This is a genomic window from Streptomyces sp. NBC_00122 (assembly GCF_045160845.1).
GTDB lineage: Bacteria > Actinomycetota > Actinomycetes > Streptomycetales > Streptomycetaceae > Streptomyces.
Window position 1 is genome coordinate 7,276,923 of record NZ_CP108191.1, and the last position, 55,631, is coordinate 7,332,553.

The 55,631-nt window shown below is 68.3% G+C and carries 55 protein-coding genes and 11 pseudogenes (1 of these 66 only partly in view); 34 read left to right on the plus strand and 32 right to left on the minus strand.

Annotation, left to right across the window (positions count from 1 at the left end; all coding sequences use genetic code 11):
- The first annotated feature begins 13 nt into the window (after positions 1-13).
- The 5 genes from OG737_RS33330 (at position 14) to OG737_RS33350 (ending at position 4,083) form a co-directional block, all read left to right on the plus strand.
- Complete coding sequence (locus OG737_RS33330; RefSeq protein WP_405922367.1) at positions 14-901, plus strand: SDR family oxidoreductase; 888 nt, start codon at positions 14-16, stop codon at positions 899-901.
- Positions 898-1,890, plus strand: coding sequence for a 3-oxoacyl-ACP synthase III family protein (locus OG737_RS33335; RefSeq protein ID WP_405922368.1), 993 nt, complete (start codon positions 898-900; stop codon positions 1,888-1,890). The genes OG737_RS33330 and OG737_RS33335 overlap by 4 nt, the downstream gene beginning before the upstream one ends.
- Positions 1,891-2,579: 689 nt before the next feature.
- Entirely contained in the window at positions 2,580-2,975 is a 396-nt protein-coding gene (locus tag OG737_RS33340) for a helix-turn-helix domain-containing protein (RefSeq protein WP_405922369.1), read from the plus strand.
- A 79-nt stretch (positions 2,976-3,054) separates the two neighbouring features.
- On the plus strand, positions 3,055-3,642 hold the full coding sequence (locus tag OG737_RS33345; protein WP_328929931.1) for a TetR/AcrR family transcriptional regulator: 588 nt from the start codon (positions 3,055-3,057) through the stop codon (positions 3,640-3,642).
- Between the two features lie 30 nt (positions 3,643-3,672).
- Positions 3,673-4,083: a hypothetical protein gene (locus OG737_RS33350; protein ID WP_328929932.1), complete on the plus strand. Its 411-nt coding sequence runs from the start codon at positions 3,673-3,675 to the stop codon at positions 4,081-4,083.
- Positions 4,084-4,428: 345 nt separating this feature from the next.
- On the opposite strand, the gene OG737_RS33355 is transcribed toward OG737_RS33350, so the two are convergent.
- Positions 4,429-4,731 carry a hypothetical protein gene (locus OG737_RS33355; RefSeq protein ID WP_328929933.1) on the minus strand — a complete coding sequence of 101 codons (303 nt, stop codon included), beginning with the start codon at positions 4,729-4,731 and terminating at the stop codon, positions 4,429-4,431.
- Between the two features lie 215 nt (positions 4,732-4,946).
- Between OG737_RS33355 and OG737_RS33360 the strand changes: the two genes are divergently transcribed.
- Positions 4,947-5,675 carry an NAD(P)H-binding protein gene (locus OG737_RS33360; RefSeq protein WP_328929934.1) on the plus strand — a complete coding sequence of 243 codons (729 nt, stop codon included), beginning with the start codon at positions 4,947-4,949 and terminating at the stop codon, positions 5,673-5,675.
- 250 nt (positions 5,676-5,925) lie between these two features.
- Here OG737_RS33360 and OG737_RS33365 read toward each other — a convergent pair whose 3' ends face one another.
- From OG737_RS33365 to OG737_RS33380, 4 genes and pseudogenes are all read right to left on the minus strand, one after another.
- Positions 5,926-6,051 (minus strand): hypothetical protein, encoded by a 126-nt coding sequence (locus OG737_RS33365; protein WP_328929935.1) that lies wholly within the window; start codon positions 6,049-6,051, stop codon positions 5,926-5,928.
- Positions 6,052-6,313: 262 nt separating this feature from the next.
- Positions 6,314-6,790 (minus strand): hypothetical protein, encoded by a 477-nt coding sequence (locus tag OG737_RS33370; RefSeq protein WP_328929936.1) that lies wholly within the window; start codon positions 6,788-6,790, stop codon positions 6,314-6,316.
- Positions 6,791-7,259: 469 nt separating this feature from the next.
- Entirely contained in the window at positions 7,260-7,484 is a 225-nt protein-coding gene (locus tag OG737_RS33375) for a hypothetical protein (RefSeq protein ID WP_328930571.1), read from the minus strand.
- Positions 7,485-7,549: 65 nt separating this feature from the next.
- Positions 7,550-7,863: pseudogene (locus tag OG737_RS33380) on the minus strand (transposase); the annotation flags it as partial.
- A 239-nt stretch (positions 7,864-8,102) separates the two neighbouring features.
- On the opposite strand from OG737_RS33380, the gene OG737_RS33385 reads away from it, so the two are divergent.
- Entirely contained in the window at positions 8,103-9,155 is a 1,053-nt protein-coding gene (locus OG737_RS33385; protein ID WP_328929938.1) for a ferritin-like protein, read from the plus strand.
- Positions 9,156-9,177: 22 nt separating this feature from the next.
- Here the strand turns inward: OG737_RS33385 and OG737_RS33390 are convergent.
- A pseudogene (locus OG737_RS33390) lies at positions 9,178-9,378 on the minus strand (transposase); the annotation flags it as partial.
- 327 nt (positions 9,379-9,705) lie between these two features.
- Here OG737_RS33390 and OG737_RS33395 point away from each other — a divergent pair.
- Positions 9,706-9,906: a hypothetical protein gene (locus tag OG737_RS33395; RefSeq protein WP_328929939.1), complete on the plus strand. Its 201-nt coding sequence runs from the start codon at positions 9,706-9,708 to the stop codon at positions 9,904-9,906.
- A 78-nt stretch (positions 9,907-9,984) separates the two neighbouring features.
- Here OG737_RS33395 and OG737_RS33400 read toward each other — a convergent pair whose 3' ends face one another.
- From OG737_RS33400 to OG737_RS33410, 3 genes are all read right to left on the minus strand, one after another.
- Entirely contained in the window at positions 9,985-10,986 is a 1,002-nt protein-coding gene (locus OG737_RS33400; protein WP_405922370.1) for an LGFP repeat-containing protein, read from the minus strand.
- Positions 10,987-11,193: 207 nt separating this feature from the next.
- Positions 11,194-13,650, minus strand: a complete 2,457-nt coding sequence (locus OG737_RS33405) for a hypothetical protein (protein WP_405922371.1) — start codon at positions 13,648-13,650, stop codon at positions 11,194-11,196.
- Positions 13,651-13,861: 211 nt separating this feature from the next.
- Complete coding sequence (locus OG737_RS33410; protein ID WP_405922372.1) at positions 13,862-14,578, minus strand: DUF6333 family protein; 717 nt, start codon at positions 14,576-14,578, stop codon at positions 13,862-13,864.
- 90 nt (positions 14,579-14,668) lie between these two features.
- On the opposite strand from OG737_RS33410, the pseudogene OG737_RS33415 reads away from it, so the two are divergent.
- The 4 genes and pseudogenes from OG737_RS33415 to tgmB form a co-directional block, all read left to right on the plus strand.
- A pseudogene (locus tag OG737_RS33415) lies at positions 14,669-14,824 on the plus strand (transposase); the annotation flags it as partial.
- Positions 14,825-14,890: 66 nt separating this feature from the next.
- Positions 14,891-15,497: pseudogene (locus OG737_RS33420) on the plus strand (TetR/AcrR family transcriptional regulator).
- A 145-nt stretch (positions 15,498-15,642) separates the two neighbouring features.
- Complete coding sequence (gene tgmA, locus OG737_RS33425; protein ID WP_328929943.1) at positions 15,643-15,936, plus strand: putative ATP-grasp-modified RiPP; 294 nt, start codon at positions 15,643-15,645, stop codon at positions 15,934-15,936.
- A 5-nt stretch (positions 15,937-15,941) separates the two neighbouring features.
- A complete protein-coding gene (gene tgmB / locus OG737_RS33430) occupies positions 15,942-16,910 on the plus strand; it encodes an ATP-grasp ribosomal peptide maturase (protein ID WP_328929944.1) in 969 nt (322 codons plus the stop codon).
- Positions 16,911-17,057: 147 nt separating this feature from the next.
- On the opposite strand, the pseudogene OG737_RS33435 reads toward tgmB, so the two are convergent.
- Together OG737_RS33435 and OG737_RS33440 are read right to left on the minus strand one after the other, a co-directional pair.
- Positions 17,058-17,595: pseudogene (locus OG737_RS33435) on the minus strand (Tn3 family transposase); the annotation flags it as partial.
- 216 nt (positions 17,596-17,811) lie between these two features.
- Positions 17,812-18,960: a DUF475 domain-containing protein gene (locus OG737_RS33440; RefSeq protein ID WP_328929945.1), complete on the minus strand. Its 1,149-nt coding sequence runs from the start codon at positions 18,958-18,960 to the stop codon at positions 17,812-17,814.
- 218 nt (positions 18,961-19,178) lie between these two features.
- On the opposite strand from OG737_RS33440, the gene OG737_RS33445 reads away from it, so the two are divergent.
- Positions 19,179-19,718 (plus strand): winged helix-turn-helix domain-containing protein, encoded by a 540-nt coding sequence (locus tag OG737_RS33445; RefSeq protein ID WP_331742949.1) that lies wholly within the window; start codon positions 19,179-19,181, stop codon positions 19,716-19,718.
- Positions 19,715-20,263: a transposase gene (locus OG737_RS33450; protein WP_331743267.1), complete on the plus strand. Its 549-nt coding sequence runs from the start codon at positions 19,715-19,717 to the stop codon at positions 20,261-20,263. The genes OG737_RS33445 and OG737_RS33450 overlap by 4 nt, the downstream gene beginning before the upstream one ends.
- 235 nt (positions 20,264-20,498) lie before the next feature.
- Here OG737_RS33450 and OG737_RS33455 read toward each other — a convergent pair whose 3' ends face one another.
- Positions 20,499-20,660 carry a hypothetical protein gene (locus OG737_RS33455; RefSeq protein WP_405922373.1) on the minus strand — a complete coding sequence of 54 codons (162 nt, stop codon included), beginning with the start codon at positions 20,658-20,660 and terminating at the stop codon, positions 20,499-20,501.
- A 721-nt stretch (positions 20,661-21,381) separates the two neighbouring features.
- On the opposite strand from OG737_RS33455, the pseudogene OG737_RS33460 reads away from it, so the two are divergent.
- Positions 21,382-21,539, plus strand: a pseudogene (locus OG737_RS33460) (IS5/IS1182 family transposase); the annotation flags it as partial.
- Positions 21,540-21,611: 72 nt separating this feature from the next.
- The gene (locus tag OG737_RS33465; RefSeq protein WP_405922467.1) at positions 21,612-22,184 is read left to right on the plus strand and encodes a GNAT family N-acetyltransferase; all 573 of its coding nucleotides are present in this window, start codon (positions 21,612-21,614) and stop codon (positions 22,182-22,184) included.
- Positions 22,185-22,454: 270 nt separating this feature from the next.
- Here the strand turns inward: OG737_RS33465 and OG737_RS33470 are convergent, their stop codons facing one another.
- Positions 22,455-23,924, minus strand: a complete 1,470-nt coding sequence (locus OG737_RS33470; RefSeq protein WP_328929947.1) for an MFS transporter — start codon at positions 23,922-23,924, stop codon at positions 22,455-22,457.
- 146 nt (positions 23,925-24,070) lie between these two features.
- Between OG737_RS33470 and OG737_RS33475 the strand changes: the two genes are divergently transcribed.
- Positions 24,071-24,637 carry a TetR/AcrR family transcriptional regulator gene (locus OG737_RS33475; protein WP_328929948.1) on the plus strand — a complete coding sequence of 189 codons (567 nt, stop codon included), beginning with the start codon at positions 24,071-24,073 and terminating at the stop codon, positions 24,635-24,637.
- 100 nt (positions 24,638-24,737) lie between these two features.
- On the opposite strand, the gene OG737_RS33480 is transcribed toward OG737_RS33475, so the two are convergent.
- Positions 24,738-25,256 carry a site-specific integrase gene (locus OG737_RS33480; RefSeq protein ID WP_405922374.1) on the minus strand — a complete coding sequence of 173 codons (519 nt, stop codon included), beginning with the start codon at positions 25,254-25,256 and terminating at the stop codon, positions 24,738-24,740.
- 336 nt (positions 25,257-25,592) lie between these two features.
- Between OG737_RS33480 and OG737_RS33485 the strand changes: the two genes are divergently transcribed.
- The 3 genes and pseudogenes from OG737_RS33485 (at position 25,593) to OG737_RS33495 (ending at position 26,646) form a co-directional block, all read left to right on the plus strand.
- Positions 25,593-25,814 (plus strand): hypothetical protein, encoded by a 222-nt coding sequence (locus tag OG737_RS33485; protein ID WP_405676437.1) that lies wholly within the window; start codon positions 25,593-25,595, stop codon positions 25,812-25,814.
- Between the two features lie 164 nt (positions 25,815-25,978).
- Positions 25,979-26,371: pseudogene (locus OG737_RS33490) on the plus strand (hypothetical protein); the annotation flags it as partial.
- A gap of 77 nt (positions 26,372-26,448) precedes the next feature.
- Positions 26,449-26,646, plus strand: a complete 198-nt coding sequence (locus OG737_RS33495; RefSeq protein WP_405681526.1) for a hypothetical protein — start codon at positions 26,449-26,451, stop codon at positions 26,644-26,646.
- Positions 26,647-26,962: 316 nt separating this feature from the next.
- On the opposite strand, the gene OG737_RS33500 is transcribed toward OG737_RS33495, so the two are convergent.
- The gene (locus OG737_RS33500; RefSeq protein ID WP_328929951.1) at positions 26,963-27,697 is read right to left on the minus strand and encodes a dienelactone hydrolase family protein; all 735 of its coding nucleotides are present in this window, start codon (positions 27,695-27,697) and stop codon (positions 26,963-26,965) included.
- 1,724 nt (positions 27,698-29,421) lie between these two features.
- Here OG737_RS33500 and OG737_RS33505 point away from each other — a divergent pair.
- Entirely contained in the window at positions 29,422-29,748 is a 327-nt protein-coding gene (locus OG737_RS33505) for a hypothetical protein (RefSeq protein ID WP_405676435.1), read from the plus strand.
- Positions 29,749-29,810: 62 nt separating this feature from the next.
- Here the strand turns inward: OG737_RS33505 and OG737_RS33510 are convergent, their stop codons facing one another.
- Positions 29,811-30,434 carry a transposase gene (locus OG737_RS33510; protein ID WP_405676432.1) on the minus strand — a complete coding sequence of 208 codons (624 nt, stop codon included), beginning with the start codon at positions 30,432-30,434 and terminating at the stop codon, positions 29,811-29,813.
- 93 nt (positions 30,435-30,527) lie between these two features.
- Positions 30,528-30,977, minus strand: coding sequence for a helix-turn-helix domain-containing protein (locus OG737_RS33515; protein ID WP_405676430.1), 450 nt, complete (start codon positions 30,975-30,977; stop codon positions 30,528-30,530).
- A 132-nt stretch (positions 30,978-31,109) separates the two neighbouring features.
- On the opposite strand from OG737_RS33515, the gene OG737_RS33520 reads away from it, so the two are divergent.
- Positions 31,110-32,243 carry an IS630 family transposase gene (locus OG737_RS33520; RefSeq protein WP_323179150.1) on the plus strand — a complete coding sequence of 378 codons (1,134 nt, stop codon included), beginning with the start codon at positions 31,110-31,112 and terminating at the stop codon, positions 32,241-32,243.
- Positions 32,244-32,532: 289 nt separating this feature from the next.
- Here OG737_RS33520 and OG737_RS33525 read toward each other — a convergent pair whose 3' ends face one another.
- Positions 32,533-33,843, minus strand: a complete 1,311-nt coding sequence (locus tag OG737_RS33525) for a serine/threonine-protein kinase (protein ID WP_405922468.1) — start codon at positions 33,841-33,843, stop codon at positions 32,533-32,535.
- A 567-nt stretch (positions 33,844-34,410) separates the two neighbouring features.
- Between OG737_RS33525 and OG737_RS33530 the strand changes: the two genes are divergently transcribed.
- The 3 genes and pseudogenes from OG737_RS33530 to OG737_RS33540 all read left to right on the plus strand — a co-directional run.
- A complete protein-coding gene (locus tag OG737_RS33530) occupies positions 34,411-34,719 on the plus strand; it encodes a hypothetical protein (RefSeq protein WP_405676428.1) in 309 nt (102 codons plus the stop codon).
- A 133-nt stretch (positions 34,720-34,852) separates the two neighbouring features.
- Positions 34,853-36,613 (plus strand): protein kinase domain-containing protein, encoded by a 1,761-nt coding sequence (locus OG737_RS33535; protein WP_405922375.1) that lies wholly within the window; start codon positions 34,853-34,855, stop codon positions 36,611-36,613.
- A 101-nt stretch (positions 36,614-36,714) separates the two neighbouring features.
- Positions 36,715-36,838, plus strand: a pseudogene (locus OG737_RS33540) (transposase family protein); the annotation flags it as partial.
- Between the two features lie 152 nt (positions 36,839-36,990).
- On the opposite strand, the gene OG737_RS33545 reads toward OG737_RS33540, so the two are convergent.
- Positions 36,991-38,616, minus strand: a complete 1,626-nt coding sequence (locus OG737_RS33545; RefSeq protein ID WP_405922376.1) for a putative glycoside hydrolase — start codon at positions 38,614-38,616, stop codon at positions 36,991-36,993.
- A 207-nt stretch (positions 38,617-38,823) separates the two neighbouring features.
- On the opposite strand from OG737_RS33545, the gene OG737_RS33550 reads away from it, so the two are divergent.
- Positions 38,824-39,834 carry a polysaccharide deacetylase family protein gene (locus OG737_RS33550; protein WP_405922377.1) on the plus strand — a complete coding sequence of 337 codons (1,011 nt, stop codon included), beginning with the start codon at positions 38,824-38,826 and terminating at the stop codon, positions 39,832-39,834.
- Positions 39,835-40,157: 323 nt separating this feature from the next.
- On the opposite strand, the gene OG737_RS33555 is transcribed toward OG737_RS33550, so the two are convergent.
- The gene (locus OG737_RS33555) at positions 40,158-40,433 is read right to left on the minus strand and encodes a hypothetical protein (RefSeq protein ID WP_328929961.1); all 276 of its coding nucleotides are present in this window, start codon (positions 40,431-40,433) and stop codon (positions 40,158-40,160) included.
- 202 nt (positions 40,434-40,635) lie between these two features.
- Here OG737_RS33555 and OG737_RS33560 point away from each other — a divergent pair, with 202 nt between their 5' ends.
- Positions 40,636-40,905, plus strand: coding sequence for a hypothetical protein (locus tag OG737_RS33560; protein WP_405922378.1), 270 nt, complete (start codon positions 40,636-40,638; stop codon positions 40,903-40,905).
- Between the two features lie 76 nt (positions 40,906-40,981).
- The gene (locus tag OG737_RS33565) at positions 40,982-41,554 is read left to right on the plus strand and encodes a hypothetical protein (RefSeq protein WP_328929963.1); all 573 of its coding nucleotides are present in this window, start codon (positions 40,982-40,984) and stop codon (positions 41,552-41,554) included.
- Positions 41,555-42,115: 561 nt separating this feature from the next.
- Here OG737_RS33565 and OG737_RS33570 read toward each other — a convergent pair.
- Positions 42,116-42,277 (minus strand): hypothetical protein, encoded by a 162-nt coding sequence (locus tag OG737_RS33570; RefSeq protein WP_328929964.1) that lies wholly within the window; start codon positions 42,275-42,277, stop codon positions 42,116-42,118.
- A gap of 314 nt (positions 42,278-42,591) precedes the next feature.
- On the opposite strand from OG737_RS33570, the gene OG737_RS33575 reads away from it, so the two are divergent.
- Together OG737_RS33575 and OG737_RS33580 are read left to right on the plus strand one after the other, a co-directional pair.
- A complete protein-coding gene (locus OG737_RS33575) occupies positions 42,592-43,251 on the plus strand; it encodes a hypothetical protein (RefSeq protein WP_405922379.1) in 660 nt (219 codons plus the stop codon).
- A gap of 51 nt (positions 43,252-43,302) precedes the next feature.
- Positions 43,303-43,689: a hypothetical protein gene (locus OG737_RS33580; protein ID WP_405676416.1), complete on the plus strand. Its 387-nt coding sequence runs from the start codon at positions 43,303-43,305 to the stop codon at positions 43,687-43,689.
- A 117-nt stretch (positions 43,690-43,806) separates the two neighbouring features.
- Here OG737_RS33580 and OG737_RS33585 read toward each other — a convergent pair whose 3' ends face one another.
- The 3 genes from OG737_RS33585 to OG737_RS33595 form a co-directional block, all read right to left on the minus strand.
- Positions 43,807-44,277, minus strand: a complete 471-nt coding sequence (locus OG737_RS33585; RefSeq protein WP_405676414.1) for a group II intron maturase-specific domain-containing protein — start codon at positions 44,275-44,277, stop codon at positions 43,807-43,809.
- A gap of 75 nt (positions 44,278-44,352) precedes the next feature.
- Positions 44,353-45,108, minus strand: coding sequence for a transposase family protein (locus tag OG737_RS33590; protein WP_405676412.1), 756 nt, complete (start codon positions 45,106-45,108; stop codon positions 44,353-44,355).
- Between the two features lie 269 nt (positions 45,109-45,377).
- Positions 45,378-45,884, minus strand: a complete 507-nt coding sequence (locus tag OG737_RS33595) for a hypothetical protein (protein ID WP_405676410.1) — start codon at positions 45,882-45,884, stop codon at positions 45,378-45,380.
- A 346-nt stretch (positions 45,885-46,230) separates the two neighbouring features.
- Between OG737_RS33595 and OG737_RS33600 the strand changes: the two are divergent.
- Positions 46,231-46,539 (plus strand): annotated as a pseudogene (locus OG737_RS33600) (transposase family protein); the annotation flags it as partial.
- A gap of 594 nt (positions 46,540-47,133) precedes the next feature.
- Positions 47,134-47,702: pseudogene (locus OG737_RS33605) on the plus strand (transposase family protein); the annotation flags it as partial.
- A gap of 15 nt (positions 47,703-47,717) precedes the next feature.
- Here the strand turns inward: OG737_RS33605 and OG737_RS33610 are convergent.
- From OG737_RS33610 to OG737_RS33645, 8 genes are all read right to left on the minus strand, one after another.
- Complete coding sequence (locus OG737_RS33610; protein WP_405676408.1) at positions 47,718-48,287, minus strand: SMI1/KNR4 family protein; 570 nt, start codon at positions 48,285-48,287, stop codon at positions 47,718-47,720.
- A 526-nt stretch (positions 48,288-48,813) separates the two neighbouring features.
- Positions 48,814-49,398, minus strand: coding sequence for a WbqC family protein (locus OG737_RS33615; RefSeq protein ID WP_405676406.1), 585 nt, complete (start codon positions 49,396-49,398; stop codon positions 48,814-48,816).
- Positions 49,399-49,652: 254 nt separating this feature from the next.
- A complete protein-coding gene (locus tag OG737_RS33620) occupies positions 49,653-50,096 on the minus strand; it encodes a PIG-L deacetylase family protein (RefSeq protein WP_405676404.1) in 444 nt (147 codons plus the stop codon).
- Between the two features lie 54 nt (positions 50,097-50,150).
- Entirely contained in the window at positions 50,151-50,378 is a 228-nt protein-coding gene (locus OG737_RS33625; RefSeq protein ID WP_405676402.1) for a hypothetical protein, read from the minus strand.
- Between the two features lie 95 nt (positions 50,379-50,473).
- Positions 50,474-51,163: a winged helix-turn-helix domain-containing protein gene (locus tag OG737_RS33630; protein ID WP_405922380.1), complete on the minus strand. Its 690-nt coding sequence runs from the start codon at positions 51,161-51,163 to the stop codon at positions 50,474-50,476.
- A gap of 58 nt (positions 51,164-51,221) precedes the next feature.
- On the minus strand, positions 51,222-51,671 hold the full coding sequence (locus OG737_RS33635) for a hypothetical protein (RefSeq protein WP_405676400.1): 450 nt from the start codon (positions 51,669-51,671) through the stop codon (positions 51,222-51,224).
- A gap of 60 nt (positions 51,672-51,731) precedes the next feature.
- Positions 51,732-53,045, minus strand: coding sequence for a Dyp-type peroxidase (locus OG737_RS33640; protein WP_405676398.1), 1,314 nt, complete (start codon positions 53,043-53,045; stop codon positions 51,732-51,734).
- Positions 53,046-53,197: 152 nt separating this feature from the next.
- On the minus strand, positions 53,198-53,683 hold the full coding sequence (locus tag OG737_RS33645) for a hypothetical protein (protein WP_405676396.1): 486 nt from the start codon (positions 53,681-53,683) through the stop codon (positions 53,198-53,200).
- Between the two features lie 847 nt (positions 53,684-54,530).
- Here OG737_RS33645 and OG737_RS33650 point away from each other — a divergent pair.
- A pseudogene (locus tag OG737_RS33650) lies at positions 54,531-54,668 on the plus strand (carboxymuconolactone decarboxylase); the annotation flags it as partial.
- A 142-nt stretch (positions 54,669-54,810) separates the two neighbouring features.
- Positions 54,811-55,631: the 5' portion of a DUF2252 domain-containing protein gene (locus tag OG737_RS33655; RefSeq protein WP_405681277.1), read on the plus strand. The gene runs 583 nt beyond the window's last position; only the first 821 of its 1,404 coding nucleotides appear in the window; the start codon lies at positions 54,811-54,813; its stop codon lies off the right edge, out of view.

The window sequence follows — 55,631 nt, forward strand, 5'->3', positions numbered from 1 at the left end:
GCGGAGTGTGCTGGTGACGGGGGCGACGGGAGGTTTCGGCCGGGTGATCGTGTTCCGTCTGGCGGGCGGGGGCTGGGACGTGATCGCCGGCGCACGCGACCAGGCCAAGGCCCGGGACCTCGTGGCGGAGGCCGGCGAGCGGGGCCTGGCCCTGCGGACCGTGCAACTGGACGTCGCCAGCGAGGAGTCCTGCCGCCAGGCGCTGCAGGAGTCGGCTGAGATGACCGGTGGCGGCCCGTGGGCCCTGGTAAACAACGCCGGCATCCCGCAGGCAGGCGCGGTCGCCGACGTGGACGACGAACAGGCCCGCCGGCTGCTGGAGGTGAATCTGCTGGGTCCGGCCCGGCTGTGCCGGCTCGTCCTGCCCGCCATGGCAGCCCGCGGCGGCGGCCGGATCGTGAACATCTCCTCGGGCCTGGGCCGGGTCCCCTGGCCCATGGGCGCCTGGTACAGCGCCGGCAAGCACGCCCTCTCCGCCCTCACCCACTGCCTGCGTGTAGAGGCCGCCCATCTCGGCATCCGCGTCAGCCTGGTCGAACCCGGCGCGTTCGCCACCCCGATGCTCAGCCGCGCCCTGACCGACCTTGACACCCTTCGCGACCCCGCGAACCCCGGATACGACACCACCACAAGCCTGTTCACCTCCGTGGACCGCCGCGTGCCCGGCCCCGAACCGGTGGCACGCACCGTCGAGACGTGCCTGACGGCACGCAGGCCGCGTCCCCGCTACGTCGTCGGCCGCGACGCACGCTTCCTGATCCCCCTCCACACGCTGCTGCCACTAGCCGTCACCGACCGTCTCAAGCACACGGTCACCGGCCTGCCCCGCACCCCAGCACCGCCCACACCACCAAAACCTGAACCTGTCGAAAGGCCCGGACACGTGAAGGAGTCGGCGTGAACCCCTACAGCCGCATCACCCACACCGCAGTCCACCTGCCCACCCGACGCCAACACGTCACCGAGATCGAACAACGCCTGCACCGCCACAGCCCCTCCCTCAAACTCCCCGCCGGCCTCCTGCGGCGCACCTTCGGCCTGCACGAACGCACCCTCGCCGATCCCGGTGACCTGCCCTCCGACCTCGCGGCCCGGGCCGCCACCCGTCTCCTGCACGCCGCCCGCCTCGGCCCGGCCGACATCGACCTGCTCCTCTTCGCGGCGGTCAGCGCCGACGTCCGCGAACCCGCCAACGCCCACATCGTCGCGGCGAAGACGGGCATGACCTGTCCTGCCTTCGACATCGGCAACGCCTGCAACGGCGTCATCAACGCCCTCCAGGTCGCCGACGCCCTCATCCGCACCGGCCAGCACCGCCGCGTCCTGATCACCTGTGGGGAAACCCTCACCCGCCTCTCCCGCTGGAACCTCACCCGCGACCAGCTGCGCACCGGACTCACCTCCCTGACCGGTGCCGACCTGGGCGCTGCCCTCCTGGTGGAGGCCTCACCGGTCCCGGGCATCACCGGATCGGTGTTCCTGGCCAACTCCCGAGGATGGCCCGCCGCTACCCTCTACGACCCCCACCACGCCCCCGACCACCCGCAGGGCCTCCACGTCGACTCCGACGCCCTGCTGGGATCCTTCATCGACCTCGACGCCCAGGGCGCACAGTGGCTCAAGGAACAGCACGTCGACGTCCGTGAACTCGATCTTGTCTGCGTCCACCAGCCGTCCGTGCCCTTCGTGGACACCTTCCGCGCCCGCATGGGCATTGACCCCGCGCAGGTCATCCCCACCTTCCCCCACATCGGGAACGCGGCCGCCGCGACCTTGCCCCTCCAGCTCGCGCACGCAGTGCGCCACCGCCGTCTGGCTCCCGGCGACACGGTCGCCCTCTTCGGCCTGGCCAGCGGAGCCAGCGGCGCCGTGATGCTCCTGCACTGGTGACCCCCGGGCCGCTGCAGCCTGTCCGCGGCGTCGAGGGCTGCGGCGCAGCCGGCGGCCAGCCCCGGTCATCGGGTGGGTAGACGATCACGCGCAGACCGCTCGGGCTCACCCGCACCCCCGCCGGGTGCCCGTCACTCCAGTACTCCGACCGCGGAGCGGCAGTGGATGCAGGCGGGCACGCTTTCGGCCAGCAGCCGCCGCATTGGTCCGCGCGAGCCGGGGCGCGCGCAAGGGGAGTCCCTGCTGTGCACCGGGTGCGGCCGTTGCCGATCCCGCGCTCGACCAGCCACGACGCGGGCGGCTCCTTCGGCTGCCGCTTGCTGGCGGCGAGGGCCGCGGTGACGGTCGTTTGCGCGGCTCAGCGACGGTGCGGTGAACGCTGGCCGCTGCGACAGGCGTCGCGCCATTCGCGTCTGGGGATCCCCGATGGTGATCCGCAAGGTTGCTGGGCTGTTGGCGGCCTGAGTGACGGTGACCTGGCCGCGAGCGTGTCCGACGGAGACCCGGGCGCCGGACACCGCACGCCGGAGCCGCCCCACGCGTTCGCAGCGCGGGCAAACGCACTCCGCACCCGCGTCCGCGAGCCCCCTCAGGGCCTGCGCGAAACGTGGCGCATCGGACACGTACTGACCGGGGTATCGAGATGAAGGACGGGTCGGAACCCTGGCCGTGGACCGAAATCCCGCCGAGTGTCACGACACGTCCCGCAAGAGGGTCACCCGCTCGTCGAGGTGAAGAAGGCCAGCAAAAGCATCGAGCAGGCCGAACCGGCGGCCAAGGCCACCGGCGCCGTCGACCTCATGAAAGCCCTGCGCGCCAACGTCGAGCGAGCGCAGCCCCAAGGACACCAGCCCAAGGACGACGGAGCCGGCCCCGAAAAGGAGCGGACGATGGATGGTCTGGAAGCCGCCCGCGCCCGCGGTCGGACCGGAGGGCAGAAGCCCAAGTTCGGGCCCCGACAGGTCCGGCTCGCTTGGGATATGTACGACTCCTGCGACTACACCGTCCAGCAGATCGCCGACGAGTTCGGCGTCACCCGCCCCACCGTCTACCGCCACCTCAGCAAGGTCCCCCGTCAACGGTGATCGAACCCGCCCGGGTCGGAGGAGACCCCCGGTTGCCGACCACTTGTTTATCAAACGGGTCGACCCGTAAAGTATGGGCATGAGTTCCTCTCCGCCCCCCAGGGGGCGTCCCAGGGATCCCCGGTCGCACGAGGCGATCGTCAGCGCGACCTCCGCTCTGGTGGCCGAGGTCGGCTACGCGGCGACCTCAATCGGGGCCGTGGCCGCCCGCGCCGGGGTCGGCAAGGACACCGTCTACCGGCGGTGGTCGGGGAAGGCGGAGCTGGTCTTCGAGGCTGTTTTCACGACCACCGACGATGCCCCGATCCCGGACACCGGCACGCTCACCGGGGACCTGGCCGTACTGCTCGAATCCCTGGTCGATGAGTACCGCACACCGGCCGGCACTGCGGCGCTGCCGGGGCTGCTCGCTGACTTCGCCGCCGATCCGGCCCTGAAGGCACGTATCCGTACGCACTTCCTGGCTCCGTCGAAGGACCGACTGGCGGTCATCTTCGACCGGGCCGCGCAGCGCGGCGAGATCGCGGCTGACACTCCGGTCAACCTGGTCCTGGACACATTGGCCGGAGCTGTGTTCTTCCATGTCGCACTGGTCGGGGAATCCCCGACGCCGCAGCTGGCCGGCCAACTGGCCGCGATGATCTCGCGCGGCATCGAGATCCGATGAACGCCCGCCACCCTCGCCCCGGAGGTTTCCGTGTCTGACGCCGCCATCACCACCCCAGCGTCCCCGGCCGGCCGCCGCTGGCCGCTGTGGACAGCCGCCGCTCTCGCCGCGGGAATCGCCGGGCTCCACCTGCTCGGCACCCCGGAGTTCGTCGATCCGCTGCTCGGAGCCGACCTCGACGCCTCCGTCGTCCAGCTCTTCCGCGTGCTGTGGCACGTGTGCTCACTGTTGCTCGCGGCCCTCGCGGTCGCCCTGACCTGGGCCGCACGCGCTGAGCGTACGGCCGCACGGCCGGTCCTGGCCTTCGCCTGGTTCATTGCCGCCGCATTCACCTGCGTGTTCTTCGCCGTCGATCTGGCAGCCTTCGGCGGCGCGGTGTTCACCCTGCCCCAGTGGACCCTGTTCGTGCCGCTGCTCGTGCTGATACCGCTCTCCCGCTGACCTGGCTGCTGGCGTATGCCACGGCGGCAACGGTCGCCGGGGCGTATCGGTCCAGCGCAACCTCGCAGGAGGTCGGGGAGGATCCGGTGGGTGGGAACTCGGGTCAGGCCGACGCCGTCGATCGGCTCCAGAACTTCGGCGGTGACCCAGGTCGCGTACTCCTTCGCCTCGATGTGGGGGCCGTCGGCGCACTGCCACATCGGGGCCCCGATCCGGTACATCCAGGGGCCCTCGCGGTCCTTGGCCCGCTCGTACAGCCGCACGGTCAGGCGCGCCCGTCCGGGAGAGTCATGTTGATCGACCAGTGCTCCACCCCGGCCCCCTCAGCAGTCGTGGCCACCGGCGTCAGGATGAGTGCGGGCAGGTCTCGGGCGCGTGCACCACGAACTTCCCGTCGCGGTACTCCACGACGAGCTCGGGCTCCCCGCCGGGCGTAGCGACGGCCTGGTGGTGCAGGTCGGAGCGCGCCCGGCCGTTGAGGGGCTCGCTCTGCCAATGGGGGTGGGAACCGATCAGGCAGGAGAGCCGGGTCAGCTCGCTCCGGAGCTCGGTCGTCTCCGTCTCCGGCCGCCGGACCAGGCGGTTGAAGGAACGAATCTCCTGCCGCTTGAGCTGGATCAGATCCTCCGGGAAACGGGTTTGCGCCATGGCTTGATTGAATCATCTGTTCGATTTTCGGAGCGAGCGCGGCGTGTGGCCACGTCGATTCGAATTGCGACTGGGCGTTCTGGTTGGCCATTGAGTGCGAGAGTTGGCCAGTTAAGCAACATATTGGCCGGATATGCGACCCTGGCCTCACATCAAACGCCCACGTAGGGATCATGTGTCATATTTCGGACACATCTCCCGGCGGAAGGCTTGTCATGAAGTTCGCGGTCATCGGCGGTACCGGGCTGATCGGGTCGCAGGTCGTCAAGAATCTGAACGCCGCCGGGCACGAGGCGGTTCCGCACGCGCAGTCCACCGGAATCGACGTCATCAGCGGCCAGGGACTGGGCGAGGCGGTGGCGGGGGCCGACGTCATGGTCAACCTGACGAACTCCCCGACCTTCGACGAAGCCTCCCTGGCCTTCTTCCAGACCTCGATGGACAACCTTCTGGCCGCGGGCCAGGAGGGCGGCGTCCGTCACTTCGTTATTCTCTCGATCGTCGGCGCGGACCAGGTGCCGGAGCTGGACTACTACCGGGCCAAGGTGCTCCAGGAGGACATCCTCACGGCCGGACCGATTCCCTACTCGATCGTCCGCGCGACGCAGTTCATGGAATTCATCGACGCGATCCTGTCCTGGACCGCCGACAGTGACACCGTCCGGCTGCCCGCCACGCCGATCCAGCCGATCGCCTCCAAGGACGTGGCCGACGCGGTGGCAGAAGTCGCTGCGGGCGCCCCGCTGGGGGGCATTCGCAGCATCGCCGGACCCGAGGTCTTCTCCCTGGACGAGTTGGGCCGGCTCACCCTGTCCCACAAGTCCGACAGCCGCACCGTCGTCACCGACCCCACCGCCGGCATGTTCGCCGCCGTCAAGGGTGACGTCCTCACCGACAAGGACGCCCACCTCGCCCCCACCCGCTACGCCGACTGGCTCTCCTGAACCGCTCGCGCCCTCGAGCTTCCAGTTCGGCCGGACGCGGACGATCCAGGTAGCCGACAGGTGCTCCATGTCCTGAGCCCTGTAGTTGGCCAAACTGGCTTCCCAATGGGGAAGCCAACCCCGACCCTCGTCCTGAGCACAGATCACGCGAGGCAGCCCGGTGCCTGTCCCATTCTGAGCTCTGGGCCCGCCCCACGCAGTGCGCTGGCCGGCGGCCCGGCCCACGTCTCCCTACGCTCGTACGAGCTCGCTAGTGATAGGTGATCGGGCCGTCCGCCGGGTCGTCGTAGTCGAGCAGGGCAGGGATGGCATGCACGTCGCCCCGGTCGTAGACGAATCCGCAGTCCGGGTCGGAGGCAGTGAACTGCTCGGCCATAGATCAAGCGTCGGCACCAGCACGAGAATGCGGCCCTTGGGCACAATCCGCTTTTGCCGATGCCGCCGCGATGATGGTCTTTCCCGTTCCGCACGCGGCGTGTACCTGCCCGTGCAGGCCATTGAAAGGAATGCCGCCCGGCGGGATATCGAGACCGCGCACAATGGCGGCATGATCAGCGGGGGTGGGTCCAAGCGGTGATCCGTGGTCGCTCAGCAGGCTCGGGCGGCGCTCTCAGTGAAGCTGCTGGGTGCCGACGCTGTCATGGACGAAGACGGACCGGGCGTCGGTGGAAGGGTAGCTCTCCTTCAGGGCGAAGGCCTGGGGCGTGCCGCCCGCCCGCGGGGGCGTCCGGGGCTTCGAAGTGCAGGACGTAGGTCTTGGAGGTGGCCGTCTCGCTCTCCAGCTGCAGCCAGCCCACGACGCCGGCAGCCGGAAAGGTACCGGTCGCGGTGATGGTGGTCTTCGTGGTGCCCTGCTGGAGGGTGAAGGCGGCCGTGCCGAGGTCCAGACGCTTGCGGGCGCCGTCCTTCCAGCGCTGGAAGAGCGTGATCCACTCCTCCGGCCATGGGCCGCCGGTCGCTGTGGGCGGCATGTCGCTCTGCAGCCGCGCCAGGACGGCGTCGGCATTCGCCACGACGTCGTTGTAGTCCCACAGATCGAATGCGAAGCCCATGTGGGCCTTGTCGGTGGCGCGGAACATCGGCCGGATGTGGAGCTCGAACACGGGAGTGCGCATGCTAGCCGTACACCTCCATCAGAACGCTGTTGAGTGTGATCTCGCCGATCAGCTCGGGTGGCTGCTGTGGCTCACCCTGCGGCGTGGGGGAGGCCATGTACTGGAGCGTCAGCAGGAGCGTGCGGTGACCACGGTCGTGTGGTCGTGCGGCTCCGTTCCGTGTCCCAGGTGGCCGTGGTCGTGCGTGTCCGTCCCGGGGTGGCTGTGGTCGTGTCCGGGGTGTCCGGTGCCTGCGCCGTGCGGGTGGGCCTGCCACATCGCCAGGTACCCGATGTCGAAGCGCTTTGAGAACTCCTCGTCGTCGCGCCGGTATGGGATGTCGACCGGTGGAAGAACGCCCGTAGCACATAGCTCCCCGTCAGGGGGATCTTCACCCCCTCCAGGCGCAGGCCCACGCGCCTGCCCTGTGCCGCGTGCGACGCCGCCGCAGCGACGCCGAACTGCACGTGTCCCTTCTCGCGCAGCTCCGTTACGAGCCCGGCGTCGGACACCGGAGTGAGCGGGACCGTCTCCAGGATCGGAGGCGGGAGGGGAGCGGGGTGGGCGGAGCGAGTACGTCGAACGCGGCGTTGAGCTGATCGGTGTACTCGTACTGGTAGCCCAGCGCCAGCGCGTCGGCGAAGTCCGCGACCTTGTGTTTGGGCTGCGTCAGGAAGCCGCGCAGCTTGCTCTGTGGAGAGGTGGGGGCGGGCATCGCGTGGCGCCGCTGCCATTCGGCCCAGAGCAGGTCGACGCCACCTTCGGTGAGGATGCCTGCCTATCAGTCTTGGCCTCGCCGGGGTAGAGGTCGGCGATCTGGACCTCGTTGATCCGGGCAGGTAGGCGACCGGGCAGCCCAAGTCCCGGGCCACTGTCAGGGGCAGGGCCCCGATCGAGGCCGGCTGGTCGACGACGACCAGTACGGTTCCGTGCTTGGCCCGCAACTTCGCGAAGAGCTCACGGAGTTTGGGCTCGGTGCTGGGCAGGAGTTTGCCGAACGCCCTTTTGCCCGCCGGTGTGACGGCGGGGGCATGGTGTTCGCCCTTGCCGACGTCCAGGCCGAGGTAGGCGTCGACGTCGCCGGTGTGGATCACATGCGTCCTCTGGTCGCGCTTTCGCCCGCCTCACCCACAGCCCCGATCTCCACTTCCGTACTACGAAAAGCCTCCGACCTGCGAACAAGCCGGTGCCAAGGTGGGTTCGTGGTCGCGGGCTTCGAGGCGGCCTGCCCCGATCGGGTGAACCGTCCGAGGGCTCGCCCGCACGTCGCTCGCCCAGCCTGCCGGACGGATAGCGTTTCATGCTGTCTGTATACGAATGAGGCAGGTGTGGGATGACCCAGGTCCTTGAGTATGAGAGCAACGCCATCGTCGAGCTGCTGGGCGTTCTCCCCGCGGACCGCGATGCGGAGTGGCTGAAGAACTCCCTTCAGCAGGCGATCATGGTGGAGATCGCGACCATCGGTCCGTACGCGAGTGCCCTGTGGTCGATCAAAGAATCGAACGCGGCGGTTGCCAAGAACATCCGGGAGATCATCTTCGATGAGATGACCCATATGGGACTGGTGTGCAACATGCTCACCACCATTGGAGGGACGCCGGTCCTCGCCGATCCCAAGGTGGTGCCGAAGTACGAGCACGCGCTGCCGGGGGGCGTGCGGCCCGAACTCATCGTCTTCCTGGAGGGGCTGACCAAGGACTCGGTCGAGATGTTCTCCGAGATCGAGCGCCCGGATCACCCGGTCGCCCAGTTCGGGACCTTCGCCACCATCGGGGCCTTCTACACCGCGATCGAAGAGGCGTTCGAGATGCACCAGCACCTGATCAGGGGCGACCGGCAGATCGACTTCTCCCTTGAGAGCCACGGCCAGGGCAACAAGATCGTTCCGCTCGACAGCATCGAGAAGGTGCGAGCCGCGATCGAGATCATCAAGGAGCAGGGCGAGGGCACCTCCGCCTCACCCGAGAACCCCTTCCCCGGCAAGCCCGGCGAGCTGGCCCACTTCTATGTGTTCCGGGAGATGTTCCGCGGCAAGAAGCTGATCAAGGTGTCGGAGAATCCGGCCGTCTGGGACTTCAAGGGCGACGATGTTCCGCTGCCCCCGGCCTTCCCCATGGGGCGGGTGCCCGAGGGCGGTTGGGCCAACGGCGGGCTGAACGCGCCCACGCCCGAGGTTCAGCAGGTGCTCGCAGCGTTCAACACACATTTCAGCGCAATGCTGCGGGCGCTGGAGACGGCCTGGCTGACGGGTGACTCGGACATGATGTTCCCGGCGATCGGCCACATGGGCGGGATGCGGACCGAGGCGCGGAAGCTCGTTCAGCTGGAGCTGCCTGACGGCAGCGGGAAGACCTACGGGCCGGAGTTCCTGTACGTCGAGGAGTGAGGGGTCGCTTTCTCCCAGTGCTTTATCGCGGAATCAGGTCTTTGGCCTGTGGTGTCGGATCGCGCCAGGTGATGGTGCTCGCCGGTGAGGCGGCGTGCCATCAGGCGGTCATGGCAACGTGGATCACGGCTTCGGAGCGGGCTGGACGGGTCTCGTAGTCGCGGGCCAGGCGGCGGTGGAGCATGAGCCAGCCGTAGGTCCGTTCGACTGCCCAGCGTTTCGGATCGGGGTGAAGCCCCAACACCTCGTCGCCACCTGGACCGGCACCTGCCCCACCTGCCGACAGGCCATCCCATGGCAGCCCTACGAAACCACCTAACAAAACACCACTAGGCGCCTGGAACCCGAGGTCGACGCTGATCTGAACTACCGTGCACGGTGGGCGGAACTCCGCGGCACCCGTGTGTGGCGGGCGCACCGTATCCGCACGCTTCGCTACTCGCGTCAGGCTCTGGCGCTCGCCGGGGAGGAAGGCTGCCGGCTGCGACCGCAGAAGGTGACCCGGACCCTTGCGGTGTACTGCATGGAGCGTTGGAAGCATCGTCAGCAGGTGTCCGACTCGTACGTCAATCTGATCGAGTGTAGGCAGCGGGCCCGCGAGCGGAATGGTCTGCGGCACGCGGTGAAGTACTGGAACGTGCGGCCCGTGGACCGCGACGAAGTCGATGCTGTCGAGGTGGCCGAGGACGCGGCGGTGGAGGTGCTGCTGCCATGGCTTGTGCGGCGCGCGGACTCCTGGGAGGTTTGGTGACCTCTCCTCTCAGACATGGGAAGACAGACCCCCGCCTGGGGGCGGGGATCTTCCCATGTTCAGGGTGCCGGGTGTACGTCAGGCCGGTTCGTACCAGTTGCACAGGTGGGTCCAGACCAGGAGCGGGTTCATGGCGTAGTCCCAGGACACGTCAGGGGCCCAGCCTTCGAGGTCCCAGGAGTTGCCTCCCTGGGGGCCGCCGCCGAGGTCTATGGAGTAGCGGGCGTGGCAGGCGAGCTGCTTGTACAGGGAGGATCCCTGTTCGGCGGTCAGCCACCGGTCCGGGTAGGGGGCCTGGGAGAACGACTGGTCCCACAGCCGGTCATAGCTGGTGTCGGCGTTGTCGAAGCCTTCGGCGGTGGGGATGACGGAGATGTCGACGTTCCCGCCTATCTGGCCGTCCTTGATGGCGCGGGCGATCTCGGTCCGCTTGACCCACTCGGTGTTCGTGACCGACGTGTAGCCGACGCACTCGCTCTTGCATACGGGGTGATTGGTGTCGCCCTGATCGAAGCCGGGCGACCACCACAGCACGGCGTTACGACCTGAGAACGACTGCATGATGCCCTTGGTCTCCGGTGTGGGGATCTCGTCCGACGTCGGATACCCGAAGTAGCCGCCTTCCCATCCGAACTGCCCCCACAGCTCCCCGACGCGGCCCCACACCGGGTGCGCGCCAGGGAGAGGGGGCCAGTAGAGGGTGCCGCCCTCGAACTGCTGGCGCTTGCCCGCTCCGTCGGCGTTGGTGAGTTCATCGCCGACCGGGTAGCCGAGCCGGGATTTCTCCCAGCCCATCGCCTCCCACTTACCGCGGATCGCGCCCCATACGGGGTGCGCGCCGCGTTCGGGGGTCCAGTAGATGGAGCCTCCGGCGAAGTGGTTGTACCGGCCGCGGCCGTCGGGGCTGATCTCCTCGTCGGTGGTGGGGCAGCCGAGCGGGCCGGTCTCGCTGCCGGTCTCGATGTACTTGGCGAGGATGTCGCCGCCGACCTGCCTGCCGCAGACGTCGGCGGCGGCGGCCGGCGAGGTCTGGACGGTGAGTGCGGCGAGCGACACGAACGCGACCAGGGTCGCCTTCAAGGTGGTAAGTCGGCGCCTTGGGCGCCGCGTTGGTGTGGGCTCGCGAGGACCCCTCTCTACGGTTCGTTGGATGTATGGATGATCGGCTGGCCGCCGTGTGACCTCAAGAGGACCCGTCTGGATCCTGGGCGGGGACGGCGAAGGGCCCCACCCGGCGCGTACTTACGGGTGGAGCCCTTCACTGTGAGACGTGACTGCCTGGTCAGGCTACTCCTGCGCGGTGCGGCGGCGCCGCATCCACCACGTCAGGGTGACGCCGGCCGCTGCGAGGGCCGCGGCGACACCGGCGATGAGGCCCACCGGTGTGTTGGAGCCGGTGTCGGCGAGGTCGCCGTCGGGGTCCTCCCGTGTGGGCGGCGTGTTGTCACCGCCGCCGGGGTTGGTGGGCTCCGGGGCCGGGGTCGTCGGGGGGTTGGTCGGCTTGCCGGTGCCCGACGGGGTCGGTGTCGGGGTGGGGTCGTCGCCGGGATCTTCGCCGCCCGGGTCCTCGCCGCTGCCGTCTGTGGCCGGGCCTGCGCCGAGGTACAGGGTGTCGAGGTCCCGGTAGGAGGCGTCATCGGACTTGCCGGAGTTGACGGTGGTGTTGTCCAGGTCCCGGTTCTGGGCGTCGAACTGGGCCTTGGGGATGTTCTGCTTGGGCTGCTCGGAGAAGTCGACGCCGCCGACGCCCTGCTTATACAGCTTGCCGCCGTACTCTAGCTCGAACCACTCGATGCCCTCCTTGATGGACTGCATGTACTTGTCCCAGACCTTTTCACGGGTCCAGTCCTCATGGGGAGCGCGGATCGGCCAGGCCGAGGCGTCGTTGGAGTTGATGATGTCGTGGAAGTCCGTCGGGGACTTGGCGTCCTGCTGACGGATGTACTCGGCGGCGACGCGGGCGTTGTAGACGGCGCGCAGCTCGGCGTACTTGGGGTCCTTGTTCACCCGCTCCTGGATGACCGGGACGATGTTGGCGTTGACCGACCGTTCGATGGCCTTCTTCTCGGCGTCCGAGAGGTCGGTGCATTCGGTGGATCCGGGGACGGTGTAGTCGACGTCCAGCCACTCGGCGGAGACGTCCATTGGCGATTCGAGGATGTAGATCCCGCCGTCCTGCTCGCGGACCTTGGCCTCGTCGGGCTCGATCCAAAAGCGGGTACCGGGGAAGCAGGGGATGCCGTTGCGGCGCGGCGCGGTGTCCCAGTACAGCTTGCCCCCCGGATGCTTGTCGGGGTTCAGGGCCTCGGAGAAGTCGTGCTTCATGACCAGGTCGGCGTCGAGGAGGACGCGGCCGGCGTCGGTCTTGCCGAACGTGGCGTCCATGACCTTGTCCGGCTGGTCCGGGTTCAGGTTGACCCAGAACTTTTCGGGGGTCAGGGCGAGCCAGGTGAACAGGGCGTCGGAGGAGAGCTGCATCCGGGCTTCGCCGCCGAAGCCGGGGTTGTTGTCCGGGTCGGGCATCTGGTCGGCGCGCATGGAGTAGCTCATGCCCTTGCCCTTTTCGAGGCCGCCGACGTACCGGAGTTCCATGGTGGTGAAGTCGACGCCGCCCGGGCCGCCCCTGGGGAGGGTGCCCCTCGGGTCGAGGCGGTTGGCGTCCCGCTGGTAGCGCTTCGCCTCTTCCAGGGTCTTCCCGGAGGACAGGGCCCGGTCGTTGGCGGGTCCGCGGGTGCCGCACGTGTTGGCGCCGACGGCCGAGAGCTGCGTTGTGCCGGTCTGGCAGGCGGGCGCGAACCACCGCTGATGGTCCGAATACCCCTTGATCGGGGTGGTTTTGGACACCGGGTTGTACATGCGCTGGTTTCCGCGCACCTGCCCGGTCTTCCCGTTCCGCATGTTGCGTACGTCGCGCTCCAGGTCGTCGATGAGCTTGACCTGGCCCTTGGTGAAGGGCTTCGCGCCGGTGAAGCGGAACTTGTGGTCGGGCATCGACTTGGCGACGACGCGGTCATTCGCAAGCTGCTTCGCCGTCAGCTTCGAGTTCGACTTGAACTCGTTGAACTCTTTGCTCTTCTGGTTGTAGGCGTCGTACCGGCGCTCGCCGACCTTGTCGCCGTTCTTGTCGAACAGCTCGACGGTGACCTCACACAGCCAGTCCGGGCCGATCAGCTTGTAGTCCTTGACGAGCTGCCGTTCGAAGCCCGAGCCCTTGTGGTTGTTGATCTGGTTGCGGATGTACCGCTTGTCGAACCAGTGCTTGAACCCCAGGTTCTCCTTGTTCGCGAAGTACCGGGCGTAAATCTCCATCGCCCGGTCCGCAGGCTTCCCCGACGCGTTGGCGATCTTCTTCCATGCCTCGACGTTCTTGTCCAGGTCCCCGGGGACCTTCGACAGGGCCTCGGTCTTCTGGGCGGCTGTCGGTGTCTGAAGGCCGTCGTACGCCTGTCCCGGAAGGTCGAATTCGAAGTTCTTGGGGAGGGCGGTGTCCTTGTGCAGGTTCCCGGTCGGGTTGTCGGGGAACCCGGAGTCCGGCGGTGTCGTCGGGGCGGTCGGGAGGCCGTTGCGGGTGTCGCAGCGCTTCCCGGATCCCGCCTTCATCTTCGCCGAGACCGGCGGCAGCTTCGGTGGTGCGGCCTCGACGGCCTGGAGCCCGGTTGTGACGATCGCGGCCGTCAGGCCTACAGCGGCCGTGAACCTGGCTGCTAACCGCCACTTGGACGGTATACGAATGTGTTTGTTCAAGAGCTCGTCTTTCCCTCTCCGGTGGGGCCTTGAGGGGGTGTGGGCGGCGCGTGGGCCCCCGTGACATGTACGCGCCACCCGACCACCATAACTCCCACCCGCCACGGGTAAAGATGAGTTAAGGCGTGTCGGCGAAGCATCAACGCCACTGCGCGGGCTGCGAGTTCACACATCGCGACCCTCGGCCCCAGGGTCACCCGCCGACTTGCGCCTAGACGAAGTACAAGCTCTCCATGTCCCTAACAGCGTCCTCGGAGTGCCGCACACGGAACGCCGTCGTCTCCATCTCCTCCCACCCCCACGGATCCGAGTGCCCGAGCGCCAAGCCCCCCAGGCCCGCCCAGTAGACCTCGTTCGCGGGCACGTCCAGGTCGACGCCGGCGTTGTCCACCATCCACCCCCTGAGATCCAGGGACGCGATCACCGCACGCGGATCGCCCGAGACGACGAACGGCTCATCATCCGGCCATCCCGATGCGTGGAACATCGCTCCGTCCGGCAACCACACCATGTTCTCGGTGTGCTCCATCCCCCCGTGGTAGGAGACCCGTCCCACGATCCGCGCATCCGGGAACCGCTCCCGCAACTCCTTCGCCGCCGACCGGAGCGGCTCGTCGTTGCCGTCGGTCGCGAACGCGGGAGTCACGATGCTCAACATGCCGCCCCACGCGGCAGCATGCACGATGTCCAGATCCGACCGTGCTGCCGATGGGAGCGGGGTCTGCGCGGAGCGCGGCCCGAGGTCCTCCAGGACAGCCTCGATGCCCTCGAACGACTCGACGAACGCGCGTGCGCGCTCAGGGTCGTTGGGGGGCAGGTTGCGGGCGTCGACGTTGAATGGCGCCTCGAACGCTGTCAGGTGGCACAGACTCATCGAGCCGCGCACGATCCGGTCCGGCGCAGAGGTCCAGTAGGTGTTCTCGTTCATGCGGGCCACCGTAACGGCCGGCGATGACAGAAGCGCCGCCGCCCAGCCCCTCGGCGGATGTGCGCCCCGTGCGCTGGTGGAAACACGCCTGCGGATCTGCGCCGGCCCTGGGAGTGGCCGGCGGATCCGAACAGACTCACCCCTTCCCAGGTCCGTCGCGGGTTCAGGAACCTGCGGGCGAAGACCGGCACGCCAGCCGCTGCACCAAAACCCGGTGCTGGCACAGATCTTGGGGAGTCGTCACGGAGTGTTACTGGAGCTGGATCATCTTGCGGAGAAGTGCGCGCGAACCATGCCGTAGGTGACAGGGGCGTGCTCGGCGACCAGCTCACCGTGCAGTCGGGTGTGCGCAAGCTGGCCGCGGCCCTCGGGACCGATTCCTCCAGCCTCTACCGGCACTTCCGCAGCAAGACCGAACTACTGCGCGCGGGCGCCGACCGGATTCTCCTGGCCGCGGTGGACAGCTACCGCCCCGAGGGGCGACTGGAAGCAGCGCATCACGTCCTTGGCGCTGCGCGTGAGAGAGGCCTTCGGGCAGCAGCCCGAGCTCGCCGCGGTCTGGGGACGCTACGCATCAAGCGGCACCGGTTCCCGGCTCGTCATGGAAGCGGTGCTGGAGGCGCTGCGCGCGTCGGGACTGCCCGACGAGGAGATCCCGGCGCGCTACCACCGGATCACGGTCCTCCTCGCCGCGCTGATCGCCTCCGAGGCAGGGGTCAGCGCGGTCACCCCGGAAGAGCACGAACAGGGCATGGAGCTGTTTCGCGTGGCGGTTCTGGGCGCCGACCCCGAACCCTTCCCGACCCAGGCTCACTTCGCCCGCGACGTCCGCCTCCTCGGGGTGGATCGCCGCGCCGCGTTCGAAGAGATCCTCGCCGCCCAACTCGCCCACATCAAGGCCGCAATCTGCCCGAGCTAACCGACCGGCTCGGGAGTGTCGGCAAACAATGGCACCCTCAAGTGATGCACTCCTGGTCGAACAGCACGGCAGGCGGTCTTGAAAACCCGTTCGAGCAAGGGGAGAGTCATCTCGACGGATAGGCTCAAGGTTGGGGGATCGAACGATGCATACACGAAACCACGACGCGCCCTGGGGCATCACGCGCATGGCGCCGTACGCGGAGACTGACCCGACTCCGCTGCTCACCCCGGTGATCGACCCTGAAACCCAGATCGCCGTCATCATCGACGAACACGGCCGCACCGTCCAGCTCGGCGACCACCTGGTCAGCATCAGCTCCTCGAAATCCACGTCCACCAGCAGCAGCACCAACAGCTCCACAAGCACCAGCGGCTACGAGGGCTCGTCGGACTCCGACGACAATTCGGACTCGGATTCGGACTCGGACCACCACTAACACTGATGGCGACTGCTCCGAGCGGGTCAGTGCTGGTGCTGACCAGCCCACATGATGTGACCACCGACTTGGTTCTGCGAATCCTCGCGGAGCGCCAGGTTCCGGTGGTCCGTCTTGATCCAGGTCCCGATCTGCTTGCGGGCGCCGCTCTGACCGCCTCGTACCGCACAGGCGATCAGAGCGGCACGCTGCGCACGCCGAGCCGCGAGCTCGACCTCACCAGGGTTCGCTCCGTCTGGACGCGCCGCCCCTCACCCTTCGAAGGCCCTGCCGGACCGGACTTAGCAGAACGCAAGTTCGCCGCGTCACAGTCCCTGTGGGGCGCCGGCGGTATCCTGGCGTCCCTCCCTGGTGCCCACTACGTGAACCATCCATGGAACAACCGGGCAGCGGAGTACAAGCCGGCCCAGCTCGCCGCCGCGCAGCGCAGCGGCTTCTCGGTCCCGAGCACGCTGATCACCAACGACCCCGACGCCGCACGGGAGTTCGTTGCCTGCCAGATCGGCGGAGTCGTCTACAAGCCGCTGTGGAACACGCCGTACAAGGTTCACGGCCAAGCGAGCCAAGTGTGGGTACGAGAGGTCCACGCGCACGAGATCACCACCGCCGTCGCCTCCTGCCCCCATCTTTTTCAAGCCAAGGTGGACAAGGTGTGCGACGTACGCCTCACTGCTGTTGGCAACCGACTGTTCGCGGTTCGGATCGACAGTCCTGACCTTGATTGGCGGCGACGGCAATCCCTGATGGAGTGCGCACCGATCGCCATCCCCCCGCAGGTCGCGCGCTCGGTTCGCGCTTACCTCGCCAACTTCCAACTCACCTTCGGCGCATTTGACTTCGCCGTAACAGCCGCCGGGCACTGGTACTTCCTCGAATGCAACCCCAACGGGCAATGGGCATGGCAGCCCGCCTCGATCACGGACTCGATCGCCCATGCCATCGCCGATCAACTCCACAAAGCCCCTGCCGTGTGAAAAAGACCGCCCTCCGCACCCCAGGCCACAGCACCACAGCGCGCCGAAGGGCGGCACCGGCCTGGAGGTCCGGTGCCGCCCTTCGGCGTACTGACGCCCCGGGGCGTGCGCCCCGGCGGGATACTCGTCGTCCTGTTCGCCGTCCACCGCGGCCGGGTCGCGCAGCGGGCGCAGTCCGTTTTCTGGCTGGGAGGAGGTGAGGGCGTACCGGCCGAGCACGTTCACACGGCCGGCCCTCAGCGGGGACAGGCATGCCACGTCCTCGTCCAGGACGCCGTGCTCGCGCTGGTCGGTGGGCAGCGCCCGGAGCTTGGCGATGGCGGCGTCCAGGTAGCGCGTGTTGCATGCACAGCACCACGGCGTTCAGCACCAGCCCCATACTGGCCAACTGGTCCTCCTGGCCGTCCTTGTACGCCTGCTGGATGTGGCCGCGCCTGCCATAGCAGATCGCGCGGGCCAGGATGTGGCGGGACTCCTGCACGGTGAGCCGGCGGTTCATCCGGCGCCGGTAGGCGTCGTCCACCGGGTCCACCAGGTCGAACAGGTGGAAGGTCTTCTCGATCCGACCGTACTCGGCGAACGCCCGGCCCAACGGGGTGGGGTGGCCATCGCGGCCGAACACCCGCAGCAGGTCGTAGGCGCGGACCTGGTTGGTGATCAGCGACCCAGCCACGCGCAGCATGTCCGGTCACTGCTCGCGGATCTTGCGCAGGTGCCTGCCCCAGCACTCCGAAGCCCATCTGACCTGGGCACTCATCACCGTCATGACCCGTAGGCTCACCTGCTGGAGCCATGCCAAGTGGGACAGGGGCTGACGAACGCGTAGACGGTCGGCGTGAGACGGTCGGTTTCCCGGCCGTGGGCACGCTCCTGCACAATCCATCCGCGTCGGCGGCCCGGCTCAGACGCTGGAGGAGACCTCGGCCTTCTCGTCGGACCCCGTGCCCTTCGCCTCGGCCGCCGCTAGCCTGCGGTTCCGGCGGACCGAGGACCAGAAGGACCAGGCGATCAGGATGACGCCGACGAGGCCGGTGATGACCTCGTTGATCTCGTACTGGATGGTGACGAGCAGGAGCACGGCGAGGGCGCCGATGGCGTAGTGCGCGCCGTGCTCCAGGTAGACGTAGTCGTCGAGGGTGCCCTGGCGGACCAGGTAGACGGTCAGCGACCGGACGTACATGGCACCGATACCGAGGCCGAGCGCCATGAGCACGATGTCGTTGGTGATGGCGAAGGCGCCGATGACTCCGTCGAAGGAGAAGGAGGCGTCGAGGACTTCGAGGTAGAGGAACATGAAGAACGCGGCCTTGCCGGCCATGGCGACGACCGAGACGGGCTTGCCGCTCTTCTTGGCCTCTTCCTCCGCCTCGTGTTCGGCTTCCTCCTCTTCCTCCAGCTTGTTCTCGAAGTAGCCGGAGAGGCCGCCGACGATCATGTAGGTGATCAGGCCCAGGATGCCGGAGACCAGGACGGTCTGCGCCTTGTCCACGTGGACGCCACCGTGCTGGTGGGCCTGGGTGGCGAAGGTCATCGAGGTGATGACCAGGACGATCAGGGCGACGCACGCCGACAGCATGTCGATCTTGCCGAGCTTGGCCAGCGGACGCTCCAGCCAGGCCAGCCACTTGATGTCACGGTCCTCGAAGATGAAGTCGAGGAAGATCATCAGCAGGAACATGCCACCGAAGGCGGCGATGGACGGGTGGGCGTCGGTCACCAGCTGCTGGTACTTGTCCTTGTCGTCCAGCGCGAGCTGTACCGCTTCGATCGGACTGATCTTGGCACTGACGGCGACGATCACGACGGGGAAGACCAGGCGCATGCCGAAAACCGCGATCAGGACACCGATGGTGAGGAAGATCTTCTGCCAGAAGGCATTCATCTTCTTCAGGATCCCGGCGTTGACCACGGCATTGTCGAAGGACACCGAGATTTCGAGGATGGACAGGATCGCCACGATCCCGAAGCCGGCCCACCCCCCGTATAACACTGCCGCGATCAGGCCGAGCGCGGTGACCGCGAACGACCAGCCGAACGTTTTCAGAAGCACGGGCTACCCAATCGTCGTGTACGGGGCTCCCCGCGCCGTACATGGCTTTACGAAACGTTGACCCTGAAGTCTAGAGCGACGCCTCGCAGCCCTGACACATCCCCCCGGGCCAACGGTTCGCAACTTCCGCTCGTCGCCGTGCTGGTAGACCTACTGAACTTGAAGGCGGGTTGTCGTAGGGGGCTGACGGTTGGTGATCGTTGCGGTATGCCGGTTGTATGAGGTATCCGCAGGGTGGGGGTCTGACCGCGGAGAGGCAAGCGTTCCGTGAGCGGGTCCGGATGGAAGCGGTCGGTATGTTCGCCGATGGGCGGGGCAGTATGGAGATCGCGAAGGAGTTACGGGTCAGCGTCCGGTCGGTTCAGCGGTGGCGGCGAGCCTGGCGGGAGGCTGGTCAGGACGCGGTTCGTTCCCGCGGTCCGGCATCCCGACCGAAGCTCAACAAAATGCTGTTCGCGGTGCTCGAGGAGGAGTTGGCCAAGGGGCCGGTCGCTCATGGGTGGCCTGATCAGCGGTGGACGCTGGCCAGGATCAAGACCTTGATCGGCCGCCGGTTCCACAAGTCCATGACGTTGTCGGGCATTTCCCAGATGCTGCGGCGGCACGGCTGGAGTCACCAGGTTCCGGCCCGTCGGGCCGTCGAGCGTGACGAGGCGGCCGTGGCCGGCTGGGTGAAAGACGTGTGGCCGCACGTGGAACCACCGCGGCGGCGCTCAAGGCCTGGCTCGTGTTCGAAGACGAAGCCGGGTTTTCGATGACGCCGCCGGCCTCACGCACCTGGAGCCGACGCGGAACCACTCCGGTCATCCGGGTCCGCGGCCGTTCCCAGCGACGCTTCTCCATCGCAGCCCTGTGCTGCTACAAACCCGGCGAACGCTCCCGCCTCATCTACCGGCCCAGACGGCATACCGACCACAAGAGCGGCGGCCGCAAGAGCTTCGCCTGGACCGAGTACCGCGACCTCCTCATCGCCGCCCACCAGCAGCTCGACGGCCCCATCGTCCTCATCTGGGACAACCTCAACGTCCACAAAGACCACCGGATGCGGGCCTTCATCGACGCCACAGACTGGCTCACCGTCTACCACCTGCCGCCCTACGCCCCCGACCTCAACCCCGTGGAAGGGATCTGGTCGGTCCTCCGCCGAACAAGCCAGGCCAACACCGCCTTCACCGACCCGGACCACCTCATCCGCCAGCTACGACATGGCCTCCGCCAGATCCAATACCGCAGCGACGTCGTCGACGGATGCCTCACAGCGACCGGACTCACACTGACGACACCACACCTACAACCTCAGTAACCGAAGAATGTCGCCGACTCCATGGACGCGTTTTCACCGAGTGCCTGAGTGCGAACCTGCGGCGCATCACCGTCGTGGGGTTGCCCAGGATCGGGCGAGACGGCTGTGCTCGTACTTGGGATCGCCCTGAGGAGCGCGGGCTTCACCGTGATCATCGACCTACCCGACATAGCGCTTGAACCGGACGGATGGGCCGTTCCGGAACCGCCTCCGACCTAGACTTCCCGGTTCTCAATCAGGCACTGAGCGCAGGACCACCCTGGCCGGTCAGCTTGATCCCGTCCGCCTGGGCCCGGCCCACCAGCTGACTGATCAGCTGGTCGTCCAGGACATCCGGTGCCAGCCCGGCAGGCTGCACTTCCAGTACGGCCTCAGCCGATACGGTCAAACCTCTCATCAGGTGTCACTTCCTGTCCGAAGAACCACCGTTGACCGGGCTCTGGCTCACATTCGGTGGTGACGGAGTGTAAAGGAGGCTGAGTGTTGGCTGCCGACAGCGGTCAAGCTTCTGACCTGGGTGTTTGATGTGCAGTCGGCGCTGCAGTGCGCAAGCAGGCCAAGCAGGTAGTGCTCATGTCAGTGGCGGGGACTCGCAGGCGTGCCGACGATACAGAGCGCCCGTCCCATGGTGCGGAGCTGCGACTTCACCGTCGACGCCCCGCCGTCACTCTCGGATACCACCGAATGTGAGCCAGAGCCGTTGACCGTACAGACCCCGCACCGGGCAGCTCGGCCATCGCGATCAACATGACCACACCCTCGCACGACCGACGGGTCAGCGACTGGCTCTCCAGGACGGACAAGAACCTCACCGCTTATCCGGCCACACCGCATCCACAGGATTTGACAATTGCTCGGGCCATTCCGTGAAGAACATCGAACGTGGCCGCCCCCGCTGCTCGGGGCTGTGCGATGCGTTCGCGTTCTTCAGAGCTTGCAGGGACCCGAGGCGAGTTCTCATCCCGCCGCCTGCGTTCGCCCCGTGCGACTCGTTCGTGGCAAATCTGTGGGTTGCGCATGGTGCGAGAGGCGATGCTCCTGCGGCTGCAGACGACAGGGCGCCTCGTGCCGATCCCCGGGTGACGGTCTGTGGCGTAGGCGCGAAACCGAGCAGCCCGCGCATCGCCCGCAAGGGCGTAGAGCCCTCCCAGCGGGTGGTCCGGCATCGTTGGAGCGTGGACCGCACGGTGGCGTGGCCGGCGGGTGCCGCCGCCTGCACTGTCGCTACGAGCGCAAGACCGCACGCTTCCTGGCCTTCGATGCCGTCGCCGCCTCTGCCAGGCAGACGGCCCACCAGTTCTTCCGTATTCCGTTGCAGCGAGCCGTTTTGCGAACAACCATGGCCGTCATGGAGCGACAACCGGGGCAGATTATTGACTGCGGAGACTTCGTCTTGCGACGTTGGCGGGGGCAGAGCGACTTCGCTCCGGCATTCAAGTTGATCGAGGAGTCTCTGGACCACTTGCGCCCCTGGGAGCCGTGGGTCGCCCGTCACAGCGAGAAGGGCACCCGAGACTTCCTCGCGAAGTCCGAGTCAAAGTGGGCAAGCGGTGAGGTGTACGACTACGCCATAGCCAAAGACGGCATTCTCATCGGCATGTGCCAGAGCTACCACGGGTCCGAACCTCAGGGCTGGCGCATGGGGTATTGGCTGCACCCTGCCGCCACGGGCCGGGGCATCGCCACGAGAGCGACGGCGGCCTTGGTCACCGAGATGTTCACCCTGCCGGACGTGGAGTACCTGGAAATCGCGCACGACCTGGCCAACACTTCCAGCGCCGCGATACCACGCCGTTTGGGCTTCACGGAAGTCCTGCGTGAACCGGCAACGCCGCCCGCAGCTCCCTCAGGCAGCGGGATCAACGTGGTCTGGCGGCTGAACCGCCCTACACCGCCCGTTTTCGACGCTCCCTGCCCCTGAATACGGGCGGCATCGCGGAGGCGGTTCCTTTCCAGGTGAGGCGAGGGGGTTGGCCGGCGGTCGGGTGTTCTTCGCGAAGATCTCCTCGGCCCTGCGGTCCGTGAGGAACAGGGGGCCGCGGGTGCGCCGGGCGATGAGCCGGGGCAGCAGCTGGGCGGTTCCGGACTGCCGGTGAATCCACTCGGTCGCTCCGCCCCGCTGGTCCTCACGGTGAACACAGCCCCGGGTGTTACCCAGCGCTACATGTTCGTTCGCCGTAGCTGTACGCCGTCAACGGCTGTTCGCGGATGCCTTGTTCGAGGTGGTGACCGCATCTGGATCGGTGGAACGTTGCGGCGCCGCGGAGCCTTCCGCGGGCTTGGACCTCGCCAGCCACAGGCCGGTGAACACGGCGGTGGCCAAAGTGACGGCGCCGGCAGCGAGGAAGGCGCTGTTGAGGCCAGTCTCGAAGGAGGCGCCGCCAGACTGCCGGGTGCGGACGATGGCTCCGAGTACCGCCACGCCGAGCACCGCGCCGATCTGCCGGGTGGTGCTGCTGATGCCTGATGCGAGGCCGCCTTCCTGCGGGCTGACTGCTTGGATGGCGGCTCCCGTCAGGGGGGACATGGTCAGGGCGAAGCCGATGCCGACGACTCCCAGTCGCCACCACACGTTCCCGTAGCCGGTGTCGGCGTGCACCGTGCCGAGCGCCAGCAGTCCCAGGCCGGCCAGGGCCAGGCCGGTGGTGACCACGATGCGGAAGCCGTACCGGGCGGCGAGCCGGCCCGCGTACGGGCTGACGATCACCATGGCGAGGGATACCGGCAGGGTCTGCAGGCCGGCGCGCAGGATCGAGCTGCCCTGGACGTACACGAAGAACTGGGAGAAGAAGAACGACGAACCCATGAGCGCGAACCCCACCACGACCATGGCGGTGTTGGACACGGTGAACAGGCGCTGCCGGAACAGCGGCAGCGGCAGCATCGGAGCGGAACGACGCGCTTCGACGGCGACGAAGGCGGCGAGGAGGATCACCGCGGCGGTGAAGCTGCCCAGGATCACCGGAGACGTCCAGCCGCGGGCACCACCCTCGATCAGCCCGTAGGTCAGTGCCCCCACCCCCAGAACGGACAGCACCGTCCCCGGGATGTCGATCGCGGGGGCGCTCGGATTGCGGGTCTCTTCAAGGCTGCGCAGACCGACCAGCAGAAGGACCACGCCGATGGGCAGATTGACCAGGAAGATGGCGGGCCAGCCGAGGGTATCTGTCAGCACTCCGCCGGCCACGGGGCCTGCGGCCAGACCGATTCCGCTGAATCCGGCCCACAGGCCGATCGCCTTGATTCGTTCTTGCGGCGCGGGACAGGCGGCGGCGAGCAGGGCGAGCGAGGCAGGGCTCAGCGCCGCGGCCCCGATGCCCTGCAGCACCCGGCCGACGACCAGCCAGCCGAGCGAGGGTGCGAGGCTGCACAGCACCGACGCGGCGGTGAACACCGCCACGCCGGTCAGGTACACCCGCTTGCGGCCGAACCGGTCGGCGAAGACACCGCCGGACAGCAGCAGCATGGCGACCAGCAGTACGTACGCGTCGACGATCCATTGCAGACCGGTCAGCTGAGTGTGCAGCCGGTGCTGCATGTCGGGCAGCGCTGCTCCGACAATCGTGTTGTCGAGCAGGACCATGAACTGGCCCAGGCAGGTCACCGCGAGCAGCACGGCCCGGTTCGGTCGGCTGCCTACGGCCGCATGCGATACCGCCATGGGGATTCCTCTCAATCGTCAGTTGCGCTTCTTCACGACCAACGTGGTCAGCCTCTGAGCGCCCTAAAGCAGTCAGCGGATGCGTTAGGAGACTGTAAGGAGGGTTGCCGCTCAAACGCAAGTCGTGACTGCATTAAGGTGGGGCGATGAACGAGCGACAGCAAGCCCGGCGGCCCGGCGGACGCAGCGCCCGCGTCGGCGCGCAGGTGCGCCAGGCCGTCACCGACCTGATCAGTGAGCGCGGCTACGGCAACTTCACCGTCGGCGAGGTCGCAGCCCGCGCGGGCGTGGCCGACAGCAGCATCTACCGCCGGTGGGGCAGCCTGGAAACCCTGCTCACCGACGTGGCGCTCACCCGCCTCAATGCGCAGTCGCCGATGCCCGACACCGGGAGCCTCGCCGGCGACCTGCGCACTTACGCGGCCAACGTGGCCCGCGAGATCACCGGACCCGACGGTCTGGCGGTGGTGCGCCTGGCCGTCGCCCTGTCGAGCAGCGGTCAGCAGGGCCTGCAGGCGGGTGACGACCTCCGCGCCGAACGCATGCGGCAACTGCAGTCCATGCTCGATCGCGCCCGCGAGCGCGGCGAGCACGCACCCGACGCGTTCGACGTGCTGGACCACATCCTGGCCCCGATGTATATCCGCGTCTTGTTCGGCATGGTCCCGCTCACCCCGGACTACGTCGACCGGCTGGTCGACCGATTGCTGTGACCTCGACGCGGTCCCCGGGATCAGCCCTCGGACGCGGTGCCAGGGCTCCGCGGAGCCCTGGCACCGTGAGGTGCCGTGGCGGGTTTCTGGCGTATCTGGGTCATGCCCCGACAAGACCGGGATCACGGTCCAGTGGTCCTGGCTCGGACACCAGGGCCCATGCAACCCGCCGGTAGGTTCCGGAAGCTGAACCGTTGTGGCGGGCGGCGGGGTCTCGCTCGGCGACGTGCCGGGCTACCGAATCGACACCGGGGCGGGCGTACCGCTCCAACGAGCGGACGGATGCGCGCCGGGACCGCGCGAGCAGCATCCGGGTAGAGGTGCCCTCCTCGGCGTCGTGCCTGAGGGCACTGCGGCGGAGCCGGTGCAGGGTCCAGCCGTCCAGGTGCTCGATGCCCTCAGGCGAGGCGAGCGGGTTGGCCAGCAACCGGGTGTGCTCCTCGAAGATCTCCTCGGCCCGGCGATAGGAGAGCCGGGCCCGGCCAGTCTCCTCGCACACGTCCAGCGTCGCGATCCCGGCCGGGGCCCTGCGGCCGGTGAGGAACAGCGGGCTGCGGTCACCGGTTCGATGGTCACGCTCGCTCCGCCCTCCCGGCGCCGCCGCAGTAAATGCGTACACCTCACCCCGGCTGCCGGAACCGTCCGCCGCAGGTCGCGATGGTCACGATAGGGGCTCCGCCGCAGTTCCGGCGTTTACTGCGGCACCACACTGACGGTCCATCATCGGCTGGAAGTCCGATAAGCCGACCCGGAAGTGGAACGGCTTCTACCGCCATCCGCTGTACCGCTGCCCCTCGCGCGGGGTCCGGCCCCGAGCATCACGCGGGGCTACATGTCCGTTCGCCGCAGCCATACGAGAACAGAGCCGTGTACGCGGCGAGGGGTCGCTGGCGTCTAGCTAGAAGGCTGCAGAAAATCTCGGGTTCTGGCCCCGGCTCGGTCCAGTCTTGTTGGCATGCAGGGGGAATGGGCCGGGGAGACGGTCGGGCCGGATGTGTGGGAGACGTGCCGGGAGTTGATCCCGGCGGGGAGTGTCTTCGCGTTCCTGGCTGAGCATCGCGAGGTGCTGTTCCCGCCGGGGATGTTCGCGGACATGTTTCCCTCGTCCAATGGCCGTCCGAGTCTGCCGCCGCAGGTTCTGGCCGCGGCGGTGGTGCTGCAGAGTCTGCACGGGTGATCCTTCACTGCCTATCCGTTGTAGGGATTGTGCAGACATGTCGAGCATGTCTGATTTCCACCCGCCCTCGATGGCTGCTGCGTCGACAGTCGTCGGCCACGATGTCCCCACCACCCTGAGAGGCCACGCGGCTGCTGGCTGCTGGCTGGTGGCGTAGGTGAAGGGTGTGGTCGAGGTGTCGCCGGACAAGGGCCTGGCCGCCGCTGAACGGCTGTGGTCGGCCCCGTTGGTGTTCGGGGCCGGCGCGATGGTGGGCCCTGCCCGCCCGGCTCGCCGCGGTCTCCTTCGGCGACCTCGGCGCCCACTGGGCGATCGCGGTAAACCTGCTGGCAGGCAGCCTGCTCGGCGCGTGGGCCGGGGCCTCGTGGGCGGTGCGCATGCGCTCCGCGACCTTCTACAAGGTCCTAGCGGTCCTCATGGTTGCCATGGCCGCGGCTTTGGTGGTCACCCGCACCACCGCCGTTGGATCCCTGGATCTGCCGGGCCCGGTCCAGGTCGTGGCCGGGGTGGTGGCCGGGTTCGGGATCGGCGTGGTCGCGGCCATCATGGGCGTCGCCGGCGGGGAGCTGCTGATCCCCACGATCGTGCTGCTGTTCGGAACGGACATCAAGCTCGCGGGAACCTGTCCCTGCTGGTGTCCCTGCCCACGATGCTCGTCGCGTTCGCCCGCTACAGCCGCGACGGCAGCTTCGCCGCCCTCATGGCGACGGGCTCGATCGCCGGCGCGCTCCTCGGTGGGTTCCTGCTGGGCGTGATTCCGGACCTGGTCCTGATCCCTGCACTCGCGGTGATGCTGCTGGTCTCGGCGGTCAAGGTCGCCCGGCACAACTGACCCAAGCGAACCTGACGACCCTCAGCGCGGGCCGCCACCCCACCCGGTGGCGGCCCGCGCTTTCGCGCGCCCCTGGACCGGCACGTCCCCCTAGGCCCGGACCAGGCCGCGGTGAGGCTTGGCGTGCGGCGCCGGGACTTTGACGAGGTGGTCCGCCTCGGGTACGTCGCCCCCGTGGGCCCGGTGGAGGTCGACTTCAAGCACCAGGGCGGGGTGACGACCGTCCCGCTTTACAGCGCCCTCCCTGTTGCATGGGCGTGTTGAAGCTGATGCAACAGGGCTGGTTCGGCCCCAGGTCGATGTACTGACCCCTGCCTCAACTGCTGATCAGGGTGCGGTCCAGGAGGGGGAGCAGGCGGTCCCAGTGGCGCTTCAACCCGGAGGCGCTGAAAGCGTCGGTGTCGGACATGGTGAAGCCGTGGATGGTGTGGGGGTAGATCTCGGATGTGTAGCGGACACGTGCGGCATCCAGGGCCTGGTTGAGCTCCTCAAGGGCCTGGGGGGTCAGGTCGCCCTCGGCATGGCCGAGGTGGACTTTTGCGGTGATCCTGGAGAAGAGGTCGGGCCCATCGGCGCCCACGGGGCCGTGGAACGCGGCGACGGCGGCCACCCGGTCCGGGTGCGCCGCGGCGGTGCGCATCGCGAGGAGGCCGCCGATGCAGTAGCCGGTCACCGCGACCGGACCGGCGCCGACTTCGGGCTGGGTGGCGAGGAACTTGAGGTAGGCATCGGCGTCGCTCAGGGCACGTTCGACTGTGTGCGCCTGGATCAGGGGCATCAGCTGGGCCATGACTTGGGGGCGGACCTCTTCGCCGATGTGCTCGGGCAGTTCGAGCACCGGTGCCGAGCCGTTCCGGTAGAAGAGGTTGGGGACGAGCACGTAGTACCCGTGCCTGGCCAGCTCGCGGGCCAACTCCCGCAGTGCGGGCCGGATGCCGAAGCCGTCTGCGTACATCAGCACCCCTGGGTGCTGCTCGCCGCGGTCGGGAAAGGCGGCGAACGCGTCGGCCTGACCGTCCGCGGTGGGAATCTGCAGCGTCTTGATGGGCATGGATCCTCCTGTCGTGGTTGATGTGTCGAACCTGTGATCAACACGACGAAGGCGGAGCTCGCGCAGCAACGCAAGATCCTCGATCGATCAGCGGGCCGAAATCTGCCCGCGCGGTGCTCAGAAGAGCACCGGGTCACCAATCCGTGTGTGGCGCGATGCCGTCCCGGTAGTCATCCCCACAACGTAGAGCACCGAACAAAGCCGACGCTAGTACCACCAGCCCGCACAGCGCACTCGAACACTCACTCACCTCAACGCGCAGGACTTGACAGGGAAAGCGCCGAGGCCATTGCGCTCCTGGACGTCGCCCGTCCTGGGGTGGACTGGCGGGCGGTGCGGGAGACCCGTCCGGGCCGCCGCTCCCTGCTTGCCGGCCTCACCCCGGTCACCCGGACACGGACCGGTTCCTGCTCGCCGAGGTGGGCCAGATCGCACGTGTGGGGCGGGCGGCGGTGGTCAACTGGCGCCGCCGCCACACCGACTTCCCCGCCCCGACCGGCGGGACGGGCGTGCATCCGGAGTTCGACCGGGCCGACATTGTCGCCTGGCTGCTCGCCAACGACAAGATCGAGGTCCCCGCCGGGGCAGCGGCGGCCACGCTGCTGGTGCGTTGTGTGGGCGGCGGGACACGACGGTTCCGCCTGGATGCCCCGTGGCTGGGCCTTACCGACGACATCGAGGACACCGACCAGCTGTCGGGCTGGTCCACCGACGCGGGCAGACGCCGACGCTCTGGCCGCCCTGGCGGCCGGAGAGTTCGGGGCCGCACTGACCCGGCTGACCGCACCGGGTGCGGGTCCGCTCGCGGTGCTGGGCGAGGTCCGGGTGACCGACCGGTTCCGGTCGGGGTCGGGCGGCCTGCGCATCACGCTGGAGTGGCCCGCCCGGCTGCGGGGCACCGCCTCGGAGAAGCCGGCGGGCGGGGCGGTCCGCCACGGGGTCCCGCACGCCCGGGCGGGCGAGAACTGCGTGTGCAAGCGGCACGACTGCGGCGGCCTGGTCCCGGTGGGCTGGTGTGCAGCTGATCTGCGCTGCTGCGCCAGGTGGCCCTTGCGGCCGGCGCACCGTCGCCTGGGCCGGGCCCGGCGCGCACCGCACGCACCGCAGCGCCGCGGGCGGCGGCCCGTGGCCCGCGCCGGGCCGGCGGCCGTTACCGGGGTACCGCGTATGCCGCCCGTACCGTCCAAGCCGGGCACGGGCAAGTCGTGCCGCCCGCAGTTGATCCGTTCGCCGAAGCGGTGGTGGCGGCCTGGTCGGGTTCGTCGGCGGCGGCTCGGGCGCCGGTGAAGTGGGTGGTGAAGAAGGCCTGGTCTTGCGCGGCGTCGACGCCAGGGACGCCAGCCCGACCCGCCGCGCCGGCGCCGGCCGGCCGACGGCGGCACCGACGGCGGGGAGGGGTACGGCTGGCTGCTGATCACCCGGCTGGCCGACGCGGTGGGGGTCCGGCCGGTCCCAGAGGGCGGCAAGACCGTCCACGTGCGTCTGACCGCTGGCCCCGGAGCAGGGGACGCGCCGGCACGTCGTCCTCACCCGCCCGGTGCAGGAAGCCCAACTGATGTGCCGGGAACGGGAACCGGAGTGATCGTGCCGACGTGAACGTCGGTGACGGGGCTTAGCGTGCACGGACGGAAGCGGGGGGTCGTTCACGCACGGACGCGTGATCCCGGACATACATATGACGTGTGCCAGGGCAGAGCCCCACGGCTCGATCCTCAGGGGGGATCTTGACTACATCGCACCGCACGTCACCGCAGCGCAGACGGCTGCGCGCCCTGGCCGCCGGGAGCGTTCTCGCCCTGGCCGCCGGCGCTCTGGCCGCCGCACCGAGCGTCGCCGCGCCGAGCCTGGGCGCGCCGAGTATCGCCGCGCCGAGCTTGGCCGTGCCGAGCCCGGCCGTGCCGGCGCCGGGACCGTCGGCCGTGACCGGAACGGCCGGTGGCCAAGGGCTCCCGACCGTCGTCATGCCGGCCCGGGTCCCGGCCCAGGTGGCCGCTGCCGCCAAGCAGACGCTGCCGGAGAGCCCCGTACGAATGAGGGCAGCATGCTCCTAGAGGAGTTCCGTGGCCGTTTGATGGACCTTAGTGGTCGGCTCCCGAAGTCCTTCGGGGGTTGATCATGCTGTCAGCACGACGGAGGATTGTTGTGGGTGATCGGCGGTGTGCCGGTCGAGCCTGGCCAGCAGATCGTCCAAGTTGGTGGTGGTGAACTTCCACTGGAACGGCTGTGCTGTGGCGTTGTAGTGGTTCTCGAAGTCCCGGAGCTGGTCCCTGACTTGGGCCAGGTCGGTGAAGTCGTTGGGTGTCACGACTTTGCGCTGGACGACGGAGAAGTAGATCTCCACCTGGTTCAGCCAGGAGGCGTGGACGGGGGTGTGGACCATGACCGCGTTCGGGAACGCCGCTCTCAGCCGGTCGGCGGCCTTCTTCCCGCGGTGGGAGGAACCGTTGTCCACGATCCAGAACACGCGTTTCGCGCTGGCGTAGGGCGCCTGGCTCATGACCTGGGTGACCAGGGCCATGAACGGCACGATGCCGGTGGTCGCCTCGCAGCGGCCGAACACCGTCGCCTGGTGGACGTCGTAGGCGGCGAGGTAGGCCAGGGCTCCGCCGCGCCGGTAGGTGTGGTTGACCCGCATCGCTCTGGCCTGGCCGGGGGCGAGGGTGGGGTGGCAGCGGCAGCGGGCCTGGACGGAGGTCTTCTCGTCCGCGCTGATGACGTACTCGTCGTGGCCCAGCACGGCGCCCTCGAAGGTGCGGGCATACAGTTCAAGGACGCGCTGGGCCTTGGGGCGGAAGACCGGGTCGGTGATGAAGATCCAGGACTGGTGCTGCTACGGCTTGAGGGCGTCGGTCTTGAGCCAGCGGCGCACGGTGGAGGCCGATACGAAGGTGGCGATGCCCCGCGTGATGGCCTCACGGGCCAGCTCCGGGCATGACCAACGCGACAGCGGCACTCCGCTCTCGGCGGGCAGCCGACAGGCCAGCGCAGTGACCTCGGCGGCCTGCAAGGACGTGAACACCGGTGGACGGCCGGATCGTTGACGGTCCTGGAGCCCGGCAAGCCCCTGCTCGGCGAAACGGTGCCGCCAGCGGCGCACCGTGTCGAGGTGCAGTCCCGTCGCACGCGCGATGCGGGCCTTGGGGCGCCCACGCGCGGCGTGCAGCACGATCTGCGCCCGCACCCGCTGCCGGTACTCGCTCTTGTGGCCCCAGGCCATTTTCTTCAGCCGCTTGCGGTCGGTGGCGGTCAGAGATATCGGACAGGCGGTGGCAACAGGCACGACAGACGGCCCAATCGGGAGAGAAGGATCACGGCAGGCCGCAACCTAGTGCCGCTTCAGGCAACGTTCGCCCCGAGTGAAGCATCGTTCGGTTTGCTGCGCTGGAGGGCACTGGACGGTCAGAATGATCACGTGGCTGAGCGTGTGCGGGTCCGGGAGATTGACGATGACGAGGGCAGACGGTTGCTGCGGATTGTCCGCAGAGGAACTGGGTCGGTGGTGACCTGGCGGCGGGCCCAGATGGTGCTGTTATCAGCGCAGAGCATGCCCGTGGCGAAGATCGCGGAAGTGACGTTCACCAGCGCGGACCGGGTTCGCGACGTGATCCACAACTTCAACTCCGACGGCTTCGACTCGCTCTATCCCAAGTACAAAGGCGGCCGGCCCAGGACTTTCACACTGCCCGAACGCCGGGAGATCAAGAAGATCGCCAAGTCCAAGCCGGCCGAGCACGGCCTGCCGTTCTCGACCTGGAGCCTGGCCAAGCTGGCCGACTTCCTGGTCGCCGAGGGGGTGGTCGACGACATCAGCCACGAGGGACTTCGGGTCCTGCTCCGCGAGGAAGGCGTCTCGTTTCAACGCGTGAAGACCTGGAAGACCTCCCGCGACCCCGACTACGCCGCCAAGAAGGCCAGAGTCGAGCACCTCTATGCGATCGCCGACGGCGAGGTCATACCCGAGGAAGGCGAACCCGAAGTCGTCTTCTGCATGGACGAGTTCGGGCCGCTCAACCTCCAGCCCCACCCCGGGAGGCAGTGGGCGGAGCGCGGGGGCCGACACAAGGATCCCGGCCGGGATCCCCGGCCCCGCCGCCGGGCGACCTACACCCGCCCGCACGGGGTGCGGCACCTGTTCGCCGCCTACGACCTCGCCAAGGACCAGCTCTACGGCCACATCAAGAAGACCAAGAACCGATCGAAGTTCCTGGAGTTCTGCCGCTACCTACGCTCCCTGCACCCGGCGGACGTGCGCATTGCGATCGTCTGTGACAACTACTCGCCGCACCTGACGACGAAGCGGTGCCAGCGAGTCGGGACGTGGGCAGCGGCGAACAACGTCGAGATCGCCTACACACCCACCAACAGCTCCTGGCTCAACCGCATCGAGGCCCAGTTCACAGCCTTGCGCTACTTCGCCCTCGACGGCACCGACCACCCCAGCCACAAGGCCCAGGGCAGCATGATCCGCCGCTACATCATCTGGCGGAACAAAAACGCCGGCGACCACCACCTACGCGAAGTCGTCACCAGGGCAAACGTTGCCTGATGCGGCACTAGTCTTCCGGACGCGATGACCTTCACCCTGGCGTCCACCAGGTGCTGCTTGACCAGCTACTTTGCCGGGAGCCCGTACCTCACCGAGGCACCGACGATCAGCGTGGGCGGCACGGACCGGTGGCCGAGCTTCCAGACCAGAGCTCGCCGGGAGCGGCACTTCACTTTGCGAGACGGCTGGTCAGCACCTACATACAGTGGGAACCATTGCCACGAACACCCACACCATCCGACGTAGGCGTTCCGCACTCGGGCGGCCTGAGCGCACGCTACCTCCTCGTTCAGAGCGCCAGCGTGCGCCAGCCCTGGGTGATCTGGTCGCGGAGAGCTGCCGCCGCCTCCGTCGGGGTGTGGTTCGGGCCCTGGTGGGCCGTCAGTAGCTCTATCAACGCCGTACCGTGCGTCGGGCGGCCCGTTGGGTCGACGGTCAGCGCGCGGGCGACGGCGGCCGCGAGAGCTGGGTCGAGTGCCTGTACCGCCGCCAGCGCGGCCGGTTCGGGTCCGGTGTCGACGATCCGACGGATCACAGCTCCCGCACTGGTCGCTGTGAACGGGCTGGTGCCGTGCGCCGCGCACACCACACAGCACGCCCACGCCCAGATGTCGGCGGCCGTGCTGACGCGCTCGTCGCCGAACTGCTCCGGCGCCATGTACGTCAGGGTCCCCGGTCCACCGCCGGTGCGGGTGAGCCTGGTGCCGTCCACGATCGACGCGATGCCGAAATCGAGCAGACGCGGCCCGGCGGTGGTCAGCATGATGTTGGCCGGCTTGAGGTCCCTGTGGACCAGGCCGAGCCGATGCACCCCGGAGAGGGCCACGGCCAGTGCCAGCGCCAGGGCCCGCAGCGCCTCGGGGGAACGGATCGGCCCCTGCTCCCGCAGATGGACGTCGAGGGGCCGCCCGTCCAGCAACTCCATGACCAGGTAGGGGCGTCCGGCGTCCACTCCGGAGTCGAGCACCCGGGCGGTGTAGGCACCGGACACCATGGCCAGCACCTCCGCCTCGCGCTCGAAACGGCGCAACAGCTCGTTATGGTCCAGCAGTTCGGGATTTATGGTCTTCAGCGCCACCTGCGTTGCTGCCCCCTCCCTCCGGGCGAGGTACACCGTCCCCATCCCGCCGGCTCCTATGCGCCCGAGCAGGTGGTACCCGCCGATCGTCCGCGGCTCGTGCGGCCGAAGCTCCTGGTACGCGACCTGCGGCGCTGCACCGGCACTGGCCCCCCGATCTGCCTGCGTCGGCGCATACGGGGCCAGCTGTGCGGGCTGGGTCGCGGGCGGCAGTGGTCGTGCAGCGGAACTGGCGCCGGACCGGACCCTGCGGCTCGTCACGAAGGCGACGGCCTGGAACAGTAGGGCCGCCAGGAGCAGACCGGCAGGTGCAAACAGGCCGAGCACGGCACGGAGGGCGAACAGGGCGGCCAGCCGACGGCGGTCCGACAGGGTGGTCCAAGCCCCCGCAGGCCCTCCGGAGGCCATTAGGTTGTGCTGCGTGCGGAGCCACAGCAGCAGCCAGGCCACCAGCGTCGCGAACACCTCGGCGAGGAACAAGATCCCGTCGGCCTGGGCGCGCCCGTCCGGGCCGTCCAGCACGATGATCAAGGACCCAATCGGCGCCACTCTGAGGCCGAAGCCGGGGATGAGACGGGAAGCCATCAGTAACCACACCAGGGCGGCAGCGCCCACGAGTCCTACCGCCAGCTCCCCGATGAGCGCCGCAGGCATCCCCTGCGGCGGCGCGGTCCCGCCCCGGGCAGCTGACCCCCGCTGACGCACGCGTTCCTGAACGCGCAACAGCAGCGGCAGTGACGCCAACCGCGCCCCCAGCACCGGCCCAGCCACGGCTAGGACGCTCGGCTCCAGCAAATTCCCCACAGATTCCGCCATGCGTCCCCCTGTGCCTCCCCCTGCGGACTGAGCAGAGGGAGTATAGATCCGCTGCCAAAATTGATCCGAACGAAACGGCCCAGCCGCACCACCACGTCAACCCCCGAAGTACTTCCAGAGCCGACCACTTAGTATGGACCCGGCTTGGCATGACGTCGCTACGCGCCCTGTCTTCCGCATTCGTCTCGTGGGCGGAGCGGGAAACACCGGAATAGTGATGACGGCGGCGGCCGCCGCGGCGATCGTGACAGTGACCGCCGTCGTTCTGCCTTCGTGCAGTCGCTCGCCACTCAGGCCGGCCTGCGAGCGTTCGAGGCAGCTCGAGCCACTGCACGCCGCGTGATGGGCCGCCACGGGAACGACGAACTCGGTCGGATCCACAGGCTCAAGCAAGTCGTCATCGAAGAGACCGCTGCGGGCCTGAACTTTATCGTGCCGCCGGATCTGTCCGACGGGGCGCTGGCAACCTTGGCCGCCACCGACCTCGAAGCCCTGGCGGCTCCTGCGGAAAACGGTCAAGTGGTGACCATCTATTGGGACGAGCAAGCAGCGCAGTGGCAGCGCCACGTGACCGACACCTAGAAGAACCGCTGGCGAATGGTGGGGCCCATGCGACCACGCGGACTACGGGCCACCTGGCCGGTGGGAACACCCAATGGACGGGCATTCCGCGGAGCCCGGGGCAGCGCGTCCACCGCTGCCCTAGCCTTGCGCCATGAGCGCGCCAGGGGACGTGATCGACGGACGGTTCGAGCTGGTTGACCGGCTCGGCAGCGGGGGGATGGGCACGGTCTGGCGGGCGCTGGACCGTGCCCTTCATCGTCAAGTGGCCGTCAAGGAAGTACGGTCGGCGGCCGGGCGGGACGACCCGGAATTCCGGCGGGTGCTGCGCGAACGGGTGTTGCGCGAGGCCCGCGCCCAGGCCCGGATCAGCCATCCGAACGTGGTCACCATCCACCACATCGTCGACGAGGGCGAGCACCCCTGGCTGGTGATGGAGCTGCTGCCCGGCCACTCCCTCGCCCAGCGACTGGAGCAGGGTCCGCTGCCGCCCGCCGAGGCCGCCCGGATCGGCCGCGAGGTGCTCGCCGGGCTGCGGGCCGCGCACGCGGCCGGCATCCGCCACCGGGACGTGAAACCCGCCAACGTGCTGATGCGGGCCGATGGTTCGGCCGTGCTCACCGACTTCGGCATCGCCGCCCTCCAGGACGCCGCCTCCCTCACAATGACCGGGGAGGTCATCGGGACCCCGGAGTACCTGGCGCCCGAGCGGATCCGCGGCGCCGACCTGCCCGCCTCCGACCTGTGGTCGCTGGGCATGATGCTGTATGTGTGCGTGGAAGGTGTCAGCCCGATGCGCCGCGCCACCACCCTGGCCACACTGGCTGCGGTCCTCGACGAGCCGGTGCCCGCACCGCGCCGGGCCGGGCCGCTGGCCCCCGTACTGGCCGAGCTGCTGGTCCGCGACCCGGCCGCACGGCCCACCGCGGAACGGCTGGACCGGCTCCTGGCCGCCATCGCCGAGGGCACCGGCAGCGCCGTACCGCCGGAGCCCACCCACCTCGACCAGGCGTCTGCCTCCCCACCCGATATCTCCCCCGTGTCCAGCCGACCGCCGTCCGCCAGCCGGTACGGCCCGCCGCCGCCAGGCCCGACCCCTCGGCCGGACCAGCCCGCGCCTGCACCGACAACCACACCACCGCCCACTCCCGTACCCTTCCCGCCACACGAGGCCACGCCCCGGGACGCACTGCCCACCATCGGTCCCATGAACGGCGGCGGCCCGCACGGGACCGGACCGGACCGCCGACGGAAGGCCACCCCGCTCGCCGCAGCGGCCGCAGTGACGGCCCTGGCGCTGCTCGGCTTCGGCGGGTACGCCCTGTTCAAGCCGGGCGCGGGCGGCCACACGGACGGTAAGGGCACGGCCTCGCCGACAGTCTCTGTGGTCTCCACGGGCCCGGGTTCACCCTCGGCGACACCCGCACCGGGCTCCACCGGCACGTCGCCGACAGGCCCCGCCCCGACTCCGGGCACGACCGCAGGTACCGCCAGCGCGCCGGGCACGACGGACACCCCGGCCGCTGGTATGCCGCCGAGCCCCCCGACAGCCACCGCGCCCGGCGGTGACGACCCGGCACCCGGCGCCGGCCGCTGGATTGCCCAGCTCTACTCCGAGCCCGAGGGCACCGGCACCGCCGCCCGCGATCAGCGGCTGGCGGCGATCCACGCCACGGTCCCGGAGGCCCGGGTGCTGCGCAGCCGGGACTACGCCTCCCTCAACCCCGGTTACTGGGTGGTCTACGCACCCGGCCCGTTCGCCGACGGCCGGGCGGCCGTCACCTTCTGCGCGCAGAAGGGCCGGGCCACCGCCAATGAGTGCATCGGCCGCTACCTCAGTGACGACCAGGACGACTACGCATACCAGTGCACCCCGCCAGCCGACTCACCCGGCGGCCGCTGCCGGCATGCATGACGGGAGCCACTGCAGCGAGCCCGTGAAGCCGAGCTCGGTCATCCGGGTCCGTTCGGCGGCCTCCTCGTCGTCGTAGCCCGGGAGCTCCGCGTCGGCCGAGCCACGGCTATCACTGGCGGACGGTGGCTGACGTGCCGGTCGACGGCCGACGGGTGGTGATCCGCGTACGGGGTGCGGCGTCTGGTGTGTCCCACGCGCGGTTGCTGCCACACCTTCCGCGAGCAGGGCTCAGTGGGCGTCGAGCGTACAGGTCCCGCACCAGTGAGGACCGCGAGGGCCGCGAGGACCGCCGAGAGTGACGCCCGGCCGACGATCACGAGCGGGCGCCCCGCCTCCCACACGGCCGACGGTCACTCAGACACGCACGGCTGGCCGCGTCAGCGCGTGTTGATCTGCTGGAGCGCCGCGCCCTGGTAACGGGCACCGGCGTTCCACAGGATGAATGAATTCATCTTGTTGGCCGCTGCGGCCTTGATCTGTTCGGCCACCTCGGCCGGGCCGTAGGTGCTGCCCATCGAGAAGTCCTGGAGCCACGGGACGATTTCGGTCTGGGTGCCCTTCGCCTGGCGGGCGAAGTCGGCGAGCGAACGCTGCACGATCGCATACGGGGCGGTGTCGGGCTGCGTGACGCCGTATTCCCCAGGCCCCCAGTGGGACGGGTAGACCATGGGTGCGATGTAGTCGGTGACCTTGACCAGGGCCCCGATGTCCTGCGCGATCTCGGTGGGCCGGGTGGCGGCGATACCGAAGACGGAGACGCCGAGGTACTTGGCGTGCGGACGAAGCGCGGTCCGGGTGCCAGCGACGAACGAGGTGATGGACTGCTCGGGTGTGGCGGTACCGATGCCCGGGAAGCGCATGTGCGACAGCGGGCCGTCCGGGCGGCGCACGTAGTCGTAGAGGATGTCGTCGAAGCCGAGCCGAGCCGCTTCGACGGCGAGGTCCTGGTTGTACTTGCGGACCGCGGGGCTGGCGAAGTTGGTGAAGGAGAGGGCTCCGTAGTGGCCGCCGTCGTAGGGCTCTCCGGCAGGGGTCAGGACGAGCTGGTCGCGCTTGCCGGACTTCCAGGAGGCCGAGGCGAGCTTGGGGTCGCGGAAGGCTACGATGCGGCCGATGACCTGGGCGCCGGCGGCGTGGATCTCGGCGATCGCCTTGCGGGCGTCGTAGTAGCCCTTGGCCGCGCCGATCTGGCGGGCCAGCGGCACCTGGGACGCGTACCCGACCTCCCCGTCCTCGTCCTTGACGTCCAGCTCGACGGCGTTGAGCTTGCCGCTGCGGACCAGGGCGAGGATGTTGCCGCGCAGGGTGTCGTCGCCCCACCCGATGGCGGTGATGTGCGCGGCTCGGATCATGGGGCGACGCCCCCGGGCGGACACGTCCTTGGTGGTGGTGTTTCCGGCGCGGTCCACCGCGGTGACCGTCGCGATGGGTGTGCCCTGGGGTACCGTGATCTTGAAGATCCCGGCCTTGTCGACGGGGACCTTCTTGCCGTTGACGGTCACCTCGGCGTCTGTGGAGGCTTTGCCGGTGATGGCCACGGGGGCGGCGACGTTCTTGATCTCGGGGTTGGCCACCTCCAGCTCGGGAGCGGTGGCGTCCACCCTGAAGCCCACGACCGTGCGGTACGAGGCGAAGGGGAACCTGCTGTCGCCCGCCACCGCCAAGGTGTGCCGGCCCTCGGTGAGGTGAGGGAGGGCGAGTTTCAGGCGAGCGCCCTCAGCTGTGACGGGGACCGCCGTGCCGTCCAGGGTGGCGCGCAGCTTGTCCCGACCGCCGGCCTCCTCGGCGGCGAGGTAGGCCCTGACCTGTGCGGCCTTGCGCCCGTCGAGAACGGCGCCGTCGCCCAGACCCTGGATGCCGGGACCCGGCGCGAGGAACGTCCAGGCTCCGACACCCGCTCCGGCCAGTGCGAGCGCCCCGGTCGTAGCTATCAGGGCGCCCCGACGGGCCGGGCGGCGGAGACGGAGGGAAGGGGCCGAGTGGGATATGCGTTTGGGGGACATGATGACGTCCTTCGTGCCGTGGGCGGGTCCGGATGCTGCCTCCATTCATTGCCGCACGGTGTCCGAGTCGTCACGATCTGGTCGCATTTCACACGAATGGCGCGTTCGGCCCCGGCGCGGCTTCTACGCCATGCAGGGGGAGTGCGGTACGGGGGTTCTCCTCAGAGGTAGGCATGGCGCGACACGTTCGCCTTGGAGGGGCTTCTCATGCGCCACCCACTCGTCCCGCTCGGCGCCCTGGCCGGCGCCGCCCTGCTCGCCTCCGGCTGTTCCACGGGGCCGTCACCGGCTGCCGGGGAACTCCACGCGGCCGCCTCACGCGCGGCGGCCAGTCCCGTCGCCGCGAAAGCGCCGGCGGATGTCGGCGCCAATGAACTTGGCCAGGTGCCGGTGTTGATGTACCACCAGCTCACCGAGAGCCCGGCCAGCGTCTACGACCGCACCCCGGCCGATTTCCGGGCCGAACTGGAGCGCCTCGCGCGGGAGAACTACGTGCCGGTGACTGCCCGGGACTTCCAGACGGGCCGCATCGGCATCCCGGCCGGCATGCACCCGGTCGTCCTCACCTTCGACGACTCGACCAACAGCCAGGTGCGCCTCACCCCTGACGGCATGCCGGCGCCTGAGACCGCCGTCGCCATCCTGACAGAGACGGCGAAGAAATATCCGGCGTTCAAGGCGGTGGCGACCTTCTTCGTCAACGCGGACGCCTTCTCGGCGACAGGTTCCGCCAAGGCCCTGACCTGGCTGAAGGAGCACGGCCACGAGGTCGCCAACCACACCGGCCGCCACGAGAACCTGCGCTCCTTGGACCAGGCGGGGGCCGCGCGGGCGATCTCCGCCGGACAGCAGGCGATCGAGAAGGCAGTGCCCGGGACGCAGGTCACCTCGCTCGCCCTGCCCTTCGGTGCCATGCCTCAGCCGGCCGGCGTCGCCACGCGGGGAACGGACTACCGCTACGACGGGGTGTATCTCGTGGGGGCCAACCCCTCGGTCTCGCCGTTCGCGAAGGCGTTCACGCCCGGCGCGATCCCTCGGATCCGCTCGGCGGGGCCCAAGGACGAGGACGCCGAGTTCGGTTCGTCGCGCTGGCTGGACAAGCTCGCCGCCGGGAAGAACCGGTACGTCTCGGACGGGGACCCGAACACCGTAGCCTTCCCGAGCGCCTCGCAGAACGAGCTGTCTCCGGCCTTCGCGAAGCGGGCCCGGCCGTACTGAGCCGTGAAGGCTGACCGGTACGTGGCGGTGGCCGGGGAGGGGGAGAGGTGGTGAGCATCGCCCGTCGACCAGCCACTGCGACCTCCCGGCTCGCGCGGACGGCTCTGTCTCGCCGAACCGGCCCCCACGCCATCCCTTGAGAGGGACGTCAGACCGTTCCGTCGTGAACCAGGGCAGAGCGGTCCGGAAGGCGAAGACGGCCCCGCCGCCGGTCGGGATGGTAGGGCCGTTACACGGATACCGGCCCGGGGTGGTGGGCCGGCGGGCACACGTGTCACCGCACTCAGCGCCCACGGCCGCCGCACGTCACGCCGGTTGGGCCATTAGGTGTGCAGACGGCTGTTGATGCCGTCCCGGTCGCCGGCACTCTCGTCGTTGAACCAGTAGTCACCAGCCGCCAGATACCGGAAGGAGTGAGCGCTCTCGGAGGGCCGCTCGACCGTGACAGCCCTCTTCCCGTCCTTGCGCGGCGCGATGTTGTGCACGCCGGGCTGCCAGCCGTTGAAGTCACCCACCACGCTGACCTGCCCGGGCGGGGTGTCCGCGGGAAGGATGAAGGCGACCTCGGTGCGGTCCTTGCGCAGGGTGCGCTCCGGCATGGCAATCGGCTCCTGACGACGCGGGCGGGCCGGTTGCGTTCATCTTCGGCACCGGACCCGCGGCCCGCATGCCGGCGCATCAGCGCCCGCCCGGGCACCACCCTCTCGACACACTGCGTAGCAGAAAATGTGCGCAATGTGATGTTTCATGTCGGCTTGAGTGGGAGGAATCAGCATCCCCACGCATCGAGGAGTCGCCGTCATGGGCGGTCAGCAGGACAAGCGCCAGGGGCCGGGCAAGGGCCGCGAGGAGCAGCGGCGTCCGCGGCGGCCCGGCCAGGAACCCGGTCCACCCCGGGCCCACCGCCCCTCCCGCAGCGGCCAGCGCCCCGACGAGAACAATCGGCGCCGCGAGGAAGACCCGCTTCAAGGCGAGCGCGACGGGAGCTGTTCGGGCCGGGCGGCGGCCGCCGGTGCTACGTCGGCTCGGCTGCCGAGGCTGCCGCGCGGGCCTCCGGTCGACACCCCGTGACGGGCGGGGGAGCATGAATGAACACGAGGGCTGCCCTGTCATGTGGCCCCTCCCCCTCCCCGATGGGAGATTCCTCATGTACCGACGCACCCGACGCGCCGTGGTTACGTCCCTGCTCGTCTCCTCGGTCGTATGCGGCGGCGCCGTCGTCTTCGCACCGGCCGCTGGCGGGGCAGTCCCGGCCGCCAGCTGTACGGTCACGCCGGGGCCGAACGACACGTACGTCACGATCACCGGCGAGGGGTTCACGGGACCCCGCAAGCTCAACGACGGCGAGAGCACCGTGGACCTGGCGATAGGCCCGGACGGAACCTTCCGCGTGCAGCGGTTCCAGAAGAACGTCGACTACACGGTCCTCGCGGCCAACGAGGACCAGAACTTCGTCTTCGTGAATTGCAAGAAGGTGGGCTCGGCGGCGACACCGAAGCCCCAGAACCCGCAGAACACGACCCCGGTCCAGCCGGGTTCCCGGCGGGACATTGCCCAGGGCCGCGAGGCCGGCACCCAGGCGGGCGCCGCGGCGGCCGGCAACAGCTGCAAGACCAAGCCGGTGGCGGACAAGTCCGGCCAGCAGCACAGCGACGCCTACTGGCAGGCCTGGACCCAGGCAGCCAATCGCGCCTTCAACCGGGTCTGCCACGGCAGGTGAGCCGCTTCACCCCGAGCTGCAGGGCTGCGGCGACGAGAACGGTCGCCTCGTCTCCTACCTGTTCCCCCCTCACGGCGCCCGGAGGCAACGCGCGGCTCCCGTTCCGACTCGGCACTCACCCCGGCTTCCGAGCGCACGTGAACGCAGCCGACCTGGTACCCGGCTACAAATGATCAGGGACCTTGGGGGAACGCCGCGCATGGTGTGCCCGTGGGTGCGGACCGGAGCGGGCGGCAAGCTTGAGGGAGCCTGGACGTCGGTCAGTGACACTCTGGATCTGATCACGGCCGCGTTCGGGAACCCCTGCGGGCTGACAGTCGTTCGACCCGGACAGGCCCAGGAGCCCTGGCTCAGACACCAGCCCCAAGGTAGGAGCCGGGGGCCTGGTGATTGGGGTCATGCGCTCGCTGCCGCTGCGGCCTGTCGTCGTACGTGCGCAGCATGCGCATGACGGTGGCGGGTAAGGGGTGTTGTCCCTTCTTCGCACCGTGGTGATGACGGGCCGCTTGGTGATGTCGCGCAGTTCCTCCCGCGGTTGGGCCGCATGACCGCCGCCGTCCATCAGGCCGTCGCCGCGAACATCGCTCGGACGAAGGTGGAGGGCACCGACCGGTGGGCCGACTTGCTGCGGACCACGATGCCGGAGAGCCTGGTGCGCGACGCGATCCTCGCCTCCCCGGCCTGGCCGGACATCGCGGCCGCGATGGGGAGCCTCGACGCCAAGAACATTGATGTCGCCCGGATCCTGACCGACGCCCACGCGGCGGGGGTTGGCGTCACCGCCGCCGCGATACCCGCTCCCGCCCCGAGCACCCCGGCTGCGGCTGCGGCTGCGGCTGCGGCTCCGGCTTCCGCTCCGGGGCCCGCCGAGGCCCGGGTTCCCGCGCGTGGGCGGGCGCAGATGATGCAGGCGCGGCCCTGCTGCTGGTCCCATGCCAGTCCGTACGCCGAGGCAGTGGTGCCTGCGTGCAGATCAGGGTGTGGCCCCCTGCCGGCTGGCTGGGCTCGGCTGTTGCCGGCGGCTCGACCATTCCACGGTGCGCCGCTTCGCCCGAGCCCGCAGCCTCGACGAACTCCTGGTCAAGGCCACCAACCGGGCAACCACCGTGGACGAGGACAAGACCTACCTGCATCAGCGGTGGAATGCTGGATGCCACGACATTCCCCAGCTCCACCGTGAACTGCCCGAACCAGGCTTCACCGGAGACGTCCAGTGCGTCCGCCACTGCTTCCGCCCGTTCAAGAAGCCCCACAGCCCCCGGCCCAAGCACCCGCCAGCGCCCGATCCCGAGCCCCGGCCGGCACCGAAGCCCCGCCGTGTCGTCCGCTGGATCATGCCGAACATCGCACATCTCACCGAGACCGTGCGACCGAACTCGAGGAGATCCGGGGCCGCTTGCCCCGAACTCGACGCCGCCGCACGGCACGTCCGCGACTTCGCCGACATGATGCGTGACCTCCGAGGCGAGCTACTGCCCTCATGGAAGGAACGCGTCCTCGCGGACGACCTGCCTGCCCTGCAGGGCCTGGTCAACGGCTTGCGCCGTGATCACGACGCGGTCAGCGCTGCCCTGACCACCTCATGGAGATCGGGCCAGGTCGAAGGCCAGGTCACACGCGTCAAGCTCCTCAAGCACATGGGCTTCGGCCGAGCCAACCTCGGGCCCCTCCGCCAACGGGTACTCCACAGTCCGTGATCTTTCCGAGGCCACTCTCAGCTGCGCGGACGAGGCAGGGATGATGGAGCAATGTTGGTCCACGCGGAGAAGATCCCCCACCGGCCCACGGCAGTTCGGGTTCACACACCCATCGGATCCGCCGTGGTCCTCTGGCGTGGTGATCCGCAGGAAGCAGACGGCCACCACCTCGTCGAATGGACCATCGACGACGATATCCACTGGGGGCAGAACACGCATTCAGCCTCTTGCGCCGAGCCGGGCATCCGGCAGGACGGCGACCGGCTGGTCCTGCGTGGTCGCCTCCAGCTCACCGAAGATGGCGCGGCCTATCTGCAGATGGGCTACTGGCCGGTCCTGTTCGATGTCGCGTCACCGATTCCCGACAGCGCCGATGGCGCCTGGGTGGAGATCAGCGTCGAAGCAGGCAGCGTCGCCCTTCGCCCCTATCAGACCTGACATCGCTGAGTAGGCCCGGAGCGCGGTGCCAGGATTACTCCCGGTCCGTTTCTCCGGACCTCTCGCCGAACCCGCCGTGCGCCTCTCAACGCAACGGGCTCTCCACGGTCCCTGCCGTCAGGCGTGGTTGATGCCGGTCCAGGGGTTGGGGATCCTCGACGCCCGGTAGCGATAGCGGGTGGCCGTCACCGTTTGGAGGTCGAATAGTTCGATCCCGTCCGCGTGTGGACGACGCCAGCCCCCGTGGGGGTCGGCGAGCCACCGGCGGACGTCCTTCCACCTCCAGCGGTGCAGGGCCCTCAGCCACCGGACCACCCGCCACCAGACGAAGTGTTCCAGCATGCTGAAGGTGTGTTTGGCCACTGCGTGCTTGAAGTAGTTGGCCCAGCCGCGCATGATCTGGTTGAGACGGATCAGCACGTCCCTGGGAGGGTGTTGCGACGTCCTGTGTGTCAGGGCACGTATCTTCTCCTTCAACGACCGGAGGGGCCGGTCGGCGATGAAGGTGTAGACGTACCACTTGTCGCTGGTTCCCCGTTTGCGGCGCCACTGGATGCGGAACCCCAAGAAGTCGAACCCATCAGTCATGTGCACGATTCGGGTCTTGGCCGGTGACAGCCGAAGGCCCAGCGGTTCCAGCGCATGAATGAGCCCTTTCCAACCTCAGGTTGAGGCGTGGTGAAGGACGACGACGGCCTTCACGATGTCGGTGATCCGGTTGGTGCTGCAGCGGAGCTTGCGTAGCAGGCGCCAGCCCTTCAGGACGGCCATGGCCTGCTCGCCGAGGCACCGGATTTTGGCGTGGGTGCTGTTGTGCTGTCGCTTCCAGCGCTTGAGCCGGCGGCCCCGGAAAGGTACGCGGACATGGCGGCCGGCTTCTTGGTACGCCTTGTCCGCCCAGCACTTCAGCCCTGCCGTTGCGAGCGCGTCGATGATGCCGTGTTCGCGCGCGGCGGTCAGGTCGTGGGTGGAGCCGGGCAGGGCCGCGGAAGCCCACAGCAGTCGGCTGAACGGATCCGTGATGACCTGGACGTTCATGCCGTGGCGCTTGTGTTTTCCGGAGTAGTACGGGGTGTCGGCGGCGATCCGGTCGATGGGCAGGAGGGTGCTGTCCAGGATCACGTACGCCTTCGTCCGGACGGTCGTCATTGCCTCGGCCAGGGTCTGCGCCTGGGCGGCCAGCACTTCGACGGCCTCGCGTATGTAGCGGTAGACGGTCGCGATGCCGATCTCGAAACCTGCGGCGAGTTGGGCGTACGTGTCGCCGCATCGCAGGTGGGCCAGGGCGAGCAGGGCCTGACGGCCGACGGGCAGACGCCGCCATCGCGTGCCGATCTCCCGCCGGTGAGCGGCCCGTTGCCTCGTCAGGTGCCGCAGTGTGCGGCTGGACAGATCGATCGACGACGGGTAGACAAGCACGCGAAGCTCCTGGCGGACACAGGTGATCTTGGTCGAGAACCCGTCTACCAGGAGCTTCGTCGTTCCGTACAACCCATGCCCACCAACACCCCGATGCCACAGGCCAGGTTGGAAAGGGCTCAAGGACGATCTGACAGAAAGCGCCTTCTCCGCTTCCCGGTGGAGAAGGCACTTTCGCGTTTCCGGGGTGGTCTACCCCACGTCACGTACGATTTCGCGAGAAACCACGCGAGAAACCAGGGGTGAGATTCTCCCGGGCGACCCGGTCATCAGGCCCTGTCGAGATAGAACTTCTCGTGCTCGCCACCGTTGGCGTTGACCTGACAGTTCACCGTTCCGCCGGGGCCGGTGGCGGTGGTCACCCCGCTGCCGGTCACCATGCGCAGGTAAATACCCGGGAAGGCCGCCGACTCGAAGGAGAACGAACCATCCGCCTGGGCGCGAAGGTGGTACTTTTCGTAGGGGTGGGCGCCGTATTGACAGTTGACCTGCCCCCCGCCGGCCATGGTGGCGGGGACCTCGGTGCCGTCCATGCGCAGGAACACGTTCGGGAAGGCCGCCGACTCGAAGGCGTACGACCCATCTGTCTGCGGCCGGACCTTGTACCCCGTCCAGGGGCCGGTGCCGTACTGGCAGTTGACTGTCCCGCCGCCGGAGCCGGTGAAGGAGGTCACCCCGGTCCCGTCCATGCGCAGGTAGATATTCGGGAAGAACGTCGACTGGATCGTGATGGGCGTGTCCCCGAGCTTTCCGAGGTCAGCTGCCGATAAAGGCATGATCGCCTCTCCTTCGGTGTGAGTGTCTCTTGGGCGAGCCGAATTCAGCGCCGATGGCGGCAGCCTTTGCGGCGCTGAATACCGAGATAGAGGATTGCATCGAGATGAACCGCTCGGCCTCATGGGCTATGGGCAACTTCCCGCAGAAAGGAAGCCCGCCGAATCGCAGATAAGGCGGCATTGCAGCCGCCATTCATGTCACCCCGCCCCCTATTTCCTGCTCTCGCAGGCCCCGAACTCACTGTATTCGCGCGAACACAGCCTGTCCACCCTCGTGCCTTCAGTGAGCCTTTCCAGCCTGTCGGTGAAGCTGGGCAGTTGTCCTGCCGGACGAGGAAATCCCCTGGTGGAAAGGTTTCGCCCAAGAGAACCCGCTCCACCAGAGCTTCATGCGCTTGTCTGCCCGTCCGGCATCGACGTTTCCACCTTCGCCCTTCGCTTCCTGTCCGCCCGCCTGCGGGAGCGCCGACGAGTTCTCGGCACCCGATGGCGGCGCCTGGGTGCCGGCCGGCAGGCCCTACTCACCCTGGCCTATCTCCGTAGGGACACCCCTATGCCAAGCTCGCCGCCGGGTTCGGGGTCGGCAATCACCACCGTCTACCGGTACGTCACTGAGGCCGTCGAACTCCTGGCCGAGCTTCGGCGGGAGATGGCTGTTCGACGTTCGCCCTCAAAGGCTGATCGGGGACGAGGACGCGCTCAAGTTCGCGGCGACCAGTGAGGCGGCGGCGGCCTGCGGCTGGCGCTACACGGTCGCGACCGGCTGGCACCCGCACGTCCTTTCCGTTCTGGACGCGCTGTCCGCTCAGCGGCGGCCCTTGCAGGATCCTCTCGGCCTCCAGGAGGAGCTGGTGGCGGCCGTGACGGCGGGGCCGCTTCCGTTCGTGGATCTGGTCGAGGCGACATCACTTCCGGCTGTCGCTCGGGCCCAGGCCCTGCACCTGCTCTGGCGGCGTCGTCTTGGCGTCGACCTCGGCCGACCGCTCGGAGACACGTCCGTGGTGTCGTTGAACGACCGGACCCAGGAGGGGTCTTGATGGCGCTGTTGGACTTGGCCGCGGGCCTGGAGCTTCAGATCGGCGGCGCTGCCTGGAGGGTCGCGGAGGTGCGGCCCCAGTCCGGGCATGTTGTCGTGACCGGACCGGGCGGAGAGGTGGAGAGCCGGTCGTTCCGGTGGCTGGTCGGTCATCCGGAGTGCTGGCCTGGGGCGTCTTCCCGCGCGAGTCAGCTCGGAGACATCCAGCCTCTGCAGATCGCCGCCGGCTTCGGTATATCCGTCGGCACCGCCCACGCCCCCGTCAAAGCCGTCGTCCAGCACCTGTCCGGCCGGGCACCCGGCCTTCTGCGTGTCCTGCGCGAGACGGATCCTGATTACGTCCTGCTCGACGGGACGCTCGCCGAGTGCGACCGCGTCGGCGACAGCCGGGCCGACTTCTCCCAGAAGCACCGCCGTCACGGCGTGAACGTACAGGTCGTAGCCGACCCCTCGGGCAAGCTGCTGTGGATCTCGCCCGCGCTGCCCGGCCGTACCCATGACCTGACCGCGGCCCGCACCCACCGCATCATCCGGATCTGCGAACGCCAGGGCGTTCCGATCCTCGCCGACCGCGCCTACATCGGCGCCGGCCCCTGGGTCACCACACCCATCAGACGGCTCCCGAACCGGGACTCACCACAACCCAGCGAACGGTCAACCGGGCCCTGTCAGCGGCACGAGCACCGGTCGAACGCAGCATCGCGCAACTCAAGTCCTGGCGGATCCTCCGCAGAGCCCGCTGCAGCCCCAATCGCATGACGGCCATCGCCGCGGCCGTCATGCGGTGGGGAAGCGCCTCACGACCAGACGAGCCGCCCTTCGGAAAATTTACAGACCGGGGAGTGTCCATCAGCGATCTTCGTCAGCATCTCCGCTACGGAGTCGAAATACTGGGCCATCGATTCGTACTCGCCCGTGACCGTGGGGTCACCCACGAACCATCTGCCGACACGCCCGTCCCGCACATCGATGAACTTGCCCATCCAGCCGTCCTGGTCCGACAGGAACGGGATCCACTCATTGCGCCAGAACGGGTTGTCCGGCTGGTCCGGGGGGTCGAATCCACAGGCCGTGGAGCGGTTCGCGTACAGCCTCTCTATCGCTCGGATGCCCAGAAAGAAGCTTCCCTCGTCCGGGAAGCCGTCGAAGCCGCAGCATGCCACGTCGTCGTCGAAATCTTCCTCAGGTAGATCCAGATTGTTCTGCAACAGCCACGTCCGCAGATCCTCAGGGAGCGAGATCCCCATCCGTTCCTCGGCGGCCGCGAGCGCCTGCTCAGTAGCGGGCCCTGGCAGGTCCGCGTGATCAGCCGACGCGTGCTGCCGAAGAAGAGTCATCACGCGGGACCAACTCTCAGCCACACTCATCGTCCTCTGCCCTCTCTGCATGGATGCCTCTGTCCGACTGCTCCACGACGGAGGTTGCGAAGTGCCGACCGGAGAACCTTGCAGAGATGCTACTTCGAGCGTGCCTCCCACCCCTCCCCACGACTATCTTCCGACCCAGAGCACAGTGCCGGCTCCTCAACGCGGTGGCCATCCGTCAAACGGCCGCAGGCCCAGGCCGTCGGGTACACAGACCGAGCCGCCCTGCTCCTGCGCTTCCTTCCCGACCTCCTCTCGGACCCTCCGAGCCAGTTGACCGGAGCCAGCTCACCCCCACGCCATGACGTCAGTCGTCCGTGCCGCCCTCACCCTGGAGGGACGAAGCTGAAAACGCTTAGTGAGCGCATCCGTGACCACTGACTCTTGGAGAACACGAACCGTGACCACAACGGCCACGAGCCGCCAACCAGCGATCAACAACTCCGCCAACTACCAATCAACGCGCGCAAGCTACCGGCGCCGATTCCTCACGCAGCCGCCAACCACCGATCAAAGTCACAGGCGGCGCCTACGGTGGAGGCATGACGTCGTCCTCCGCCCCCGATCCGGTGCCGGTCCCCATCCGGGTGCTGCTAGCCGATGATCCGGGCGAATTCACGCGCAGGCGTGTTGCGTTCCGCTGGTGGCAGAGGTCGATGAGCATGTCGGTCTGCCGTCCGACCGGAGCCAGTTCGCTGGTGCGGACCATCGGCAGGGACAGCCCGAACGCGTCGAGCATCACCCGCAACAGGGCCTCGTTCAGGCCCGCGAGGTGCGTCCACGACATCCCGTAGACAGCTTCGAGAGCGTCCTGGTGCTCGGGCCAGTACGGGGCATGGGCGTAGGTCTGGGCGAGGCTGCGCCAGTGCCGCCCGGCCCAGGTACCGTCGGCGATTCGGGTGTCCGTGATGCGCTGCCCGAAGCGCCGGCGCACCGGCACGGTCAGCCAGACCGGACCGGCGGGGCCGCGGATGTGGTTGCGGTTTTGCCAGCCGCGTTCGGTGAACTGGACGTGGTCCAGGAGCACCAGTTCCTCGGCATCGGTCAGCCGCGAGAAATATCCGGGCCAGGGCAGGTAGGCCGGCTGGTGCGCGACCAGTACGTGTCCGCCCATCAGCAGGCCATCCGGTAGGCCACGAACGCCTCTGCCCGCTGCGTGCCGCACGCCGCCCCGGTCGTGGAGTCGATCGCCCGGATCCGCTCCAGCGACCGCGGGTGATCGGGATCGCGCAGTTCGCGGGCGTAGCAGCCGAGAGCCTTGTCCTTGACCGCTGCGGTGCCGGTGACGTCTACCCAGACGGTGGGGCGAGGAGGCGCCGGACTCCAGATGTGGTCCTCGGGCCCGTGGAAGCCGAGGACCGTCCGGGGCTAGTGCCGCAGCGAGCCGCTGGGCCGTGCCGCCGCGTAGGCGGCGTGGTGGACGACCTGGTGGTCCTGGTGGACGGCACCGGCGGCCGGGATGAGGAGCGTGGCCGGCTGAAGGGCGGCCAGTGAGAGCTCCGGGCCGGACTCTATGAGGCGGACCAGTTCAGCGCTGTGACTGGCGAGGTCGAGGGCCGGAGCGTCGTCGCTCCAGGCGATTGCTCGGCCGCTGACGCCTAGGACGTCGCAGGCCGCGTTGAACTCCTCACGCCGCAGACGGCTGTCGGTGGGGGTTCCCCATCGGGGCTGCGTCACGCAGGCAACAGCCAGGACGTGCACGGCGATTCCGGCGGCGGTCAGGCGGGCGATGGTGCCTCCGGCGCCGAGGGTCTCGTCGTCGGGATGCGGGGCGACGGCCAGGACGCTGTCGCCTGGGTTCAGGCCGAACATGGCCTGCCTCCTCTTGATCCGTGGAAGGGGTACGGGTGTGTGCGGGAAGCATGGTCAGGTGCGGGGCCGGGACGGCTCCGGACGGCGGTTCAGGCCGGTGAGCGGGGGGAGTGGCTCTGTGACATGGCCGGGTGCCGGCTCGGGCTCCCACGGGAAGCGGACCCAGTCGGCAACGCTGTAGCCCCAGCTGTCGAGCGGGTAGCTGGAGCCTTCGTTGCGGCAGAGCACGGCCGTACGGACCCGAGCCGGGCGCACCGCGGTGGTGAGCCACTCAGGGCTCACTGATGTCCGGCCTCCAGAGGACGAGGATAGATGCGCAGACGCATGTTGACCGCTCCGCGGTCGGGCCCGTCACCGACTGCACCAAACCACATGGCCTACTGGGAGTTCGCGGCTCCGGATGGCCCCCTCGTCAATCTGCGCATCACGCCCGCCCTGGGCACCGCCGTTCTTCGGCGGCGTGGGTCAGGAGACTGGGATTCTCGGACGCCTGGTGGCTTCGTCCTCGAAACAGACGTAGCCCCCGCAGGCCGCCCAGACTCTTTTACCTCCGCCCAGGTCGCCACCTTCCACGCGGTCACGGCCTGCTCATCGCGCTCAGCGACCCGCCGGGCGGGGACCTGCGGGCTGAAGCCGAGCGGGTGCATCAACCGGGTGGCACCCGAGACGCTGTAGGAGACGTGGAACTTCCTGCCGATCAGCGTGGCCACCCTCGATGCGGTCCACACCTGGTCCTCCACCCAGCCATGCGCGGCCGGGCCCTGCTCCAGATACCCGGCCAGCTTCTCCAGACACCGCGGGGACAGACGGCACCGTGACCCGCCCGGACCCCGGGAGGCCAAAGCCTCAACACCACTATCCCGCGACAACTGGTGCCACTGATAAGCCGACTTCACACCCCTTCTCGGGCTCCTGCGACGTCTGGCGCTGACCACCCTCGACGTCCTCGACGAGCTGACGGCCTCGCGTGCGGTCACTCGGCCAAGTGAGGGACTTCTACGCGAGTTGCGACGGCGGATGCATACGGCATTGAGTAGCGCCTGGCGCAGGCCGCGGCCGGTGTACACGCGTGGCGATCCGCTGACGAGGCGGACGCTGACCGTGTTTTGGGGGTGCTGCGCATAGTCATGTGGTGGTGGGCGCGGCAGGGTGTCGAGCGTCGGGGTCCAAGGGCTGCCGGTACGGGCCCAGGAGCAGTGCCGTGTCTTCTTCCTTGGCTGCTACCTCGGCGATTGCGTCATCTGCTTTGAGCCGGATGACGGTGGGTTGCTTGCCGAGCCGTTTTATTTCATCGTCACGGGCTGGTCGTTGCTGATCCAGTCCGTCGGCGGGGACAAGTGTGTTGCGGAAAAGGAACGGGCGCTTGGTCCAGATGAGAATGTCACGGACCCAGCGTCCGTAACCCCGGCTCCACTTGGGCCGCAGGCCGTCGATCTCCCCGCTTGCGACCCGGATGGCGCCGCGGAAAGCGCCGGGTCGCTTTGTCACCCAGCGTTTTCGGCCGTACACAACCACTGCGTAGAACACGATGACGATGAGGTCGACGCCGAGCAGAGCGAGCAGTGCGATCAGCATATGGGCCTCCAGGGTTCTGCTGGAGTTGTTGCGATGGCAGTGAGCTAGGTGGATCGCCGGTTAGCCTTCGGCGAGCAGGCGAAGTGCTCGCAGGCCGGGCAAGAAGGCGTAGGCCCCTCCTCTGACCCGGGTAAACCGGGGCAGGCCACGCAGTGTTTTCCTGATCGGCCTTTTCTGGATGGTCATGTTGTAGGAGCCGTCGTGATCGCCCGTGATCGGATCTTTGTCGTGGTCCAGGCCAAGAAACTTGGGGGCGTTGATCCATTCCCTCTGCACAAACTCGAACTGCCGCTCGATATCTGCGCAACCGAAGAAGAGGGCCAGCCCGCGATCCATTCCGTCATCGGGTGACCCTTCTGGGAGCAGCGGTCCGTACGGGAGTCCCCAGCGGATCAGCCGACGTCGCTGGATGTTGCCGATCGTGTCTCGTGGGTTGACGCGTCGGATGTGGGCGCCGATGGGACAGGCGAGTCCCCGCGGGTCCATCTGCCCGTAGTTGAAGTTGTTGTTGCGCTCCGGGTCCGCGACCAGCTCCGGGTCATCGTGGTGGGGCGCCAATACCAGTGGGGCGCCACTGCGCCAGCGCCCCAACAGTTTTGCGGCCAGTAGTTCCTGCTCGTCACGCGTGGCAGCGTGGCGCCTCAGGAATTCCCGGAAGGCGATGACATCCTCGTAGAGTTGCCGATAGGCGAGGAAGCTGCCGTTGCGGCTGAGCCATTCCGGCTGCGGGAGGGATGGAATGGAGCTGGTTTCGTCGGGATAGCCGAGCACGAACTCGCCGGGCTTGACGGCAGGACCGCTGCCGGGGGGTGGCTCGATTCCGGTTCCCTCGACATAAATCCTGGAGATCCCGTCCTGATAGCCGAAGTGCTCGCGCCTTGTCTCCGGTAGCGCGACATCGAGTTCGGACAGGATGCGGACGCCGCTTGACGCTATAAGCGAGTGGATTTCCTCGATCTGCTGAGTGCGTTCAGTGAGGTCCGCGCCGAAGAGCAGAAGCAGTGCATGGAGATCGGAGCTTGCCAGGCCGCCAACCCAGTGATCGGGATGGCTTTCTCCATGGTCGCCAAGTTCTTCCGCACGGGCTGGCATGCCTACCCGGAACGCTTCCGGAAAGCTCTGGAGCGATGCCTCGTCGACGCCCAGCGCGCGCAACCCGCTGCACGTGAGTGCCAGGTGTACGCGCGACGTGGGCGGTACGATCACGGGCTCGGCCGAGCAGAGCTTGTCGACGACCCGCGCGAGGAATGCCCGTGCTTGGTCAGGGTGGCGGAATGTGAGGAAGAAGTATTGGCCGCAGGGCATGGGCACCGACCCCAGCAGCAAGCCCTGGATGTCGTCGAGCTCAAGAACGAATGACGTATTCTTCAACACAGGACGAACGCCTCGCTCGGCAGTCTGAATCCACACGGCAGCGCGAGAGGGGGCATGCGGCGAAGCCCGCGACCAACCCTCCTCCCGGCGCTGGCTCTTGTCCAGGAAACACAAGAGACGCTGCGCAAAGAGCTTCCGTCAGCCGCAGCCGGCTACTGGAAGTCCTCCAGCACGGCCTCCATGTTGGTCCGGATACGCAGCGCCTTTTCGATTTCCTTGCAGGTCACTCCGGGGTAATATGCGTACGTGAGAAGGTCCGGGACCCTGTGAGACTTCCAGAATTCTATGAACCCCTCACGGTCATTCGGACCCGGCCAGCCTTCGCAGTAGCGCAAGACTGCATCAAATCCCAGTCCGCCGAGAGTGACAGTATAGAAGTCGTCGAGGTAGGGCTCGATGTCGCCGTCGAAATGACTGGCGAAAAGGAAGGTATCATCATTGAGGATCGCAATGCGCCAGAAATGCACGGTGCCGACCTGTGCAAGCGAACCATTTGGGTCCTCAATGTTATTGGCGTTCGCGGCCGCTGCTTCGCGAAGCGCGTCCGCCTGTCCCGGCTTGATCTTGGCTGCGAGGAGGAACGCCGTCGTGGAAGGCGCCGCGGATCCTTGCGTGGCCTCTGCCTGTTGTGCAGCCATGGCTTCTCCTGCTGATCAATATGGTGGGAGTAGCTCAAATAGTCCAGCCGGCCTTGGCCGACCGGCGTCGATCCGCCGTCAACCTAAGCGAGAGAGAGGCGTACTGGTATGCGAACTCAGGCATACAGTCCGGCCCAAGCACGACGCCCGTCTCGCGGTTGGCGACGAGGCTCCGTGATTGCCACACCATTCTACGGCGAGAGGAGAACGACGGGCAGGTGAGCCAAGGCCGACAGTGAGCTGTGGCAGGACAGCCACAGTCTGCGAAGTACGGGGTTCCGATCGAGCCGGGCGCCCACTCCACCCCAGCTCGGCGAGCGCGTGCAGCTGGTGGCTGTCGCGCTTGTCGCGGCGGGCCTTCTCGTTCCCGATCCAGAGCCGGTGAGGTGCTCGGTGCCGCGGTGGAAGACCTCGACGGTGCTCCGGGATGCCCGCCTTCTCCAGCTGCCGCACGCGGTCGGCGTCCATGTCCCCGCGGGCGTTGAAGCGCCGCTTTCCGGCGATCCACTGCCCGAGCGGGAAACCAGCCCGGCCGGTGTCTGCAGTTCGGCTGGGGCGTGGGCCCGCGCATCGGCGGCCAGCAGACCGGGCTGTTCTGCGCGTGGCTGTCGTGGTCGCGGTTCCGGGTGGTGATCCCGGCTGCTGACACGAGCACACCCTGTGCGTTGGGTGGTCCCGCTCGATAGGCGGACTGCTCGGGACGGACTTACGGTCGAGCAGGGGGCGCTGGACCGACGCGGAGCAACTGCTTGCGCCCCTTACGCGCCGGCGGAAGGAGATGGTCCATCCGCCATCGCCACGGCTTCTGGATCCGTTGTTCTGGACACTCTGGCCGCGATGGCGGTCAACCGCCGAACAGTTCCAGGATGTCCTGGTCCCCTTCGCCGCCATCGTGGGCACTGCCCGCGTCATGACGGCGGCGGGCGATATCGCCAGAGCACTCGGCATCGCCATCACGGAGGCCGAGGCCCAGGCCCGGGGCTGAGAACAGCCTTACCCGGTAGCGGCCGCCTTGGCTCGCCTGCGCAGGACCGCCGGTGCCAACGGCGCTACGGCGGGTGCCCCGATACCCGCAGGGCCAGACAGGAGGGCCTTCAATGCGCGAGGACTCGACCCCGAAGACAGCGATGAGAGTGGCTCCCGACTCCACGCCCGAGGAGCGCGCGGCCTTCGGCAAGCGGGCCAGGCGCCGCTCGCCCCGATCGGGACACGCCGTGTTCCAGCCGTCGCAGGGCCGCCCGGACCCGCTGGCGATCCTGGAGGAGCAGTCCGCGGCACGGGTGCCCGAGCTCGTGCCGATCCGCTACAGCCGGATGATCGAGTCCCCCTTCCGTTTCTACCGTGGCGCAGCCGCGATCATGGCGTCCGACCTGGCCGGCAGCCCGGACTCGGGGATCAGTGCCCAGCTGTGCGGGGACGCGCACATGCTGAACTTCCGGCTGCTCGCGTCGCCGGAGCGCGACTTGATGTTCGACATCAACGACTTCGACGAGACACTGCCGGGCCCCTGGGAGTGGGACGTCAAGAGGCTGGCGGCCAGTCTCGTCATCGCGGGCCGGGCGAACGGCTTCGACGATGCCGAGCGCGCCGACATCGTGACCTGCGCAGTCCGTTCGTACCGCGAGGCGATGAGGCTCTTCGCGCGCATGGGCAACCTCGACGTCTGGTACGCGAAGATCGACGCAGAACGCCTCCAGGCCCTGACCGCGGACCAACTCCACAAGCGCGGCCGGAAGAAGCTGGGCAAGGCGCTGGCCAAAGCCCGCACTCGTGACAGCCTGCAGGCCTTCGACAAACTCTCCGAGATGGTCGACGGCCGGCCCAGGATCGCGGCCGACCCGCCGCTTCTCGTGCCGATCGGCGACCTGCTGCCGGAGGTTGAGCGCAGCGCGCTGGAGCGCCAGTTCCAGGGCCTCGTGGAGCGCTACGGCCGTACTCTTCCCTCCGA

Excerpts from the sequence above, each read along its gene's own strand:
- OG737_RS33565 (WP_328929963.1), top strand. The coding sequence starts at position 40,982 with ATGTACCGACGCACCCGACGCGCCGTGGTTACGTCCCTGCTCGTCTCC.
- OG737_RS33550 (WP_405922377.1), top strand. The coding sequence starts at position 38,824 with ATGCGCCACCCACTCGTCCCGCTCGGCGCCCTGGCCGGCGCCGCCCTG.
- OG737_RS33580 (WP_405676416.1), top strand. The coding sequence starts at position 43,303 with ATGTTGGTCCACGCGGAGAAGATCCCCCACCGGCCCACGGCAGTTCGG.
- OG737_RS33615 (WP_405676406.1), bottom strand. The coding sequence starts at position 49,398 with ATGGGCGGACACGTACTGGTCGCGCACCAGCCGGCCTACCTGCCCTGG.
- tgmB (WP_328929944.1), top strand. The coding sequence starts at position 15,942 with ATGGCGACTGCTCCGAGCGGGTCAGTGCTGGTGCTGACCAGCCCACAT.
- OG737_RS33355 (WP_328929933.1), bottom strand. The coding sequence starts at position 4,731 with ATGGCGCAAACCCGTTTCCCGGAGGATCTGATCCAGCTCAAGCGGCAG.
- OG737_RS33385 (WP_328929938.1), top strand. The coding sequence starts at position 8,103 with ATGACCCAGGTCCTTGAGTATGAGAGCAACGCCATCGTCGAGCTGCTG.
- OG737_RS33620 (WP_405676404.1), bottom strand. The coding sequence starts at position 50,096 with ATGTTCGGCCTGAACCCAGGCGACAGCGTCCTGGCCGTCGCCCCGCAT.
- OG737_RS33465 (WP_405922467.1), top strand. The coding sequence starts at position 21,612 with ATGGAGCGACAACCGGGGCAGATTATTGACTGCGGAGACTTCGTCTTG.
- OG737_RS33635 (WP_405676400.1), bottom strand. The coding sequence starts at position 51,671 with ATGCTGATCGCACTGCTCGCTCTGCTCGGCGTCGACCTCATCGTCATC.
- OG737_RS33595 (WP_405676410.1), bottom strand. The coding sequence starts at position 45,884 with ATGCCTTTATCGGCAGCTGACCTCGGAAAGCTCGGGGACACGCCCATC.
- OG737_RS33475 (WP_328929948.1), top strand. The coding sequence starts at position 24,071 with ATGAACGAGCGACAGCAAGCCCGGCGGCCCGGCGGACGCAGCGCCCGC.
- OG737_RS33545 (WP_405922376.1), bottom strand. The coding sequence starts at position 38,616 with ATGTCCCCCAAACGCATATCCCACTCGGCCCCTTCCCTCCGTCTCCGC.
- OG737_RS33370 (WP_328929936.1), bottom strand. The coding sequence starts at position 6,790 with ATGCGCACTCCCGTGTTCGAGCTCCACATCCGGCCGATGTTCCGCGCC.
- OG737_RS33560 (WP_405922378.1), top strand. The coding sequence starts at position 40,636 with ATGGGCGGTCAGCAGGACAAGCGCCAGGGGCCGGGCAAGGGCCGCGAG.
- OG737_RS33445 (WP_331742949.1), top strand. The coding sequence starts at position 19,179 with ATGAGGTATCCGCAGGGTGGGGGTCTGACCGCGGAGAGGCAAGCGTTC.
- OG737_RS33470 (WP_328929947.1), bottom strand. The coding sequence starts at position 23,924 with ATGGCGGTATCGCATGCGGCCGTAGGCAGCCGACCGAACCGGGCCGTG.
- OG737_RS33555 (WP_328929961.1), bottom strand. The coding sequence starts at position 40,433 with ATGCCGGAGCGCACCCTGCGCAAGGACCGCACCGAGGTCGCCTTCATC.
- OG737_RS33410 (WP_405922372.1), bottom strand. The coding sequence starts at position 14,578 with ATGAACGAGAACACCTACTGGACCTCTGCGCCGGACCGGATCGTGCGC.
- OG737_RS33450 (WP_331743267.1), top strand. The coding sequence starts at position 19,715 with ATGACGCCGCCGGCCTCACGCACCTGGAGCCGACGCGGAACCACTCCG.
- OG737_RS33360 (WP_328929934.1), top strand. The coding sequence starts at position 4,947 with ATGAAGTTCGCGGTCATCGGCGGTACCGGGCTGATCGGGTCGCAGGTC.
- OG737_RS33645 (WP_405676396.1), bottom strand. The coding sequence starts at position 53,683 with ATGGCTGCACAACAGGCAGAGGCCACGCAAGGATCCGCGGCGCCTTCC.
- OG737_RS33585 (WP_405676414.1), bottom strand. The coding sequence starts at position 44,277 with ATGACTGATGGGTTCGACTTCTTGGGGTTCCGCATCCAGTGGCGCCGC.
- OG737_RS33610 (WP_405676408.1), bottom strand. The coding sequence starts at position 48,287 with ATGAGTGTGGCTGAGAGTTGGTCCCGCGTGATGACTCTTCTTCGGCAG.
- OG737_RS33375 (WP_328930571.1), bottom strand. The coding sequence starts at position 7,484 with ATGCCCGCCCCCACCTCTCCACAGAGCAAGCTGCGCGGCTTCCTGACG.
- OG737_RS33345 (WP_328929931.1), top strand. The coding sequence starts at position 3,055 with ATGAGTTCCTCTCCGCCCCCCAGGGGGCGTCCCAGGGATCCCCGGTCG.
- OG737_RS33485 (WP_405676437.1), top strand. The coding sequence starts at position 25,593 with ATGCAGGGGGAATGGGCCGGGGAGACGGTCGGGCCGGATGTGTGGGAG.
- OG737_RS33500 (WP_328929951.1), bottom strand. The coding sequence starts at position 27,697 with ATGCCCATCAAGACGCTGCAGATTCCCACCGCGGACGGTCAGGCCGAC.
- OG737_RS33455 (WP_405922373.1), bottom strand. The coding sequence starts at position 20,660 with ATGAGAGGTTTGACCGTATCGGCTGAGGCCGTACTGGAAGTGCAGCCT.
- OG737_RS33365 (WP_328929935.1), bottom strand. The coding sequence starts at position 6,051 with ATGGCCGAGCAGTTCACTGCCTCCGACCCGGACTGCGGATTCGTCTAC.
- OG737_RS33535 (WP_405922375.1), top strand. The coding sequence starts at position 34,853 with ATGAGCGCGCCAGGGGACGTGATCGACGGACGGTTCGAGCTGGTTGAC.
- tgmA (WP_328929943.1), top strand. The coding sequence starts at position 15,643 with ATGCATACACGAAACCACGACGCGCCCTGGGGCATCACGCGCATGGCG.